Here is a 57,477-nt window from a genome sequence, read left to right on the forward strand (position 1 = left end):
CGAAATGGCGTCACCGGACTCGAGAGCACTCCCGAGGTGCTGGTGATCGACGGGAACACCCCGGTGATCGACATGCTCACGTCCGAGGGCGAATCGGTCGACGGGTCCGTGCTGGACGAACGACGCGCCTCGGTGCGGGCCGACTCCCCCGCGACGCTCATCTACACGTCCGGAACGACCGGCCGGCCCAAGGGCTGCATGCTCACCCACCGGAACTTCATGTCCGAGACCCTGGCCGTCCTCGAGACCCCGTTCCACCAGTACCTCCGCGACGACGCGACGACGGTCATGTTCCTCCCGCTGGCCCACGTGCTCGCCCGGGCCATCACCTACGCCGGCTTCCACGCCGGCGTGACCATCGCGCACTCGTCCGATATCGCCAACCTCGTCGACACGTTCGCGGAGATGCGTCCCCACTACATCCTCGCGGTGCCCCGGGTCTTCCAGAAGGTATTCAACAAGGCCCAGGCGACCGCCCAGGACGGCGGCGCGTTCAAGGCCTGGATGTTCGACAAGGCCACCGACACGGCCGTCGCGTACTCCCGAGCACGACAGGACGGCCGTGTGGGCCCGATCCTCCGGCTCCGCCATGCCGTGTTCTCGAGGCTGGTCTACGCCAAGCTCATCGCCGCGCTCGGTGGCCGCTGCGAGATCGCGATCTCGGGCGGTGCGGCGCTCGGCGAGCGCCTCACGCATTTCTTCGACGGCATCGGGGTCAACATCTTCGAGGGCTACGGCCTGACCGAGACGTGCGCGGCCATCACGGTGAACACGCCCGGACGCATGCGGATCGGCAGCGTCGGGCAGCCGCTACCGGGCTGCGCGGTGCGCATCGCCGCTGACGGCGAGGTGGAGGTCAGCGGTCCCGTCGTAGCCTCCGGGTACTGGCAGAACGAGAAGGCGACGGCCGAATCATTCGCCGGCGACTGGTTCCGTACCGGCGATCTCGGCACGCTCGACGAGAACGGATTCCTGACGATCACTGGCCGCAAGAAGGAGATCATCGTCACCGCCGGAGGCAAGAACGTCGCCCCCAACCAGCTCGAGGACGCGCTCCGAGCCGATCCGTTGATCTCCGAGGCGGTGTGCGTAGGCGACGGGCAGCCGTTCATCTCCGTGCTGCTCACGCTCGACCCCGAGGCGCTCGAGCGGTGGAAGCACCATCACGGCAACACCGGTTCGCTCTACGACCTGCTCAAGGACGCAGGTCTGATCGAGCACCTCGACCAGACCGTGGCGCGGGCCAACCGTTCGGTCTCGCACACCGAGTCGATCAAGAAGTACCACGTGCTGCCGGACCAGTTCACGGAGGAGACCGGTGAACTGACGGCCTCGCTCAAGGTCAAGCGGAACGTGGTGCACCAGAAGTACGCCCGGCAGATCGAGGCCCTCTACGCCTGATACGGCGCCCGCACGGAACGCGTGCTCCCGGGTCAGTCCCCCGAGAGCACGCGTTCCATGTCTCTGGCCAAGTCCTGCCAGCGCCAGCGATCCAGCGCCCAGTTGCGCCCCCGCATCCCCATCGCGGACGCCCGGGGCCTGTCCTCGAGGATCCCGGCCACCGAATCGACGATCTCGGCGACGGAGGTACCGTCCACGACCGACCCGGTACGGCCGTTCTGGACGGTTTCCGGCGCTCCCCCGCTCCGGCCGGCCACCACGGGCACGCCGCACGCGGAGGCCTCCAGATAGACGATCCCCAGGCCCTCCACGTCCAGCCCGCCACCGCGCGTGCGGCAGGGCATGGCGAAGACGTCCGCCATGCGGTGGTGGTCGACGATCTCCTCGGCGGGGATGCGACCGGTGAAGATCACGCGGTCGGTGACGCCGTGACGCCGCGCCAGGCCTTCGAGTGTTCGCCGGTACGGGCCTCCCCCGACTACGACGAGCACCGCCCCCGGCACCCGTCGGGCGATCTCCGGCAGGGCCCTGATCAGCATGTCCTGGCCTTTTCGCGGCACGAGACGGGACAAGCACACAATTACGTCACGATCGGCCACCCCATAGCGCTGACGGATCGCCTTCCGGGCCGACGGGCTCGGACGGAACCGGTCAGTGTCGACCCCTCCGGGCTGGTGCACCAACCTGGCCCTCGGCCCGAATGCGGACGCGAACCGGCGGCGGGTGTAGTCGCTGACGTAGGTCACGGCGTCCGTGGAGTCGCCGATCACCCGGAGTACCTGCCGAGAGCCGGGCAGCATCGACCATCCCACCTCGTGCCCGTGGGTGCTGGCCACGATGCGGTTCACCGGCCCGGCCCTCAGTACCGGGGCCATCGCGGCCAGTGGGGCGGCCGCGCCGAACCAGATGGTGCTGGCGCCGAAGTCCTCGGCCAGGCGGCGGGCCCGACCGGCCAGATCCGGCGTCGGCAGCAGCATCTCCGTCGGCACCCGCTCCACCAGATACGGCTTCGACTCGTCGTATCGGGTGGATTCGTCACCGCGGAAGGTCGACGCCAACACCGCGACGTCGTCAGGGTCGAGGTGTTCCAGATACGTCTCGAGGTACGACTGGATGCCCCCGGGCCTCGGCGGGTAGTCGTTGGTGATCAGCAGGGTCTTCGTCATCGACTCCGAGCCTGCCACACGGGAGGCCGGACACCCGCCCGACCTGCCGTTCTCTCAGTACCGGCGGATGCCGCTGATCGGCATCGCGTCGACCTTCTCGAGCTTGACGGGGACCCCGTAGGTCGGTGCGTGGAGAACCAGTCCGTCACCGGCGTACATTCCGACGTGCGTGGCGCCCGGGTAGTAGATCACCAGGTCACCCGGCTGCATGTCCGCCGGTGCGACCGGCGCCCCGGCTGCGGCCTGCGCCTGACTCGAGCGAGGCAGCGGCTTGCCCTCCCGGGCGTACGACCACACCATGAGCCCGGAACAGTCGAACTCCGACGGCCCGGTGGCGCCCCAGGAGTACGGAGACCCCAGCCGGGTCAGAGCGGTCCGGAGTGCAGCGGAGTTGATCCCGTCGACCGGAGGGGCGACGTAACCCTCCGGGACCATCGGCCCGCCGATCCACAGCGCGCGCTGGGAATCAGACAGGGCGTCGACCCGCCGCCGGACCTCGTCCATCCGGGCCCGCATCTCATCCGAGCGCCGGTCGAGCTCTTCCATCCTCTTCCGCGTGTCCTCTGCGACCGCCCTCGCCGCATCAGCAGCCCCCGTCGCCTCCTCCCGGAGCCTCGCGGCATCGACAGAGGCGGCCCTGGACGCGTCCAGGGCCGTGGTGGTGGCGCCGGAGAGACGGCTGAGCGCATCGAGTCGGTGGACCAGGTCCCGCGGGCTCTCGGCGAGAACAGCAGCACGGGTCGCGCCGGTGTCGCCGCCGCGATATCTCATCGCCGCCAGGTGGTCGACGAGTGACTGGTCCCGGCGAGCGGTCCCGTCCGCGGCCGCCGCGGCTGCCGCCGCGACACCCGCCGCACGTTCCAGGCGGTCCCGATCGGCGACCGAGCGCTCCAGTTCCGCGCGGGCCAGGTGGAGTTCCTCGCCCAGCGCTCCGGCCTCTTCCGACAAGCGCGACAGCTCCGCGAGGTCCTCCCCGGCGTCCGCGAGGCCTCGGCTCCCTCCTGCCATCGGAGAATCGTCGGTCTCGGCCTCGCCGGCCAGTTGATCGTCCCCACCCCCCGGCTCGTCGGAGGGAACGGCATCAGCAGGAACCCGCGGGGCGGGAAGCGCCGGCTGCGCGGACGCGACAGCCCCGAAGGTGAGCGAAAGTGCCACGGTCGCCGCGCCGACGGCCGCGATGAGACTGCGAGTCATCTGATGTGGGTCGAACTCTCGAATCGGTGGGATGCCGGATCCGTCCGCGATCACGGACGTCAAGGGTGGCATCGGTTGTCCGGAAACGAATGTTACAGACGACAAGACCCCGCTGGTCCTGGTTCCTCACCAGGATCAGCGGGGTCTGCGAAGTGCGGGGGACCCGATCAGTAGTAGCGGGTCGCGCCGTAGAACGGCATGGAGTCCAGCGGGGCGTAGCTGACCGAGGTGCCGGAGTACGGTGCGTGAACGACCTGGCCGTTACCGGCGTAGATGCCCACGTGGCTGGCGCCACTGTAGAAGGCGACGATGTCACCCGGCTGCAGATCGGCCTTGGAGACCTGGGTGCCGCCACCGACCTGGGCCTGGCTGGTGCGCGGAATGGAGATCCCGGCCTGCTGGTACGCCCACGAGGTCAGGCCCGAGCAGTCGAAGGAATCCGGCCCGGTCGCGCCCCAGACGTAGGGGGAACCGACGCGGGTCGAGGCCGCGTCGAGGATCTTCTGGCCGGTGCTGACCTGCGGCGCGGGAGCTGCGAACTCCTCCACGGGCGCGGCGGCCTGCTGAAGACCGGCGGGGAGGGCGATCCCCTCGGGCAGATCAACGGTGACCTGAGAAGGCACACCCGGCAGACGAAGCTCGACGGGAACGTCGACTGTCACGGGTGCGGCGGCGGCGGTACCGGATCCGGCGACGGCCGCTCCGGCGGCGAGCAGTCCGGCTGCGGCCACACGACGGCCGGTCGAACTGGTCTTGATGCTGTGGGCTCCCACGAGAGTCTTTCCTCTTTCTTCCTGCGACACCGACCGGGTTAGCTGACGGGTTCGGACACGGAAGTCTGTCCTACACTCTCGGACCTTCGAGGCCCTCGGGCGATTCACCCCAGTAGTTCTTGGTTCCCCGGCGCACCGTGACGGTGCTTAGGTGTTGACCTCGGCCCCCCACCGGTGGGCGGGTGATGACTTCCGAGGTCTCGAAAAGGTTACGAAAACGTCTCGCCGAAGTCCAGCCCATCGCCTATGCGGCGGGAAATGCAGCCAGGATCTCGACGGAAGAGACCATTCCGACATCCCGCAGCACCTCGATCGCAGACCGGACATCAGGGGCGAGAACATACCCGCAGGACTCCGCAGAAAGGGCGTCTACCTGGGGGCTTTCCGACCACAGGAACTCCACGATACATCCGGAGCAACCGCGATCCGCCGCAGGGCATCGTCCACAGTCCAATGAAAACATGATCTATCTCACACTCCGTCCCGGGCGCGTTGCCCGTCCGTTACCGACCCGCGATCCGCGTGTCGTGATGACCGACAGGCCGGACCATAGACAGCAGGTACGACATCCCCTCGACGAGCGGCCGGGGCGCCAGCAGTGTCGGACCGGAACGCTACGGTCTGCGGCATGTCCCGACCGATCTCTCCACCGACGGCATCGGCGCCGTCGACCACCTCGCCGGGGGTGCAGACGTCGTTCGATGAGCTCGAACCACTGCTGTCGGAGATCACCTTCGTCGTCGTCGACCTGGAGACGACGGGCACGCGAGCCGGTACCGATGAGATCACCGAGGTCGGCGCGGTACGGGTACGCGGCGGCGAAGTACAGGCGGAGCTGTCCACCTTCGTCGCGATCGACAGCCCCCTCCCCACGCATATCAGCCGACTCACCGGGATCCTGCCCGGCGATCTCGTCGACGCGCCACGGCTCGGCGAGGTCATGGCGACGTTCCTCGAGTTTTCCCGGGGAGCTGTCCTGGTGGCACACAACGCCAGGTTCGATCTCGGGTTCCTTCGCGCAGCGGCATCCGCCACAGGAAACGAGTGGCCCGAGCCCTTGTCTCTGTGCACCCTCACGCTCGCCCGCCGCATCCTGCACAGCGGGGAGACGCGGGGGCACCGGTTGGGGACACTCGCAGCGCACCTCGGATCGGCCGTCGAGCCGAACCACCGCGCCCTTCAGGACGCCAGGGCGACCGTGGACGTCCTCCACGCGCTCATCTCCAGGGTGGGCGACTGCGGGGTCTCCACGCTGTCGGAGCTCCGTTCCTACGACGGGCGATTGTCCCCCGAGGTCCGTCGTCGGGCCTCGCTCACCGACTCACTGCCCACCGGCTCCGGCGCCTACGTCTTCCGCGACGGTGAGGGCGTCCCCCTCTACGTGGGCTCGTCCGTCGATGTCCGGCGGCGAGCGCGTTCCTACTTCTCCGGCGGTGACACCCGGGGGCGGATGCGAACGATGGTCGGACTCGCGGAATCCGTCGAGGCTGTGGAGTGCTCCCACCTGCTCGAGGCATGGAGCGTCGAAGAGCAGTTGATCGACTCGCTCCAACCGCCCTTCAACCGCCGGTCCCGCGCTCCCCGGCGCGGCTGGTGGCTCGCCCCACCACGCGGGCGGGGCACGAAGGGACGGGTGAGCCGAATCCCGGAGGACCATCTGGCGTTGGGGCCGTTCCGGCGAGCCGAGGACGCGCGATCAGCATGGGAAGACCTCGTCATGGGCTTCGGGGCCGAACCGACACCGCAGAACTGGATCGCACTGGTGACCGGAGAGGATTCCGGGCCCCTGCGGACGTTGACGGCGAGAGTGGACGACATCGCCGCGGAAGGCGGCTTCGAACGCGCGGCCCGGCTACGGGACCGGACCGCCATGCTCATCCGTGTCCTCACCCGGCTCCAGGAACTCGCTGCCACCGCGGGCCTGACCGAGCTGGTCCTGGCCCAGAGAGCGGGCCGCGGGAGGTGGGAGGTGGCGGTGATCCGTCACGGCCGTCTCGCGGGCTCGGGAGCGGTACCCACCGGCGCCTCGCCGATGCCGGTCATCGACGCGCTACGCACGGCGGCGACGTCAGTGCGGCCCGGGCCCGGGCCGCTGGGTGGTGCGACCCTGGACCAGGTGCGGAATGTCCACCGATGGATAGATTCCGCACCCACACGCATCGTGTCCGTCGCCGGCTCGTGGCAACTCCCCGTGAACGGCGCGCACACCGTGAGCGACTGGGCCTCGCGCGCCGAACGCGCGGCGTCGGAACACGCGGAGACGAACGGCGGGCGTTAGCACACCCGAGGGACGGGCCAGCCGCGGGTCCCCCACCCAGGAGAGCGGCGTCAGCGAACCCTACTGACCCGGGCCCACGTGTCGAGTAGCCGAGCCGCCGAGCCGTCGTCGATCGCCGCCGCCGCCCGATCCACTGCAGAACGCATGGCGCTCACCAGGTCCGCGTCCCTGTCCAGCCCGTCGAAGGCCACCAGGGCTGCCGCGGAGTTCAGGAGCACGGCATCACGGACCGGGCCTCTCACGCCCGCGAGCAGATCGCGGGCAACACCCGCATTGTGCTCGCCGTCGCCGCCCCGCAACTCCTCGATCGAGCAGGTCTGCATGCCGAAATCCCCGGGTTCGATTGAATCCTCGTCGACATGCCCGCCCGCGACACGCAACACGCGTGTCGCCCCGGTCATGGTGATCTCGTCGAGCCCGTCGGATCCGCGGACGACCAGGGCCGACTTTTCCCGACGCGCGAACACCTCGGCCATAACCGGCATGAGATTCTCGAACGCGCACCCGATGAGATTCGCGATCGGGGACGCCGGGTTCGTGAGCGGCCCGAGGATGTTGAACACTGTCGGTATGCCGATCTCCTTGCGCGGCGCGGCCGCGAAGCGCAGGGCGGGATGGAAGACGGGGGCGAAGCAGAAGGCGATCCCCACCTCATCCAGGCACCGGGCGACCTCGTCGGGCCCCAGGTCGATCGCCACCCCCAGCGCCTCCAGCACGTCGGCCCCGCCGCTCTTCGACGACGCGGCCCGGTTGCCGTGCTTGACCACCGGTACCCCGCAGGCGCTCACCACGAGCGACGACATGGTGGAGATGTTGACCGTCCCCTGACGGTCCCCGCCGGTGCCCACGATGTCGACACACGGGCGGGAGGTGGGTACCCGGCGAGAGTAATCGAGCATCGTCGCGGACAGCGCGTCGAGTTCCGGGCCCGTCACGCCCTTCATCTTGAGCGCGACCCCGAATGCCCCGATCTGCGCGTCGGAGGCGACGCCCTCCATGATCCGGGCCATCGCCCAGCCGGCGGCGGCAGGATCGAGGTCCTCACCGCTGGTCAGGGTGCCGAGCACCGCGGACCACGAGTGCCCCCCGTCGAACGTCGCCGAACTGCCCACGTGTACCGACCTCCTCCGAATACCGGATCGCACGACGCCTTCGACAACGCCGACCATTCGCCGTCAATCGTGCCACCGCACAGCCCGACGGGGCCGACCGCCCACCCTGGATGAGACCGGAACGCAGGTTCCGGAGGCACGCCTGAGAGTGCCCTGATAGCCCCTGCAAGGGGGACGATTTCCGGGGTGCTTCCAGTAAGTTTCGAAAACGACCTGCGGAAACACTGAGCGGACACGCCGATTTCGGGGGTCCATGCAGACTCCACCCACCTCAGGGGTCATACTTGGCCACGTGACGAGCGCAGTAGATAACTCAGGATCGGCCATGGCCCAGCGTGTTCATTCGCTGAATCGGCCGAACATGGTCAGTGTGGGCACCATCATCTGGCTGTCCCAGGAGCTGATGTTCTTCGCGGGCCTGTTCGCGATGTACTTCGTCTCCAAGGCGAACTCGGGAGGTGACTGGCCCTCCTATCCGGTGCACCTCAACGTGCCCTTCGCCGTGACGATCACCGTCATCCTCGTGGCGTCGTCGTTCACCTGTCAGATGGGTGTCTTCGCGGCAGAACAGGGCGACGTCTTCGGCCTACGCCGGTGGTACGTGATCTCGGCGGTCATGGGGACGGTCTTCCTGCTGGGCCAGTCCTACGAATACCTGTACCTGTACCTCGAGGGCGTCACCATCTCCTCGAGTGTCTACGGGTCGGTCTTCTTCATCACCACCGGATTCCACGGACTCCACGTGGCGGCCGGCGTGGTCGCCTTCGTCGTACTCGTGATGCGTACGACGATGTCGCGCTTCACCCCGGCGCAGGCCACCGCGGCGATCGTCGTGTCGTACTACTGGCACTTCGTCGACGTCGTCTGGATCGGCCTCTTCGTCACCATCTACTTCATTCAGTAGTCAGCTGGCCGCAGGACGCTGTGTCCAGCAGGTCCCAACACCAAAGGGAACTCACAATGAACTCACCTCACCCATCCGCTGCGGACTCGCCGGCGCCTGAACCGGCGCCGGCCACCACGCGGACTGCTTCCACCAAGCGGCGCCGCAAGGCGACCGGCGCGCTCGTCATCGCCGCCGGTCTGCTCGGCGCGGGAGCCATCGCGACCGCCGTGGTCCCGGAGCCGCAGGTGGCCACCGCGCAGCAGGATCAGGCCGCGCTCATCGCCGAGGGTAAGTCGATCTACGACGTCGCCTGCATCACCTGCCACGGACAGAACCTGCAGGGCGTGGAGGACCGTGGCCCCTCGCTCGTAGGCGTCGGCGCGGGTTCGGTCTACTTCCAGGTGCACTCCGGTCGCATGCCGGCAGCGGACAACGAGGCCCAGGCCGAGCGCAAGAAGCCGCGCTACAGCGAGCACCAGATCGTCGCCCTGGCCGCCTACGTCGACCAGTACGGCGGCGGACCGGGCATCATCACCAACCCCGACGGCACCATCGCCCAGGAGAGCCTGCGCGGCGTCTCCGGGGAGAGCCGCGCCGAGGAGCTGGCCCGCGGTGGCGAGCTGTTCCGCCTGAACTGCGCGTCCTGCCACAACTTCACCGGTCGCGGTGGTGCCCTGTCCGCGGGCAAGTACGCCCCGATTCTCGATCCTGCCAACGAGCAGGAGATCTACCAGGCCATGCTCACCGGCCCGCAGAACATGCCCAAGTTCTCGGATCGCCAGCTGACGCCGGACGAGAAGCAGGACATCATCGCCTACATCAAGAACGCTGACTCCAAGGTCTCCCCCGGCGGCTATGGCCTGGGTGGCCTCGGCCCCGTCACCGAAGGTGTGGCCATGTGGCTTGTCGGCATCGTCGCCCTCATCGGTGCGACCCTGTGGATCGGATCCCGTTCATGAGTGAGACCCCCAAGAACCCGTCCCCCGCGGACCTGGACCGGATGAGCGATGAGGAGCTCGTCCGGCTCGGTACCGAGCTCGACGAGGTCGACGTCAAGTTCCGCGAGGCCCGCTGGCCCGAGGGTGTCGAGACCCGCGCCGAGAAGCGCGCCGCACGGACCGTCACTATCTGGTTCGCCCTGTCCGCCCTCTTCGGCCTGGCCTTCGCCGCCGTGTACATTTTCTGGCCCTGGGAGCACAAGGGTGAAGGAGAGGCCGGCCACGCGCTGTACATGGCGTACACGCCGCTTCTCGGCCTCACGATCGGTCTGTCGATCCTGTTCCTGGGCTTCGGCGCGGTGCAGTTCACCAAGAAGTTCGTTCCCGAGGAGATCTCGGTCCAGACGCGCCACGACGGCCCGTCGTCCGATGTCGACCGGCGGACGATCGTCGCCGAGCTCAATGACTCGTGGAAGTCCTCCACCCTGGGTCGCCGCAAGGTCATGGGCGGGTTCCTCGGTGCGAGCGTCGGTCTCATCGGCCTCTCCGCGATCCTGCCGCTCGGCGGCATGATCAAGAACCCGTGGAAGCGCGGCCCGATGACTGTCGCCGGCGACGGCACGCTCCACACCACGGGCTGGACGCTCGCCTCGGACACCCGTCCCGACGGTCTGCCTCCGGAGAAGGTCTACCTCGGTCGTGACACCGCCAAGGTCTTCCCGGACGGCCACCCGCCCGCCGGACAGGGCCGGCTCGAGCGGATCCACATCGACGATCTCTCGACCGGAGCCCTCGAGTCCGTGTTCCCGCTCCCCGCGAGCGCGATCGGCAACTTCACCGAGGACATGCACTCGATCCACGGCACCCGCAACGCGGTCATGCTGATCCGCTTCCGCCCGGAGGACGCCGCTCGCGTGATCAAGCGCAAGGGCCAGGAGAACTTCAACTACGGCGACCTGTACGCCTTCTCGAAGATCTGTACCCACCTCGGGTGCCCCACCTCGCTGTACGAGCAGCAGACCCACCGTTTTCTCTGCCCGTGTCACCAGTCGCAGTTCGATGCGCTCGAGTACGCCAAGCCGGTCTTCGGCCCCGCCGCGCGTGCGCTTCCGCAGCTGCCCATCGCCGTGGACAACGAGGGCTACCTCGTCGCCAACGGTGACTTCATCGAGCCGGTCGGACCTGCCTTCTGGGAGCGTCGTTCATGAGCAACAACACCAAACTCGCCACAGTCGGAGACAATCTCGACTCGCGGTACACCATGGCCCAGGGCATGCGCCGGCAGATCAACAAGGTCTTCCCGACGCACTGGTCCTTCCTCCTGGGCGAGATCGCCCTGTACAGCTTCATCATCCTGCTGATCTCGGGTGTCTATCTCACCCTGTTCTTCGATCCGTCCATGTCGAAGGTGATCTACCAGGGTGCCTACGCGCCGCTGAACGGCATCGAGATGTCCCGGGCGTACGAGACCGCACTGAACATCTCGTTCGAGGTGCGCGGCGGTCTCTTCGTGCGGCAGATCCACCACTGGGCGGCGCTGCTGTTCGTCGCCTCGATGGTCGTCCACATGATCCGAATCTTCTTCACCGGGGCGTTCCGCCGCCCGCGTGAGGCCAACTGGATCATCGGTTGTGTGCTGCTGCTCCTGGGCATCGTCGAGGGCTTCCTCGGCTACGGTCTGCCGGACGAGCTCCTCTCCGGCACCGGCCTCCGGATCACCTCCGCCATCATCGTCGGCCTGCCGGTGATCGGCACCTGGATGCACTGGATGATCTTCGGCGGGGACTTCCCCGGCGAGCTCATGATCCCGCGCTTCTATGTCCTGCACGTGTTGATCATCCCGGCCATCATCCTGGCCCTGATCGCCGCGCACCTCGCGCTGGTCTGGTACCAGAAGCACACGCAGTTCCCCGGGCCGGGCCGCACCGAGAACAACGTCGTCGGCGTGCGTATCCTCCCGGTCTTCGCGGTGAAGTCGATCGCGTTCGGTGCGATCACGCTCGGTGTGATCATGCTCTTCTCGGGCTTGTTCACCATCAACGCGATATGGAACCTCGGGCCATACAATCCGGCGCACATCTCGGCGGGCTCCCAACCTGACTGGTACATGCTCTGGACAGAGGGCGGTGCACGTGTGATGCCGGCCTGGGAGCTCTACCTCGGCCCGTACACGGTCACCGCCACCACCTGGGTGGCCGTGATGCTCGGCGCCATGGTCGCCCTGATGTTCGTCTACCCGTGGATCGAGTCCAAGTTCTCGGGCGACACGGCTCACCACAACCTGCTGCAGCGTCCGCGCGACGTCCCGGTCCGCACCGCCGCCGGCATGATGGCCATCACGTTTTACGTGATCCTCGTGCTGATGGGCGCGAACGACCTCATCGCGTACCACTTCAACATCTCGTTGAACGCCACCACGTGGGCCGGTCGTATCGGGCTGATCCTGCTGCCGCCCTTGGTGTACTTCGCCACCTACCGTCTGTGCCTGGGTCTGCAGCGTGCGGACCGTGAGGTGCTCGAGCACGGCATCGAGACCGGCATCATCATGCGGATGCCGCAGGGTGAGTTCATCGAGGTCCACCAGCCGCTCGGCGAGGTCGACGAGCACGGGCACGCGATCCCGCTCGAGTACGCGGGTGCCAAGGTGCCCTCCAAGATGAACCAGCTGGGAGTCGCCGGGCGTCCCCCGTTCGGTGGCCTGTCCGCCGACCCGGCCGACGAGGCCGAGCTGCTCGAGGGTTCGTCGCATGACAAGCACGAGCGTGAGTACCGGATGCTCAACACGCTCCAGGAGGAGAACCGTGCCCGTCGCAATGACGAGCACTGATCCCCTGTAGTACCCGACCGCGGGCCGGATCTCCACACGGAGATCCGGCCCGCGGTCTTTGAGCAACCGATCCCCGCGCACAGGAGAACAATGACGTCGCACGAGCGAGACCGCGCCCGGGTCGGGGCCGAGGCCGGGGCCGGGGCCGGGGCCGGGGCCGGGGCCGGGGCCGGGATCATCCTCACCGACGAAATCCGCCATGCCCTCCAGCTCCTCCACGGCGGCCACGACCTCTTCCTCACCGGCAAGGCCGGGACCGGAAAGTCGACGCTCATCCGGCACTTCCTCGCCGAAACCGACCACCCCACCCTGGTCGCGGCACCCACCGGTATCGCCGCACTCAACGTCGGCGGCTATACGATCCATCGGCTCTTCGGCTTCCATCCGAGCCACACCGTGGAACACGTCCGCGGTCCCGCGTACCGGCCCGGCCGCTTCGCCACAGCCCTGTCCCGCGTGCGCACGCTCGTCCTCGACGAGGCGTCCATGATCCGCGCTGACGTGTTCGACATGATCTCCGTGGCCCTCGAACGGTTCGGCCCCGATCCGACACTGCCGTTCGGCGGCGTCCAGGTGGTCCTGGTGGGAGACCTCTTCCAACTCCCGCCCGTGGTCCCGGACAACGAGAAGTCGACCTTCACGACCGTCTACGAGACCCCGTACTTCTTCTCCGCCGCGCACTTCAGCCGCGACCACTTCCCCACCGTCGACCTCACCCACGTCTTCCGACAGTCCGGGGACCCCACACTCGCCACCATCCTCAACTCGATACGTGAGGGAAGCCTCGTCGGCCACGCCCGGGCGAGGTTGAATGCGCGCACGGACCCGGACTTCGAACCTCCGGATGACGAGTTCTGGCTGACGTTGACCACCACCAACCGGATGGCCACGGCGCGCAACCGCCGACGACTGGAGCGCCTACCGGGTGCCGAGCTGGCGATGGAGGCCACCAGCACCGGCGATATGTCCGACTTCGAACCCCCGACGGCCAGGACGCTCAGCTTCAAGATCGGCGCACAGATCATGATGTTGACCAACGACCCGGCCGACCGGTGGGTCAACGGTTCGATCGGCCGCGTTCTCGACGTGACGTTCGGTCGACGTGGTGATCGGGACGAGCGCGGTCCCGTCGTCGTCGTCCGGTTCACCGGCGGGGACGTCGCCGAGGTCGCGCTGCACACCTGGGACGTCACCCGCCCCGTCGCCTCCGGCGCCGCCATGCGACACGAGGTGGTCGGCACCTACACCCAGTACCCGTTCGCGCTCGCGTGGGCGATCACCATCCACAAGAGTCAGGGGCAGACGCTCGACAAACTGGTCGTGGACCTCAGCGGGGGTACCTTCGCCGCCGGCCAGCTCTACGTGGCCCTGAGCCGGTGCCGCACGCTCGACGGTCTGGTCCTCACCCGTCCGGTGCAGGCGCGGGACCTCAAGACCGACCGGCGGATCACCCGCTTCCTGCGCTCCCCCGACACCGACGCCCCGCCGCGCCGATACTGCGCGATCGCCACCCTCACCGTCGGCGACGAAAGTCCCTGGGCGCGCCCACGGCCGGTCGAGCTGGCGGTCGCGTTCCCGGACGGCACCGCGGTCACCACCCTCCTCAACCCGCAGCGGGATATGGCCCGGGCACGCACGGAGTACGGCATCACCGTCTCGGATGTATTGCTCGCACCCACGCTCCTCGAGGCGTGGACGGTGCTCGCCCCGCTGCTCGACGGCCACACGCCGGTCGCGGTGGGCGCCGACCGGACGCTCGGCGAGGTGGAGTTCGAGCTCCGGCGGCTCGGCAGCGCGTCCCCGACGCCCCTGGGGGTCGACGTGCCCCCGCACCTGCTGACGCCGGCCGAGCAGACTCGGACACGTGCGGCGTCGGCCCTCACCCGCGCGCGGGCGACGCTCGCGGCACATGGCCGTCTGTGGCCTGACGACGGCACCTCCGGGACGTTCGACGCCGATCTCGTGGAAGAGACGGAGCTCGGGTACCTGCTCAGCCGCGATGTCGGGATCACCACGCCGACCTCGGAGGTGCTCCCCCAACTGTCGGCGATGTTGACGGTCAGCGCCGACGTGGGCGCGTCCCTGTTGGACCTGTCAGGACGAGGATGGGCGGCAGGCGGCGCGGGGGCCGGCGGGCCCCGCACCGAAAGCGTGCGCGGGGGCGACCACGATGAGGACGACGACAACCACGGCGCTGTGGGCCTCACGGCCGGAGACCGCGAGCTCCGTAAAGGCGCCCGGACTCTGGTGGCAGAGCAGATTCGCCACGCGGCGGAGCGGGTGACCGTCACCGCCGAACTGTGGTCACGACTGCAGACCGTTGCCGGGGTGCTCGGCGCCGACGTGACGAGCGGGCTGAGCGCGGCGGCGGAGGCCGAGGCGGAGTCGGTGCTCAGCCCGGGGACGCGGGTGTGCTTCACCGGCAGCGCGCTCGACCACGACGGCGTTCTCCTCTCTCGCGAGGAGATGGAGAGTTTGGCGACCCGGGGAGGTCTCGAGCCGGTCGCGAACGTCACCAGGGCCCGCTGCGACGTCCTGGTCGTGGCGGAGCCCGGGACCCAGTCGACGAAGGCCCGCAATGCACAGAAATGGGAGAAACCCATCCTGTCGGCAGCGGAGTTCCTGACCTGGGCCCGCGGGCCGGGGTCGGCTAGAGCGTGACGGGGAGCGGCTCACCCACCATGTCCGCGACCGCGCGGAACGCCATCGCCATGCCCGACCCGAGCGGCACGCCGGGCCCGGGGTAGGCCTCGCCGGAGACGGACGCAGAGGAGTTACCGGCCGCGTACAGGCCCGCGATGGGCTGACCCTCGGTGTCGAGGACCGCGCCGTTGACGTCGATCACCGCGCCGCCCTTCGTTCCCAGGTCGCCCAGCACCAGCCGGACCGCGTGCAGGCGCTCGCCGCCCACCGGGCGCAGGCACTCCTGCGCGGTCGAGGCGCCCACGAAGAAGCGACCATAGGGGTCCTCGCCACGGCGGAAGTCCGCGTCCTCCCCCCGCTCGGCGAACTCGTTGAAGCGGTCAACGCTCGCGCGCAGGGCTGCAGGATCAAGACCCGTGGCCCGGGCGAGCTCCTCCACGCTCCCGGCGGTGTGCCAGAGACCGGCCGCGCGAAGATCGTCCGCGCCCGGTGCGGGGATACAGATCGCCGGGAAGCCTCCGGCTTCCGCGTCGTCGAAGACGAACCAGAAGTCGTCGCCCGCCCCGTCTGCCATCCGGGCGCGCATCTTTCGTCCCATCTGGTCGTACGGCAGCAGTTCGTTGGCGAACCGGCGACCGGTGCCGTCGACGATGAGTCCGGACCGGAATCCCAGGGTGAAGGCCGCGTGCCCGTTGGGGAACAGGGTCGCCGGGCACCACCACGACTGGTCGAGCAGGTCGAGCCGGGCGCCGACAGCCTCGAACATGCGGACCGCGTCCCCGGATCCGGTGTCGGGGTGCGACGAGGACCAGTCCGCGGTGGGCATCTGCTGCAGCCGCTCACGGAGCTCGGCGGATCGCTCGAAGCCGCCGGCCGCGACGAGCACCCCGCGCCGGGCTCCCAGCGCCCGACGCTCTCCGTTCTCGTCCACCGCCACCCCGATCACGCGTCCGTCGGCGTCGCGGATCAGTTCGCGGGCGGCGCTCGAGAGCCGCAAACCGGCGTTGTCCATCGCATCCATTGCCAGCACGAGGCGGGCCACCCACGCACGGCCGCCCTCGAGACGGGTGGTGTCCTCGTCGGCGGCGAACTGGTCCACGGGCACCGCCGACCGGACATCCGAGACCCTGGCCCCGACCTCGACCCCCTTGATCGGCTTCGGGTAGATGCTCCGGCCCGCCTCCTGGCGGCCCGGGGCGTCGAAGTAGTCCGGGAACGCCTGGAACCGCATCGGGATCCCGAGCTCGTCCTGCAGGAACTCCACGACCGCCGGGCCGGTGCTCAGGAAGGCGTCCTGCACCTGCTGATCCGTGCGATCGCCCACCACGGCCCTGAAGTACGTCCGCCCACGCTCGACGGAGTCCTCGAGTCCGTCGCGGGCCAGGACCGGGTTGCCGGGAAGCCACACGGCCCCGCCCGAGTACGCCGACGTCCCACCGAACCGGTCGGTCTTCTCGACGAGGCACGTGGACAATCCGCGGGAGGCCGCGGCCGCGGCGCCGAACAACGCCGCCACACCCGACCCCACGACCACCACGTCGTATTCCGCGTCGAATGTTCCGTCCTGAACTGTCACGGTATGTTCCTCGTCTTCCGCCCGCCGTTTGTAGAACACGTTTCAGTGCCCCATCGCGACGATAGCACCGGCCCGGCCCGGCCCCGCGGGAAAGCTGATCGACACCGCGCTGCGACGCGCACAGGCATGATCGACGGGATGACCGATGATCAGCCCGGCCGGGACAGCAGAGTGGAACACACCGATGACGGGCGCTACATCGTGATGCGTGGAAGGCGGTGGCGCGCCACCGATCCGTCCATCCCGGAGAAGCTGCGTATCGAGCTGGTCCGCGCGCTCATGGCCGGGCGACGCGGCGTGAAGAAGCACGGTGACGCGGCACGGGTGGTGGTGCACGACGCGAAGGTCGCCCTCGGCGAACGCGGCGATCCGTGGTGGGAACCGACGGAGGACGGGACACGCCGGCGGCTCGAGGCCACCATCAGGACACTTCTGCGCGCCCGGGGCACCGGGTCAATCTGCCCTTCCGATGCGGCCCGTGTCGTCGGCGGGGATCAGTGGCGCGAACTCATGGACACAGCTCGGTCGGTCGCCTTCGACCTCCGGGGGCGAGGCATGGTGGCGGTGACGCAGAAGGGCCAGCGGGTCGGCGGGGCCGACGTGAGGGGACCGATCCGCCTCGTCGCGGACTCCGCGCTGGAATTCGTCGAGACCACTGAGTGAATCAACACCAACGGATGAGCCGCGAGCCCGGCGGAGTGCACTCCTTTCCTTGTAAGCTACTCGTTGGTAGTAGTCCACCACCCTGAGGCCCCGCTCCTCTGACGGCACGTCCAGCCGCAGCGATTCGAGCGGCGGATCGACCATTGGAAAGGCAGACCTTTGCGCCGCACTGTGTTCGACGAAGACCACGAGGCCTTCCGCCAGACCCTCCGCTCCTTCATCGAGTCCGAGGTGACCCCCCACTTCGAGGAGTGGTACGAGGCCGGGATCGTCCCCCGCGAGTTCTACTACAAGCTCGCCGACCTCGGCCTGTTCGGTATCACGGTGGACGAGGAGTACGGCGGCGCCGGCCTGGACACCCACAAGTTCGAGGCCATACAGACCGAGGAGATCACCCGGGCCGGCGTGACCTTCGGCGGATCCAACGTCCATGTCGCGCTCTGCCTGCCCTACCTCAAGATGCTCGCCACGGAGGAGCAGAAGAAGCGCTACTTCCCCAAGTTCGTCTCCGGCGAGGAGATGTGGGCCATCGCCATGACCGAGCCCGGCACCGGCTCGGACCTGGCGGGAATGAAGACCACCGCGAAGCTCTCCGAGGACGGTACGCACTACATCCTCAACGGCGCCAAGACCTTCATCACCGGCGGCGTCCACGCCGACCGGATGATCGTGTGCGCCCGTACCTCCGCTCCGCGTGAGGACGACCGCCGGTTCGGGATCTCCCTGCTCGCCGTGCAGACGTCGCTCGAGGGCTACTCGGTGGGCCGCAAGCTCGACAAGGTGGGCCTCAAGACCTCGGACACCGCGGAGCTCTCGTTCACCGACGTCAAGGTGCCGGTCGAGGACCTGCTGGGTGAGGAGAACCGCGGCTTCAACTACCTGGGCCAGAACCTGCCGTCCGAGCGCTGGGGCATCGCCTTCGGTGCCTACGGTCAGGCCGCCGCGGCCGTCCGCTTCGCGCAGGAGTACGTGGAGCAGCGCGAGGTGTTCGGCAAGACCGTCGCCTCGTTCCAGAACACCAAGTTCGAGCTCGCGGCGTGTAAGGCCAAGGTCGACGCGGCCCAGGCCGTCGCCGACCGCGCCCTCGAGGCCCTCGACGTCGGCGAGCTCACGCCCGCCGAGGCCGCCTCGGCCAAGCTGTTCTGCACCGAGGTCGCGGCCGAGGTCATCGACCGCTGCCTCCAGCTCCACGGTGGCTACGGCTTCATCAACGAGTACCCGATCGCACGCCTGTACTCGGACAACCGCGTCAACCGCATCTACGGTGGCACCAACGAGGTCATGAAGACCATCATCGCCAAGGACATGGGACTGTAACCACACGTCCGCACCTGGCTGCGCGTCGCCCGGGGCCCCGTCCGCTCACCGCGGTCGGGGCCCCGCTCCGTTTCCGACGCCCGTCTCGGTGTACGCGAAAACCCCCGGCGCGGGTCCGCGCCGGGGGTTCTACGGGGTCGTTCACACCGGGATCAGTGCTTCTCGCGACCCCAGTGGTACTCGAAGACCAGGCCGCACACGGTGATGATCAGGGCAATCACGCCGCCGATGATCACCCACCAGTTCCAGAACGCCGCACCATAGCCGATGATGAAGATCGAGAAGGCCATCATGAACGGCCAGAGGCTGTGCGGGCTGAAGAAGCCCAGCTCGCCGGCACCATCGGAGACCTCGGCCTCCTCGTAGTCCTCGGGCAGCGTGCTGATACGACGGGCCACGAAGCGCAGGTAGCCACCGATGAGCAGGCTCAGGCCGGCCGAGAGGATGAAGGCCGTGGTGCCCACCCACTCCACGCCGGTGCGGGAGGTGCCGGTCAGATAGCCGTACCCGATTCCCAAGACGGCGAGGAAGATAAACAGCCCGTCGAAGATTCTTACTGTTGCGTTCATCGCTTAAGGAGTCCTTCGCGTGATACCCGGGAGAGGCGTCAGTTGGCCGACGCGTTCTCGATGATGTTGTTCTGGTCACGCGTATCGCTACGGCCCGTCTTGAACGGGGACGTGGACGTGGCGTACGGCGTCTGGCCGATCTCCTGCAGCGCCTCGGCATTGCTGGCCGTCGGGTTGTCCTGACGGAACTGGATGTACTGGGCGAAGTCCTCCGGGGAGACCGCCCGCAGCTCGAAGTTCATCATCGCGTGGTAGACGCCACACATCTCGGCGCACCGTCCGACGAAGGCGCCCTCACTGTCGATCTTCTCGACCTGGAACATGCTCAGCTGCTGGTTGCGGCCGGGGTGCGGCATGACGTCCAGCTTGTAGATGAACTCGGGGATCCAGAACGAGTGGATCACGTCGGCCGAGGCGAGGCGGAACTCGATCCGGGTATCGGTCGGAACCACCAGGACCGGGACCTCCTCGGAGGTGCCGACGGTCTCGATGTTGTTGTAGTGCAGGTACGACTTGTCCTCGGCGAGGCGGCCGTGGATCGGGCCACCCGCGGCGGGCATCCCCTCGTGACCGAGAGCCTCGCGCTGCTCGTCGGAGAGCACGCCGGCCTCCTCGGCCTGGCGGGTCGCCTCCTCGTTGGTGCCGTCCGCGATGGTCACACCGTCGACGTCGACCTTGTTGTAACCGAACTTCCAGTTCCACTGGAACGCGGTCACGTCGACACGCACCCCGACCTCGTCCTCGGGACGCAGGTCGAGCACCTTGTTCTGCGTGATCACGGTGAAGTAGAAGAGGATCGAGATGATCACGAACGGCACTGCCGTGTAGATCAACTCGAGCGGCACGTTGTACGCGGTCTGACGGGGGAATTCCCCGTTGTCGTTCTTCTTCTTGCGATGGAACGCCATCGACCAGAAGATGAGGCCCCACACGAAGAAGCCGACGATCAGCGACGTGATGACGGTGCCCGTCCAGAACTCACGAATCGCGACGCCCTCCGGGGTGATCCCGGTGGGGAACCCGAAGTTGATCGTCTGGTTCCACCACTTGTTGTCGGTGTGGAGGCTACAACCGGACAACAGCAAGCCCAATGTGCCGAGAGACACAGCCAGTGTCGCCCTGCGCGTCCGACGACGCCCGTCACGCTGTTCCACCATCACGCCTTCCTGATCAGCGGCACCGACCACATGGCCGGGACACCTAAGAAGAGTAGACCACGACTCTCAGTTTGGATGCCGCGGGTCCGGCAATTCACCCGATGCGCCCCCGCGCCGTCCGCCGGAGCGGTACGGGGGCCCGGGACCAGTAGTATTCGAACCCGTCGCGGCCCGTGCTTCCGGGCCCTGCCCAATTACCGACTTCCGATCGACGAGGTACCCGACGCATGTGTGGCCTACTTGGTCTGCTCACCCCCGACGGCTCCGCCCGCACCCACGAGAACCGGGTGCTGGGCGCCATGGGATGCCAGCGGCACCGCGGTCCCGACGAGGTCGGTACGTGGGTCGACGAGAACGTGGCGTTCGGTTTCAACCGGCTGTCGATCATCGACATCGCCCACTCGCACCAGCCGCTGCGCTGGGGCCCGCCGGAGCAGCCCGACCGCTACGCGCTCGTGTTCAACGGCGAGATCTACAACTATGTCGAGCTCCGTGCGGAGCTCCGGGAGAAGCACGGCGCCGAGTTCCGGACCGAGGGCGACGGCGAACCGATCGTCGTGGCATTCCATCACTGGGGCCCCGCCGCGGTCCGCCGGCTCCGCGGCATGTTCGCCTTCGCGATCTGGGACACCGTCGAGCGCTCGCTCTTCGTCGCCCGCGACCCGTTCGGGATCAAGCCGCTGTACATCGCGAGCGGCAAGGGCGGCACGGTCTTCGCCAGCGAGAAGAAGTCCGTGACGGAACTGCTCGACCTCGTCGTCGTCGACACCTCCCTCGACACCCGCGCCCTACAGCACTACGTCACCCTCCAGTACGTCCCCGAGGACGAGACCCTCACCCGCGGGGTACGACGCCTCGAGTCGGGCTGCCACGCGCGCATCACCCCCGGTACCGCACCGGTCATCGAGCGGTACTTCGAGCCCACCTTCCCTGTCGTGCCCGTCGCCGACGGCGACGCCGAGCGTCGCTACGACCAGATCGCCGCGGCGCTCGAGGACTCCGTCGCCAAGCACATGCGCGCCGACGTGACCGTGGGCTCGTTCCTGTCCGGAGGCATCGACTCCACCGCGATCGCCGCACTCGCCCGCCGGCACAACGAGAACCTGCTGACCTTCACCACCGGGTTCGAGCGCGAGGGCTACTCCGAGATCGACGTGGCCGCCGAGTCCGCCGCGGCGATCGGCGTCGAGCACATCGTCAAGGTGGTCTCCCCCGAGGAGTTCGCCGCCGCGATCCCCGAGATCATCTGGTACCTCGACGAGCCGGTCGCCGACCCCGCCCTGGTCCCCCTCTACTTCGTGGCCCGCGAGGCGCGAAAGCACGTCAAGGTGGTCCTGTCCGGTGAGGGCGCAGACGAACTGTTCGGTGGCTACACGATCTACAAGGAGCCGCTCTCCCTCGCGCCGTTCGAGAAGATCCCCGGCGGCCTGAGGCGCGCGCTGGGCAAGGCCAGCACCCGGATCCCCGAGGGCACCCGCGGCAAGAGTCTTCTGCACCGCGGATCGATGAGCCTCGAGGATCGCTACTACGGCAACGCTCGCTCGTTCTCCGAGGAGCAGGTCCGGTCCGTACTACGCGACTACCGTCCGGAGTGGGGGCACCAGGACGTCACCGCGCCGATCTACGAGCGCTCCCGCGGCTGGGACCCGGTCGCGCGGATGCAGCACCTGGATCTGTTCACCTGGCTGCGCGGCGACATCCTCGTCAAGGCGGACAAGGTCACCATGGCCAACTCTCTCGAACTGCGGGTGCCGTTCCTCGACCGCGAGGTCTACGAGGTGGCCTCCCGTCTGCCGCACTCCGAGAAGATCTCGCACGGCACCACCAAGTACGCGCTACGCCGCGCGCTCGAGCGGATCGTGCCGGCGCACGTGCTGCACCGCAAGAAGCTCGGCTTCCCCGTTCCGACCCGCCACTGGCTGGCCGGCCCCGAGCTGCACGACTGGGCCCGCGATCACGTCCTGGCCTCCGGCACGGACGAGTACGTCGACAAGGCGGCGGTCCTGCAGATGCTCGACGAGCACCGCCGCGGGGACTCCGACCACAGCCGTCGGATCTGGACGATGCTCTGCTTCATGATCTGGCACGGCATCTTCGTCGAGGGCCGGATCGTCCCGGACATCGAGCAGCGCGACTACCCGGTCCGTCTCTGACCTGACAAGACTGCGTCCCAACGAGCAGAGCGTTCAGCACACGATTCCCGGGTGAAGGTGTGCTGGACGCTCTGCTCGTTGCGAGGTGGCCCGGATCAGGCAGGTAGGAGCGCGCCGAGCTCCTCGGCCGCCTCGTCGCCGTAGGTCTCGGCCAGACGACGACGAGCGGCCACGGGGTCGATCGTCCACTCCTGAGTGCCGGTGGTCTCCAGGACGTGGGTGGCGATGAGCGCACCGAACTGGGCGGAACGCTCGAGCGACAGCCCGTCGAGCACGCCGCTGAGGAAGCCGGCGCGGAAGGCGTCACCGACGCCCGTGGGGTCGAGCAGGTTGGTCGAGGGCACGATGCCGACCTCGATCGGCTCGGCCCCCTGCTCCACGATCACGACACCCTTGCCGCCGCGAGTGGTGATGCGGGTGCCGACCCGGGCGTCGAGCTCCTCGGCGCTCCACCCGGTCTTGTTGAGCAGGAGCTCGTACTCGTACTCGTTGGTGAACAGGTAGCGGGCGCCGTCGACGAGCGCCGCAGCCGCCTCGCCGTCGAGGAAGGCCAGCTGCTGCGACGGATCGGCCGCGAAGTCCAGCCCGAGCTCGCGACACTCCGCGGTGTGCGAGTTCATCGCTGTCGGGTCATTGGCGCCGATCAACACCAGCTCCGGTCGGCCGATCCGCTCGACGAGCTTCGGCAGAGAGATGGTGGAGGCCTCCCCCATCGCACCCGGGTAGAAGGACGCGAGCTGTGCCATATCCGAATCGGTGGTGCACACGAAGCGGGCGGTGTGCAGCGCCGAGCTGATGTGCACCGCCGAGCAGTCGACGCCGTGGCGCTCGAGCCAGGCGCGGTAGTCCGCGAAGTCCTCGCCGGCGGCACCCACCAGGTGCGGCTGGCGGCCGAGCACGCCGAGCGCGAACGCGATGTTGCCGCCGACCCCTCCACGACGGATCTGGAGCGAGTCCACGAGGAAGCTCAGTGACACGTGCGCGAGCTGGTCCGGCAGCAGCTGCTCGGAGAATCGACCCGAGAAGGTCATGAGGTGGTCGGTGGCGATGGAACCGGTGATGACGACGGGCATGCCCCAGACAGTAGACGACCCGGGACGACGATCTGTCGGCCCGGGTCGTCAGTTGAGACCGTGGGGTCAGTTGAACGAGTCGCCGCAGGCGCACGAACCGGTCGCCTGGGGGTTGTCGATCGTGAAGCCCTGCTTCTCGATGGTGTCGACGAAGTCGATCGAGGCGCCCGTCAGGTACGGGACACTCATGCGGTCGACGGCGAGCTTGACGCCACCGAAGTCATCGATGACGTCGCCGTCCAGGGAACGGTCATCGAAGAAAAGCTGGTAGCGCAGGCCGGCACAGCCACCGGGCTGAACGGCGATGCGCAGCGACAGGTCGTCACGACCCTCCTGCTCGAGCAGGGCCTTTGCCTTGGAAGCGGCGGCGTCTGTGAGCAGAACGCCGGTGGCGGTGTTCTCCGCAGTGGTCATGTCGGTTCTCCTTGCGATCCGAGAGGGCTTCGGGGACGTCTCGTGTGTGTCAACGCCCAGCGGGGAGTCCTCTATTCCCCGGCATCCGTTCCGCTCCCCACGATACGCCTGCCACCGCGTATGGGTGAATGTCCGGCCCCGTTCCCCGATCGCCTAGCCTGGTGATGTGAAGTTGCGCGCATTCGGCTCCAGAGATGACGAGAACGGCAAGGGCTCACCCGCCCCCGAGGCCCGGCCCGAACCGGAGCCCGACACCGGGCCCGTCGTCGACCCGCGCAAGCCCGCGGGCAAGGGCAAGCCGACCCCCAGACGTCGCGACCAGGAGCGGGCCCGCGGTATGCGTCAGGGCCCGGTCACGGCTCCGCTGACCCGCAAGGAGGCCCGCGACCGCCGCAAGGCCGCCGAGGCCGACATGACCAAGGAGGAGCGCAAGGAGGCCAAGGCCGAGGCCCGGGCCGCGCGCGAAGAGCGTCGCCAGCTCATGATGGAGGGTGACGACCGTTACGTGCTCTCCCGCGACCGCGGCGAGGTCCGCCGGTTCGCCCGCGACTGGGTCGACACCCATCGCCGCCTCATCAACTGGTTCATGCCGCTGGCGCTGTTCGTGATCGTCTTCCAGCTGATCCCGAACCCCACGCTGATGGTGTACAGCCAGACCCTGTTCCTCGTGCTCATCGCCGTCGTCGTCATTGACGGGATCCTCCTCGGCCGAACGGTCAACCGCGTGGTCAGGGAACGCTACCCCGACACCGAGGACACCGGGTTCGGTATGGGCTGGTACGCGGTCATGCGCGCGACGCAGCCCCGGATGCTGCGCACGCCGCGTCCGCGTGTCCGCCCCGGCGACACGATCTGATCTGATCGCGAGCGCCCTGCTCCCCGCACCGCTCTGATCCACCGACCTCCCCCGGAAGGGCCGAACCCCATGCGCCAGCTCGTCCTCGGCGGTACCCGCTCGGGCAAGTCCGTTCACGCCGAGTCCGTGGCCGGTTCCGCCGGCACCGACGTGGTCTATGTCGCCACCGCCCGTCACGATGCGGACGACGAGGAGATGTCGGCGCGTATCGCGGCGCACCGGGGCCGTCGGCCCGCGCACTGGACCATCGAGGAGACCGACGAGGTCGTCCGCGTCCTGCGGGATCACCCGTCCGCGACCGTGCTGGTGGACGATCTCGGCGGCTGGCTGGCCCGCCGGATGGACGCGACGCTGGGCTGGGCCGACGGTGGTGCGGCCGTGGCCACCGAGCTGGACGGGCTCGTCTCCGCGGTCGCCGACCGCACCGGGCCGGTGGTCCTGGTCTCCCCGGAGGTCGGGCTCGGGGTGGTGTCCGAGACGCTCGCGGGCCGACTGTTCGCCGACATGATCGGCTCGCTCAACCGACGCCTGGCCGAGGTCTGTGATTCGGCGGTGCTCGTCGTCGCCGGTCGGGTCCTCCCTCTGACCGGCGGGACGGCAGCGGCGCCGAGCGACGTGGCCGTCCCCGCCGCTCCCTCCTCCGGGCCCCCCGCCGTGCCTCTCCCGCAGCCCGGGACGGACGACGCCGCCGCCGCCACCACCGACGACGACGACAACGCCACCGGGTCCCCCGCCACCGACACGGGGCCGTGCCCGGAGTTCGCCGGCCTCCGCGACGTCGCATACTACGACGACCCGGTGGCCTTCGGCCCCGTCCACCCGCCCTCCCACACGGTGTCGGAGCAGGCGAGGGAGCGGCAGCTGACGCTCACCAAGCCGGCCGGTTCGCTCGGCCGTCTCGAAGAGCTGGCGACGTGGATCGCCGCCTGCCAGGACGCGTGCCCGCCCCGCCGGCTCGAGCGGGCCCGAGTCGTGGTGTTCGCCGGCGACCACGGCATCGCCGAGCACGGGGTCTCCGCTTTCCCGCAGGAGGTCACGTTGCAGATGGCCGACAACATCGTCGGCGGCGGTGCGGCCGTATCGGTGCTGGCCAGGCAGGCGGGCGCCACCGTCCGGGTGGCCGATATCGCGATGTCGGCCGAGCGCCCGGGTGGGCTCGACGATCACAAGATCCGACGCTCCTCCGGCGCGATCGACCGCGAGGACGCGCTGACCGGGGACGAGGTACGGGCCGCGATCGCCGCGGGCCGCCGGATCGCCGACGAGGAGGTCGACGCAGGGGCGGATCTGCTGATCGCCGGAGACCTCGGGATCGGCAACACCACCCCCGCCACCGTGCTCGCGTGCCTGATCACCGGCCGCGAGCCGGTCGAGCTGGTCGGGCGGGGCACCGGGATCGACGACGAGGGATGGATGCGCAAGACCGCCGCCATCCGCGACGCCATGTTCCGGGCGTCCGGTGATCTGCGGGATCCGGTCGCGATGCTCCGCAAGGTCGCCGGCGCCGACATCGCCGCGATGGCCGGCTTCCTCGCCCAGGCCGCGCTCCGCAGGACGCCGTGCATTCTCGACGGCTCCGTGGTGACCGCCGGGGCGCTCATGGCCGAGGCCCTCGCGCCGGGCTCTCGCCAGTGGTGGGTGGCCGGGCACCGCAGTGCCGAGCCGGCTCACACCGCCGCGCTGACCTACCTGACCCTCGAGCCGGTTCTCGAGCACTCCATGCGCCTCGGCGAGGGCAGTGGCGCCGTCGCCGCGCTGTCGGTCGTCCACAACGCGATCGCGATCCTCACGGAGATGGCGACCTTCGCCGACGCCGGGGTCAGCGGCAGGGACGACTGACCTCTCGTGCTGGACGCGGTGCGGGTGTCGCTGTCGTGGATGACCGTGCTGCCCGTCGGTCGCACCGGTGTTCCCGATGCGGCCACGGCCGGGCGCGCGATGACGGCGTTGCCGGTCGTGGGGCTGGTCTGCGGGACCCTGGCCACCGCGACCGCCCACGGCGTGCACACCCTCGGCGCGGGCGCCTTGTTGTCCGGTGTCGTGGGGGTCGCGGCGGTGCTCGCCGTGACCCGCGGAATGCATGTCGACGCGCTGGCCGACACCGCTGACGCGCTCGGCTCGTACGCCGGTCCGGAGCGGGCCCTTCAGATCATGCGCTCCGGGTCGATCGGTCCGATGGGGGCCGCGGTACTCGCCCTGATTCTTCTCGCCGAGGTCGCGGCGCTGGGCCAACTCGTCGACTCGGGTGCCTGGCTCGCGCCGATCGCCGCGTTCGTCGTCTCGCGTTGCCTGCCGGTCGCGCTCCTCCGGCGGGGCGTTCCGCCCGCGTCGCCGACGGGGTTCGGTGCGATGGTCGCCGGCTCCCAGTCCAGGATGGCCGTGGCCGGGGTCGGCCTGCTGACCGTGGTCGCAGGTGCCGGCCTGGCGGGCGCGGGACCGCTCCCCGACCACTGGTGGATGCCGGCCGTGGGTGCCGCGGTGGGCCCGGCCACGTTCCTCGCCACCGCCGCCGCCGGCCGTCATGTGGTCCGCCGGCTGGGCGGCATCAACGGCGATGTGCTCGGCGCCGCCATAGAGACGGGAACGGCGACGACTCTCGTCGCCGCCGTCCTCCTGCTCTGACCGATCTCCGGGCCGGGTCGTGGTGACCGCCCGGCGTCGCCGGGCGGATCGCGCCCGTCAGGCCAGGGTGGTCATCCAACCGAACGGGTCCTCGACGGAGCCGCGCTGGATTCCGGTGAGGGTCTCGCGCAGCCGCATGGTGATCGCCCCCGGCCCGCCGTCACCCACCGTGTAGCCGCCGCCGGAGTGCTGCACGGACCCGACGGGGGTGATGACGGCGGCGGTGCCACACGCGAACACCTCGGTGATCTCGCCGGAGGCCACGCCCGACTCCCACTCGTCCACCGAGACCTTGCGCTCGGTCACGGGGTAGCCGAGGTGGCGGGACAACTGCAGGAGACTGTCGCGGGTGACGCCCGGCAGCAACGAGCCGGACAGTTCGGGGGTCACGATCTCGGCGGAGTCGCCGGAGCCGAGGACGAAGAACAGGTTCATCCCGCCCATCTCCTCCACGTACTTCCGCTCGATCGCGTCGAGCCAGACCACCTGGTCGCATCCCTTGGCCGCGGCCTGCTCCTGGGCGCGCAGCGAGGCGGCGTAGTTGCCGCCGAACTTGGCGGCGCCGGTGCCGCCGGGGCTGGCGCGCACGTACTCGGTGCTCAGCCAGACGCTCACGGGGGCCACGCCGCGGGAGAAGTACGCGCCGGCCGGGGAAGCGATCACCGAGTAGAGGTATTCGTCGGCCGGCCGCACGCCGAGCCCGGTCTCGGTGGCGATCATGAAGGGCCGCAGGTAGAGCGCCTCCTCACCGCCGGCGGCGGGCACCCAGTCGCGGTCGATCGCCACGATCTGCCGCAACGACTCCATGAACAGCTCTTCGGGCAGCTGCGGCATGGCGAGGCGCTCCGCGGAGCGGTTGAAGCGGGCGGCGTTCTGCTCGGGTCGGAACGAGGCGATGGAGTCGTCGGCCTGCCGGTAGGCCTTGAGGCCCTCGAAGATCGTCTGCGCGTAGTGCAGGACCACGGCGGACGGGTCGATGGACAGGGGGGCGTACGCCTCCACGACCGGGGTGCCCCACTGCCCGTTCGAGTACGGGAGGGTGACCATGTGGTCGGTGAAGTGCTTGCCGAAGCCGGGGGCGGCGAGGATGGCCTCGCGCTCGGCGGTCGATCTCGGCGAGGCGGACGGACGGACGTCGAACTCGGGCATTGCGGGTCTCGTTCCTGGAGGAAGGGGGCGGGTCAGCGGGTGCGGATCTCGATGAGCGGGGGTACCGCGAGGCGGCACGGTACCTCTCGTCCGCGTACGTCGACGACGACCTCGTCGCCCTTCTTCAGACCCGCGTCCAGCTCGATGAACGCGAGCGCGATCCCCGTCTTGAGGGTCGGTGAGAACGTGCCGGAGCTGGTGACGCCCACGTCGCGTCCACCGGCGCGCACGGTCTGTCCGGCGCGCGGGATCCCGCGTCCGGTGACCTCGAGCGCGTACATCCGGCGGGCGGGGCCGGCCTCCTTCTGACGCAGCAGTTCCTCGCGCCCCCAGAAGGCGGGCTTGTCCCAGCCGATGGCCCAGGCGCAGCGTGCCTCGAGCGGGCTGAGGTCCACGGACAGTTCGTTGCCGTGCAGCGGGTAGCCGGCCTCCGTGCGCAGCGAATCGCGGGCACCGAGACCGCACAGGGCGCCCTCACGGGACAGCACCTGCTCGGCGAGCGCATCCCAGATCGGGCCGGCCTCGTCCCAGGCGGGCAGCACCTCGAATCCGTACTCGCCGGTGTACCCGGTACGGCAGACCCGCACGGAGTGTCCGTTCCAGCGGGCGTCGACGTACGCCATGTAGTCCAGGTCGGTGGGCAGGCCGAGGGCGGTGAGGACCTCGCCGGACCGCGGCCCCTGGACGGCGATCACGGCGCGCGAGCGGTGCTGGTCGGTGATGGTGATCCCGGGCGCGCGCTCGGCGGCGGTGGCCTGCAGCATCCGCACGACCTCGGCGGTGTTGGCGGCGTTGGGGATGAGGAAGATCTCCTCGTCGGAGACGCGGTAGGCGATCAGGTCGTCGACCACGCCGCCGCTGTCGTCACAGCACAGCGTGTACTGCGCGCTGCCGGCGGAGATCCGGTCGATGTCGTTCGTGAAGCACGAGTTGACGAACTCGGCGGCGCCCGGCCCGGTCACGAGCGCCTTGCCCAGGTGGCTCACGTCGAACAGCCCGACGGAGGCGCGGGTCGCGGTGTGCTCGGCGACGGTTCCGGAGTACTGCACAGGCATCGACCAGCCACCGAACGGCGCGAAAGTCGCCCCAGCCTCGACATGGCGGGAGTGCAGTGGTCCCTCGTAGAGGTCTCCGGTATCAGTCATGTCGCCACTCCTCGCGCTCTCCAGTACGGCTGGACCCCCACGTTAGTCGATAGACTATGGTGCCCTCGCCGTGGCGCCCACGCCACGGTGCGCGGGCCCCGGGACCTGTTCCCGGCGATGTGCCCAGCCAGTTGCCCACGACCCCAGGAGCGCCTTATGCCGACCGCGGATTCGATCCTCAGCCACGACCCGGACCTCTCCCCGATCGAGGCGGTCACCTCGCCTGTGAAGTCCGACGTGGTGGTGGTGGGAATCGCCGCGGATGCCGCTGCCGACGGGGAGAAGAAGGCGGCCCCCGTCGTCGTCGCCCCGGGTCTCGAGGGTGAGGCGACCACTGCGCTGGCCACGCTCGCCCGGTCGATCGGCGCGTCGACCAAGGTCGGCGCCACCACCCGCGTGCCGGCGCCGGCGGGCGTCCCCGGCGATTCGGTCGTGCTGGTGGGCCTCGGTGGCTCCGAGGACGAACGGACCGACGAGGTCCTGCGCCGTGCGGCCGGTGCCGCCGCCCGCGCCTGCCGTGGCCTCGGGTCGGCGCTGGTCCTTCTCGACGCCGGGCGCGCGGAGGCCGTCGCCCTGGGCGCCGGGTTGGGGTCCTTCGCTCCGGCCAAGGTCACGGCGAAGGACGAGAAGAACGACGACGACGCAACCGCCGCGGACACCCTCCGGGTATTCGTCGGCGAGGGCGGCTCGGACGCGGTCTCCCGGGCCGCCACCATCGCCGAGTGCGTCGGTCTGGCCCGCGACCTGGTCAACACCCCGCCCAACCTGTTGTTCCCGGGCTCGTTCGCTGATCGCGCGGCGGCGCTTGCCGCGGAGGCCGGCCTGGAGGTCGAGGTGCTGGACGAGGCCGCGCTCGCCGAGGGCGGGTTCGGCGGCATCCTCGCCGTGGGTGGCGGCTCGTCCCGCGGCCCACGCCTGGTGCGTCTGACCCATCGTGGCGGCCCGGGGCGTCCGACGGTCGCGCTCGTGGGCAAGGGCGTCACGTTCGACACCGGCGGCATCTCCATCAAGCCCGCGGCGGGCATGGAGCAGATGACCATGGACATGGGCGGCGCCGCGGCCGTGGTCGCCACCGTAATCCTGGCCGCGCGCCTCGGGCTGGACATGACCGTCATCGCCTCGGTGCCGATGGCGGAGAACATGCCGTCGTCCACCGCCTACCGGCCCGGCGACGTGCTGACCATGTACGGCGGGACGACGGTCGAGGTGCAGAACACCGACGCCGAGGGCCGGCTCATCCTGGCCGACGCTATCGTGCGCGCCTGCGAGGACTCGCCCTCACACCTCATCGACACCGCGACGCTGACCGGTGCCCAGATGGTCGCGCTCGGCAAGAAGACCCCGGGCGTCATGGGTACCGAAGAGTTCCGCGACCGCGTCTCCGAGCTCAGCCGCGGGGTCGGCGAGGGTGGCTGGTCGATGCCCCTGCCCGAGGAGCTGCGCGACGGCCTGGACTCGGAGGTCGCCGACATGACCAACGTGACCCCGCACCGCTGGGGCGGCATGCTCTCGGCGGCCCTGTTCCTGCGGGAGTTCGTGGCCGAGGGCGTGGAGTGGGCGCATATCGACATCGCCGGTCCGGCGTACAACGACGGCGGCCCGGAGGGCTACCTGCCCAAGGGCGCGACCGGCGTGCCGGTGCGGACCATGCTCGCGGTGCTCGAGGACATCGCCGCGACCAACTGACGGCGTTCGGCGGCTTCCGGCCGCCGACGGCTTCCGGGGGCCGACGGGCGGGCTACCGCTCGTCGGCCCCGCGCATCTGTTCGCGTAGACGTTCGGCGCGCTCGCGACGCTCCCGCTTGATGCGGACCTCTTCGTAGTCACGCATCCGCTGCGGGTACCCGTTCACGGAGGCGTCGAAGAGCGGCACCTTGAGTTCGGAGGTGATCCGACGGGCGGTGGCCAGGTCACCGACCGGACGACGCGTCCACTCGCCGTCGAACGCCACCAGGCACAGTCCCGGAACGGAGACCAGTGTCTCCGGTTCCAGGAAGGCCTCGACCCCCACGCGGGTGCGGCACCACCGGCGGAAGTGGTCCAGATCGGCCGGGTCGGCGGGGATCCGGGCGTTCCGCCGTCGGAAGATGTCCTGGATCCCCATCGTCGGCCTCCTTCCGCCGGACCCCCGTCCGGGGTGGGTCCGACCATGATGTGGCGATCGTACCGAGCCTCAGCAGCCGAGATCTGAGCGGCCACCTGCCGGAACCGGGTCCGGCCTGCGCCCGGATCGGTGCGTCCGGCAACGCCGACCAGTGGCAGAAGGCACAATGGACGACGATCATCTGGACTGGGCGCCACCGCGGACCGGTCCGGTGCTCCGACGAACAGATTGTTGCCCAACCCACGTCGCCGCTCATCGCGGGTGCGGACCGCGCCCGGGAGCTGCGCCTAAGAACTCTCGAGGAGTCACGACACCATGGCCTTCTCCGTACAGATGCCGGCACTCGGTGAATCCGTCAGCGAGGGAACCGTCACCCGCTGGCTCAAGAAGGAGGGGGACACGGTCGAGGTCGACGAGCCTTTGCTCGAGGTCTCCACCGACAAGGTCGACACCGAGATCCCTTCACCCACCGCGGGTACGCTGACCAAGATCATCGCCGGCGAGGACGAGACCGTCGAGATCGGCGGCGAGCTCGCCGTCATCGACGACGGCTCGGGCGGAGCCGACGATTCCGGCTCTGGCGAGGACGCCGCCGAGCCGGCCGAGGACACCTCCTCTGACGATTCGACCGACGAGCCGGCCGAGGACACCCCGGCCCCGGCCGAGAAGGCCTCCGGCGGCAACAAGGGCAGCGGCAAGGGCACCGACGTGGTCATGCCCGAACTCGGCGAATCCGTCACCGAGGGCACCATCACCAAATGGCTCAAGGCGGTCGGCGACACCGTCGAGGTCGACGAGCCACTGCTCGAGGTCTCCACCGACAAGGTCGACACCGAGATCCCCTCCCCCGTCGCCGGCACCCTCCAGAAGATCGTCGCCGACGAGGACGAGACCGTCGACGTCGGCGCCACCCTCGCCGTCATCGGCGAGGGCGCCGCCGGCGAGGCCGAGCCAGAGGACGAGGGCACACCCGAGCCCGCGGAGGAGGCCCGCCCGGCGCAGGCCCCCAAGCAGGCCGAGGGTGACGCCACGGACGCCTCGGGCGCCGAGAAGCAGGCCGACAAGGCCGGCGACACCCCCGAGCCGGAGAAGAAGGCGGCCGCCAAGGCGGAGGCCAAGACCGACGGCGGGGACGCCGGACGGCGCGAGAAGTCGGCTCCGCAGGCATCCTCCGACTCGGGTGTGCCGAAGCGGGCCGAGCCGGCGGCTGCCGCCAAGTCGGGGTCGTCCCCATACGTGACCCCGCTGGTGCGCAAGCTCGCGCAGGAGAACGGCGTGGACCTGGACACGGTCAAGGGCACCGGCATCGGTGGCCGAATCCGTAAGCAGGACGTCCTCGCAGCGGCGCAGGGCGGCACGGACGAGAGCACTCCGGAGCCCCCCGCCAAGGCGGCGGCCACCACCGGTGGTCCGTCGTCCGCGGGAGTCCGGCCGGAGCTCGCCGAACTCCGCGGCACCACCAAGAAGGCCAACCGGATCCGCAAGGTCACCGCCCGGATCACCCGTGAGTCGCTGCAGTCGAGCGCGCAGCTCACGCAGGTCTTCGAGGTCGACATGACGCGCGTTGCGCAGCTTCGTGCCCAGGTCAAGGAGCAGTTCGCCGACAAGCACGGCGTCAAGCTCACCTACCTGCCGTTCTACGCCAAGGCCGTGGTCGAGGCTCTCGTCTCGCATCCGAACGTCAATGCGTCCTACGACGAGGACTCCAACGAGATCACCTACCACGAGTCGGTGAACCTCGGCATCGCCGTGGACACCGAGGCAGGACTGCTCTCGCCGGTCATCAAGAACGCCCAGGACATGGATATCCCGACCCTGTCCAAGGCGATCATCGACCTCGCGGAGCGGGCGCGGGCCGCCAAGCTCACTCCCGACGATCTCTCGGGTGGCACGTTCACCATCACCAACATCGGCAGCGAGGGTGCCCTGTTCGACACCCCGATCCTGGTTCCGCCGCAGGCGGCGATGCTGGGCACCGGCGCGATCGTGCGTCGCCCGGTGGTGGATGCGGACGACGACGGCGAGTCGATCGCCATCCGGTCGATGGGCTACACCCCGCTGACCTACGATCACCGCCTGATCGACGGCGCTGACGCCGGCCGCTTCCTCACCACGGTCAAGGACCGTCTCGAGAAGGCCGAGTTCGAGAGCGACCTCGCGCTGTAGCCGGTAGGTCCTGACGACGGGCGCCCTCCTTTCGGGAGGGCGCCCGTTCTCCTGTCTCACGTGGGTATCGGCAGGGGCTTTTCGAGCCGGCCGCCCTCTGCCGTCGGCATCGGGGCCTACGCTGCAGGACATGCCCTTCAACGGTCAATCCCTCCGCCGCGACCCGACCCCTCCGGAGATCCGCCGACTCGACACGGTCGAGTACTCCCCCACGTGGGAGCTCCAGCGCACCCTCGCCGAGGAACGCGCGGACGGGCTCCGCGGTGACACAGTCCTGCTGTTGGAGCATCCCGCGACCTACACCGCGGGCAAGCGCACCGAGCCCTCGGACCGGCCGATGGACGGCACCCCGGTGGTGGACGTCGACCGTGGTGGCCGCATCACCTGGCACGGCCCCGGCCAGTTGGTGGGCTACCCGATCATCGCGCTGTCCGACCCGATCGACGTGGTGGAGTACGTCCGGCGGGTCGAGCAGGCGCTCATCACCACCTGCTCCCGCCTCGGGGTGGAGGTCAGTCGGGTCGAGGGCCGCTCGGGGGTGTGGTGTGCCGCCTCCGACGGGCGCCCCGAGCGCAAGATCGCGGCGATCGGGATCCGCGTCCAGCGCGGGGTGACGATGCACGGGTTCTCGCTCAACTGCGACTGTGACCTCGGTGCGTTCTCGCGGATCGTCCCGTGCGGCATCGTCGACGCGGGCGTCACCTCGTTGACCGAGGAGCTCGGCCGCACCGTCACCGTGTCAGACGTGCTGGAGCAGGCCACCTCCGACTTGGTGGAGGCCCTGGACGGCCGGCTGCCCGTCGTGTGATTCGAGCGTAGGGTGGCTGGCGTGACTGTGACTCCCGAGGGCCGCAAGCTTCTGCGTATCGAGGCCCGCAACGCCGAGACCCCGATCGAACGTAAGCCTTCCTGGATTCGAACCCGCGCCACCATGGGGCCCGAGTACAAGGAACTCAAGGGTCTGGTCCGTACCGGCGGCCTGCACACGGTGTGCGAGGAAGCCGGATGTCCCAACATCTACGAGTGCTGGGAGGACCGTGAGGCCACTTTCCTCATCGGCGGCGAGCAGTGCACGCGTCGCTGTGACTTCTGCCAGATCGACACGGGCAAGCCCAGCGCCCTGGACCGCGACGAGCCCCGCCGTGTGGCGGAGTCGGTCCGTGAGATGGGGCTGCGTTATTCGACGATCACCGGAGTCGCCCGGGATGACCTGCCCGACGGCGGTGCGTGGCTGTACGCGGAGACCGTCCGCAAGATCCACGAGTTCAATCCCAATACGGGCGTAGAGAATCTGATCCCCGACTTCAACGGGAACCCGGACCAGTTGGCCGAGGTGTTCGAGTCCCGCCCCGAGGTGTTGGCGCACAACCTGGAGACCGTGCCCCGGATCTTCAAGCGCATCCGGCCCGCGTTCCGGTTCGACCGGTCGCTCGAGGTCATCCGCGCTGCCCGCGATTTCGGGCTCGTCACCAAGTCCAACCTCATCCTCGGCATGGGAGAGACCACCGAGGAGATCGTGGACGCGATGCGCGATCTGCACTCCGCCGGGTGCGACATCCTCACGATCACGCAGTACCTTCGCCCCAGCCCGCTCCACCACCCGATCGACCGCTGGGTCAAGCCCGAGGAGTTCGTGGACCTGTCCGAGCAGGCCCGTGAGATCGGTTTCGCCGGCGTCATGGCCGGGCCGCTGGTCCGCTCCTCGTACCGCGCCGGCCGCCTCTACGTCCAGGCGCTCGAGCACCGTGGCGAAGAGGTCCCGGAGCACCTGGAACAGCTGAAGACCGGCGGCGCCGCGTCCCAGGAGGCCTCGAGCGTCCTGGAGCGCGAACAGGCTCGCGTCTGACCGTTCTCCCCCGCACTCCCCCGGAGCGCTCACCGCGGTTCTCGAACCGTGGTGTCGGCCACGTATCCTGATGGGCATGGCGAAGAGCGAGCTCAGCAAGGCGGACAAGAAGGAGGCCCGGGCCGCTCGGCGGCAGGCGGGCAAGGAACAGCGCGGCCAGATGTGGGAGGCGCTGAAGATCCAGTCCAAGCAGGACAAGCTCCTGTGGCCGCTGATGATCGGCGCGGTGGTCCTCTCCGCCCTGGTGTTCTTCTTCCTCGGCAAGATCTGGGGCGGCGAGTGGTGGATGCTCCCGCTGGGCGTCCTGGTCGGCGTCATGCTCGCCATGACGATCTTCTCCCGCCGTATCCAGAACACCGTGTACGGCAAGGCCGAGGGCCAGCCCGGGGCAGCGGCGTGGGCCCTGGACCAGCTCCGCTCGGGCTGGCGCGTCAACCAGGCGGTCGCGGCGACCACGAACTTCGACGCGGTCCACCGCGTCGTCGGCCGCTGCGGCATCGTGCTCGTCGGCGAGGGACAGCCCCACCGCCTCAAGCCGCTCATGATGCAGGAGAAGAAGAAGGTCGCCCGCGTGGTGGGTGACACCCCGATCTACGAGCTGATCGTGGGCGACGAGGAGGGCACGACCCCCGAGCAGGTGCCGCTGCGCAAGCTCAACCGTCGACTCACCCGGTATCCGATGAACATCAGCCGGCAGAAGGTCGATGCGCTCGACACCAGGCTTCGCGCGCTGAGCACCAAGACCGGGGTGCAGAACCAGATGCCGAAGGGCCCGGTCCCCCAGGGCGCCAAGGTCCGCAACATCCAGCGCAGCGCCCGCCGGAGAGGGTGAGCGACCCGACGGCCGAGCGGCCGCGGCCTGGGACGACACAAGGTCCCGGTCCGCGCACGACAAGAGCGTTCCGACGCTCTCGCATCAGCGGGAAAGTCGGAACGCTCTGGTCATTTCCGGGGCCGGGCGATGCCGGGCCGGGCCGGTGACCGCGACCGGGTCCTCGGCGCTGGGCGAGTCGGCGAGCCGGCGTATCAGCGGGTGCGGATCAGTGCGGTGCCCGTGGCGCGGTCGTGCATCCCCCGGCCGTCCTCATCCTGAACCAGCGGCGGGATCAGGAAGAAGATGAAGACGACCCGGACCAGCGACCGCACGAATCCGACCCGCTCATCGGCGTCGATCCTGGCGGTTCCGATCCCGAGCATCGCCTGCCCCGGCGACTGGGCGAACAACCAGACGCAGACCACGCCGATCACACCCCAGACCGTCGGGACCGCCCAGCTGGTGACCGCGGCGGCCGTCTCTCCGCCCAGGGCCCCCGGCCCGGCGAATGCCACGACGATCCCGACCAGCGCGTAGGCGAGGAACCAGTCCACGATGAGCGCACCGAAACGGGCGCCCAGCGAGGCCATGGACCCCTCGCCGGCGGAGGGCATCCCCAGGCGCTCGCCCTTGTACTTCTGTTCGGGTCCGCCCCCGGACGAGGTCGGTCCGGACAGCCATGAACCCGCTACTTCGCGCATGTACCCAGGGTAGCCGGGGAAACCGCCGATCCCCATGTCGGTGGCCTGTGCCCCGCCGGACTAGGCTGGGACGAGTGGGAAGGACTCCACCCGGTCCGTCGGTTAACACTCGCGAAACATTCACTTGACTGCCGGGCAACACCACGCCCATATCGTGAGGTCACCGCTCGACGGGAAGACACCGGTCGCCCGTCGCACTGAAGAGACGAGGAGCGACACCGTGGCATTCTCCACGCCGGACGAGGTCATCAAGTTCATCAAGGATGAGAACGTCGAGTACGTCGACATCCGGTTCACCGACATGCCGGGTGCCGAGCAGCACTTCTCGATCGCTGCCGCCGCCTTCGACGAGGACATGATCGAAGAGGGCCTCGCGTTCGACGGCTCCTCGATCCGCGGGTTCCAGTCGATCCACGAGTCGGACATGATGCTCCTGCCGGATGTCACCACGGCGCGCCTGGACCCGTTCCGCAAGGCCAAGACGCTCAACATCAGCTGCTTCGTGCACGACCCGTTCACGCGCGAGGCCTACAGCCGCGACCCGCGTAACGTCGCGCGCAAGGCGGAGGAGTACCTGATCTCCACCGGCATCGCCGACACCTGCTTCTTCGGTGCGGAAGCCGAGTTCTTCGTCTTTGATTCGGTTCGCTACGGCTCGGGCACCAACCACGGCTTTTACGAGGTCGACTCGGTTGCCGGCCACTGGAACACCGGTGCCCCGTCCGAGGCTGACGGCTCCCCCAACCTCGGTTACAAGGTGCGGGCCAAGGGTGGTTACTTCCCCGTCGCCCCGTACGACCACTTCGTGGACTTGCGCGACGAGATGTCGACCAACCTCACGAACGCCGGCTTCGAGCTCGAGCGACTCCACCACGAGGTGGGCACCGGCGGCCAGCAGGAGATCAACTACAAGTTCAACACCCTGCTGCACGCGGCGGACGACGTTCAGTTGTTCAAGTACATCGTCAAGAACACCGCCTGGCAGAACGGCAAGTCGGCCACGTTCATGCCGAAGCCCCTCTTCGGTGACAACGGCTCGGGCATGCACGCCCACCAGTCGCTGTGGAAGGACGGCAAGCCGCTGTTCCACGACGAGTCGGGTTACGCGGGCCTGTCGGACATGGCACGCCACTACATCGGCGGCATCCTGCACCACGCGCCCTCGCTGCTGGCGTTCACCAATCCGACGATCAACTCCTATCACCGGCTCGTCCCGGGCTACGAGGCCCCGATCAACCTGGTGTACTCGCAGCGCAACCGCTCGGCGTGTGTCCGCATCCCGATCACGGGCAACAACCCCAAGGCCAAGCGCATCGAGTTCCGCTGCCCCGATTCATCGGGTAACCCGTACTTCGCGTTCGCCGCGATGATGATGGCCGGGATCGACGGTGTGAAGAACAAGATTGAACCCCTGGACCCGGTCGACAAGGACCTCTACGAGCTCCCGCCGGAGGAGGCCGCCGACATCCCCCAGGCGCCCACCTCGCTGCCGGCCGTGATCGATCGCCTCGAGCAGGACCATGAGTACCTGACCGAGGGCGGCGTGTTCACCGAGGACCTCATCGAGAACTGGATCTCCTACAAGCGGGAGCACGAGATCGCGCCGATCAACCTGCGACCCCACCCGCACGAGTTCGAGCTCTACTACGACTGCTGAGCCCGGACCCCGCTGCACCGCGGGGTCGCCGGATGACCTCAAGACCTGAATACCGTAAACGCCCCGGCCGATCGGCCGGGGCGTTTACGGTTGGACCCAGTGGGACACGCCGACGTCGTGAGAAGCGCCGGAAGGAGCCGGGTGGATATGGATGCCGACGAGATCGACTTCCGGAGCTCCTCCCCGCGGGCGCGGCCGCTGAAGGTCGTCGCCGCCGCCCTCGACCCGGATCACGACCCGCGGATCGACAGGGACGGCCAGGGGTATCCCGTGCTCCTCAAGCTGTCCCGGGTACTCGACCCCGAGGAGGCGCGCCTCATCCTCGACCGCAATCCGTTCCTCCACGCGGCCGCCGGCTCACGCAAGCTCATCGCCATGGACACCACCGTGGAGACCGTGCGCGAGCAGAAGGACCGCCTGCAGCTACTGCTGGCGGAGGTCGAGGCGGATGCCCTGGCCGAACAGGCGCGCCAACGCCTCGAAGAACATCGGGCGGCCGAACTGCGGCTGGCCGAGCTACGCCGACGAAACGACGTGCTCGGCGAGATCGACTGGTAGCTGCCTCAGCCGCCTCGGCAGCCCCAGCCGGACGGAAGGCCCGGCGGAGTCAGCCTGCCTGGCGATCTCAGCCCAACTTCGGGAAATTCTGCGGGCAGTACGTCATGACCGCCGTGCCGAGGAAGTAGCCCTGCCCGTCCGGGTCCAGCCGGGCGTGCTCGCCCAGCCATCCCGACACCTCGTCCATCTGTTGCCCACCGTCGAAACGACCGCACGCCTCGTGCGCGGTCGCCACCGGGTCCATGCCCTCCGGCAGCGCGGTACCGCGCCCGTCCAGTAGCGCCACGAAGTCCCCGGCGCCAGGGGCGGGCGGCGGGGCGCCACCGGACGCCGGCGCGGGCTCACCCTCCGGGGCCGGCTCGGGTGCAGGGGGCGGGTCGGGTTCGCCGGGAAGCGGCGAGTGTGACGTGGACGGGGGCGGGGACACCGGCCCGGTCGGCTTCTCCGGACGCTCGTCGGCGAACGGGGTGGTGGTGGCGGCCGTGGTGGCCGAGTCCTGGGCGATGACCTCGGGGGCCTCACCGTCGACCGTCGCCCCGCCGCAGCCCGCCAGAGCGGCGGCGAGCGCGACCGTGGCCGCACCGGAGGCGACGAGACGCGATCGGGAACTCAACGGGCGTGAACTCATGGTGCGCATGCTAGGGCACTGGGTCCGCTACGCGGGTAGACGCACCGTCGCCGTGACGCCACGATGATCGGTCCGGTCCACGCGGACGGTGCTGGTCTCCCCCACCGAGACCGCGCCCCGGGCGAGGATGTGGTCGATCCCGATGAGCGGAGGGAAACGACGGTCGGCCGGCCACGTGGGCACCCACCCGTCCCCGCCCGCCGACACCGAATCCGCGTAACCGAGTTCGCGCAGTTCGCGGAACCTGACGTGATCCCAGGTGGCGTTGAAGTCCCCGCCCACCACGACCGGCGCCGGACCGGGCAGCCCGCCGAGATACGACCGCAGCCTGTCCGCCTCCTCGACGGCACGCGGGCCGTCGAAGACCGGCGCCACCGGGTGCGCAGCCACCACCGTGACCGGACCCGAGGGGCCTGCCATCTCGGTCCGCAGAACGCCCAGGCTGAAGCCGGGGATCCGCTCCGGGGAAGAGAGCGGATAGCGCGACCACACCGCCACGCCCTCGGTGCCCGGCGCGGTCGCCGCCGACTCATGCGGGAGCAGGCTCGTCAGGCCGGCGGTGCGCAGCGCATCCGCCGACTCCGGGGTGGCCTCCACGGTCAGCAACACGTCCACCCCGCCGGTGCGGACGGCGCGCACCACGTCGTGCGGGGCAGCTCTGCCGAACTCGAGGTTCTGCACCATCACCTTCAGGGGCACCCCGCCGGCGGGGTCGTCGTCGTAAACCGGTGACGACGCCACGAGCGGACCGTACTGGACCACCCCGGCGCCGACGAGCGCCAGGGCCAGGATGGTCAGCGCCAGGGAGCGGGCACTCAGCGCCGCGACCAGCGCGACCAGGCAGAAGAGCCAGGCCGCGAACGCGAACGTGGCCAACACCAGGACCGTGGGGTTCGCGGATCGGGACAGGTGGAGGGCGACCCCCGCGGCGGCGACCAGCGCCGCGAGCACGGACACGGCCCGCGCCGCCGGCCGGCGCCCCACGGGAGGTGGCGTCACCGAAGGAACTTGCGCAGATCCCCCAGCGCGGCGATCACGCGGTCGAGGTCGTCACCGTTGCGGACCATCGAGCGGACCGTCTCGGCGACCGAGGCGACGGTCGGCGAGGACGGAGCCCCGGACGCGGCGCCCGGCTCGGCGGTGGGCTCCACGAGCGCACGGGAGGCGGCGCGGGCTGCCCCGGGGCGACGACGATCCGGGCCCAGCTCGATCTCGAACCGGTCGCCCTTGTCGTCGGACCCGAGGCAGCGGACGCGCTCGTCGGCGGGCACTCCCGCGGCGCGGACGGCGTCGACGAACTCGTACAGCTCGCCGTAGGTGACCCCGTCGAGGGTGAGGGTGAGGTTCATCGTGACTGGCATGGGCCCAGGTTATCGCCGTTGGTGCCAGCGGCGCATCGGTGAAGACCCCGGGGTCGACCCTGATCTCACGCGGCGCGGCTCGTCAGACCTCGCCCCAGAACACGTGCTCGACGGCCTTGCGACCGTGGCGGGTCACCCGCAGGTACTCGTTGAGGAACTCGGCGCCGTCCGAGGACCCCGTGCAGATCGAGGCTACGGCGGACAGGATCTTGCCCTGGCCCGGCAGCTGGTCGACGGCCTTACCGCGCGCCAGCACGAGCGCGTTGCGGGTGTGGCCGGCCATGAGCCACGACTGCACCAGCGCATCGCGCTCGCCCTCGCTGAGCAATTCCGCGGAGGCCGCGGCGTCGAGCGCCTCGAGGGTCGAGGTCGTGTGCAGTCCGGGCACGCGTGCGGCGTGCTGCATGGTGAGCAGCTGGGCGCACCACTCGACGTCCGCGAGCCCGCCGCGGCCGAGTTTGGTGTGCGTGGCGGGGTCGGCGCCGCGCGGCAACCGCTCGGCGTCGATGCGGGCCTTCATGCGGCGGATCTCCTGCACGACCTTGGGCGGGACCCCGTCCTCCGGGTACCGGTGGTCGTCGATCATGTGGAGGAAATCCAGCCCCAGGCCGCGGTCACCGGCCACGAACGACGCGCGCAGCAGCGCCTGCAACTCCCACGTCTCCGCCCACGTGGAGTAGTAGGCGCCGTAGGAGGCCAGGGTCCGCACGAGGGGACCACTGCGCCCCTCGGGACGGAGGTCGGTGTCCAGGTCGAGAGGAGGATCCGACGACGGCGAGGACAGCAGCCTGCCCACGCGTTCGGCAACCTGGGTGGCCCATTTCAGGGCGTCCTCCTCGGCCACCCCCTCGGCCGGGTCGCACACGATCATCACGTCCGCGTCCGAACCGTAGGACAACTCGTTCCCGCCGAGACGGCCGAGACCGATGTAGGCCAGCCGGGCCGGTTGCCCGCCGCTGCCGGGCAGCATGTCACGGATCACCGCGGCGAGTGATGCCTCGAGTACCGCCTTCCACACCGCGGTGAGGCGTCGGCCGACATCGGGCGCGGAGATCATCCGCAACACGTCCGCCGCCCCGATGCGCGCAAGCTCGGCGCGGCGCAGGGAACGGGCGGCCGCGATGACCCGCTCCGGGGTGCGGTGGCGGGCGGCGGAGGCGGTGAGCGCCGAGGCGATGTCGGAGACCTTCGAGGCCATCAGCGCCGGCCCCTCCGCGCCGTCGGTGAGGTCGGGGATCACCTCGGGGTTGCGCATGAGCAGCTCCGCCACGAACGGGGAGGTGCCCAGAACCTGGACCAGGCGGCGGGCGACGATGCTGTCGTCCCGCAGCGTGCGCAGGAACCAGGTGATGTCCTCGTTCTCCTCGCACAGGCGGCGGTAGGCCAGCAGACCCGCGTCGGGATCCGGGGTGTCGGCCAGCCATTCCATGAAAGTCGGCAGGAGCAGCGCCTGGATGCGGCCGCGCCGGTTGTTCTGCCCGGCCAGCGCGCGCAGGTGCCCGAGGGCGTTGCGGGGCGCGCCGAAGCCCAGCGCGCCGAGCTGGCGCTCCATCGCCTGGGGACTGAGCGAGAGCGCCTCGGCGTCGTACGAGGCGATCGAGTCCAGCAGCGGGCGATAGAACAGCTTCGAGTGCAGGCGCCGCACCCGGCGGCGGACATCACGCAGGCGCTTGCGCAGCACCTGCGCCGCGTCACTGGGTCCGTCGGGCCGGATTCCCGAGGCGCGGGCGAGCCAGCGGTACCCCTCGTCGTCGCCGTCCTCGGGCAGCAGGTGGGTGCGCTTGTACCGCTCGAGCTGGAGCCGGTGCTCGAGGAGCCGGAGGAACTCGTAGGCGGCAACGAGGTCGGAGCCGTCCTCGCGCGCGATGTAGCCCCCGGCGCGCAGAGCGCCCAACGCCTCGACGGTGCTGGTGACGCGTAGCTCCTCGTCGGTGCGCCCGTGCACCATCTGCAGCAACTGGACCGCGAACTCCACGTCGCGCAGCCCACCTCGGCCGAGCTTGAGCTCGCGGTCCCGCAGGGCCTCGGGCACGTTCTCCTCGACCCGACGACGCATCGCCTGGACGTCGTGGACGAAGTCCTCCCGCTCGGCGGCGGTCCACACCATCGGGTAGACGGTGTCGTGGTACTCGGTGGCCAGGGCGAGATCGCCGGTCATCGGCCGGGCCTTGAGCAGCGCCTGGAACTCCCACGTCTTGGCCCAACGCCTGTAGTACCTGGCGTGCGAGTCCAGGGTGCGGACCAGTTCGCCGGCCTTGCCCTCCGGGCGCAGCGCGGCGTCGACCTCGAAGAAGGCCATCGAGCCGATACGCATCATCTCCCCCGCGACCCGCGTGGTCTTGGCATCGGCGGGCTCGGCCACGAAGATCACGTCGACGTCCGAGATGTAGTTGAGCTCGCGCGCTCCCCCCTTACCCATCGCCACCACGGCCAACCTCGTGGGCATCGGTGAATCCGGGTACACGGTCGTCACGGCCACCGAGAGCGCGGCGGTGAGGGCGGCGTCGGCGAGATCGGACAGCCTGGACCCGACCTCGCCGAACGGCAGGGCCGGCTCACGGGTCTCGACCGTCGAGGCGAGATCGTGGGCCGCCAGCAGCGCCACATGGTCGCGGTAGACGGACCGAAGCACGTTCACCGCGGCGCCGCCGATGATCCCGGCCCGATAGGTGCCGACGCTGCGCAGATCCTCGGACTGCGTCGGTTCGGGGGCGTCCCCGACCGGGGCCTCGGGGACGGCCTCGACCGCCGCGAGCAGGTCGGACAGGACGTCCTCGCGGGAGGGCAGCGGCGACCGCATCAGGGTCCACCGGGTCGGCTCGGCGACGATGTGGTCCCCCAGCTGGCTCGACGAGCCCAGAAGTGCGAGCAACCGCGCCCGCACCCGCGGATCGGAGCGCAGCGTCGAGTCTAGTGCTGCCACACCGCTGTCGACGGACAGGGTGGCGCCACTGCGTGAATGCGACTCGGCCGCCAACGACTCGCGGAGGCGGACCAGGGTAGCCAACGCCAGATCAGGGTCCGGAGCCCGTGACAGCGCCCGGAGGACGGGGACGGCGTCGTCGTCGTTCCATCCCAGGTACTCGAGGCGCTCCGCCGCCCGGTCATCCAGGAGTCCCAACCGCCCGGGGCTGGGGGTCCGGGGGCGGGCGGAATGCGGACTCACGCCGATACCTCGGGCGCCCGACCGCCGGTCACAGCGCGAGGTAGTTGCGGAGCTCGTACGGGGTGACGTCGCTGCGGTACTCGCGCCACTCGCGGCGCTTGTTGCGCAGGAAGAACTCGAAGACGTGCTCACCGAGCGCCTCGGCGACGAGCTCCGACTCCTCCATCGCGTCCAGCGCCTGCTCGAGACTGCCCGGCAGATCGGTGTAGCCCATCGCGCGCCGCTCGCGGCGGCTCATGGTCCACACGTCGTCCTCGGACTCCGGCGGCAGCTCGTACCCCTCCTGCACGCCCTTGATACCGGCGGCGAACATCACCGCGAACGCCAGGTACGGGTTGCAGGCCGAGTCCGGGCTGCGGACCTCGATCCGGCGCGAGGACGCCTTGTTGGGCGTATACATGGGCACGCGCACCAGCGCCGACCGGTTGGCCCGGCCCCACGTGGCCGCCGTGGGGGCCTCGCCGCCGCCGATGAGCCGCTTGTAGGAGTTGACCCACTGGTTGGTCACCGCCGAGAACTCCGGGGCGTGGCGCAGGATGCCGGCGACGAACGACTTGGCCGTGGCCGACAACTGGTACTCGTCGTCCTGCTCGTGGAAGGCGTTCGCGTCGCCCTCGAACAGGCTCATGTGGGTGTGCATCGCCGAGCCCGGGTGATCGCGCAACGGCTTGGGCATGAACGAGGCCCACACGCCGTTGTTCATCGCGACCTCCTTCACGATGTACCGGAAGGTCATGATGTTGTCCGCCATGCTCAGCGCATCGGCGTAGCGCAGGTCAATCTCCTGCTGACCCGGCGCGCCCTCGTGGTGGGAGAACTCCACGGAGATGCCCATGGCCTCGAGCGCCTCGATCGCGTGGCGGCGGAAATGCGGCGCGGTGTCGTGGACCGCCTGGTCGAAGTAGCCGCCGTTGTCGGTCGGCACCGGCTCCGCACCGTCGGTGTCCAGGCTGCGGAACAGGAAGAACTCGATCTCCGGGTGCACGTAACAGGAGAAGCCGAGGTCGGCCGCCTTGTTGAGCTGGCGGCGGAGCACGTGGCGGGGGTCGGCCCAGCTCGGGCTGCCGTCCGGGTTGAAGATGTCGCAGAAGATGCGGGCCGAGTGCTGGCCGCCGTCGGCGTGGGCCCACGGCAGCACCTGGAACGTCGACGGGTCCGGCTTGGCGACGGTGTCCGCCTCGGAGACCCGCGAGAAGCCCTCGATGGCGGACCCGTCGAACCCGATGCCCTCCCCGAACGCGCCCTCCAGCTCGGCCGGGGCGACGGCCACGGACTTGAGAGTCCCCAGCACATCGGTGAACCAGAGCCGGACGAACCGGATATCGCGTTCCTCTAGGGTCCTGAGAACGTACTCCTGCTGGCGGTTCATGCCGTCCAACCTAGTGCCTGCCGCATTACGTCCGTGTGACATCCCGCCCTGCGCCGCCGAGCCGTCGCCGGGGACACGCGCCGCGCCGTGCCGGTCCGGGCCGTGGCAGACTCGTCCGCGACGCCGCGCGGCCCCGGCTGCGCACGTCACCGCCCCCTATCCGCCCGGGGACCGGCGTACGACCGGCCTCGAGGTCACCCAAGGAAGGCCACACCGCCATGAGCGACAACCCCGACACCCCCGTCTACGGATCCGGCGCCGCGTCGGACACCGAAAAGCAGGGTCTGACCCGGGTCACCCGCATCCACCACCTCGCCGAGCTCAAGGCCGCCGGCGAGCCCTGGCCGATGCTCACCGCGTACGACTTCGTCTCGGCCCGTCTCTTCCAGGAGGCCGGGATCCCGGTCCTGCTGGTCGGCGACTCCGCCGCCAATGTCGTCTACGGCTACGACACCACCGTCCCCGTCACCGAGGACGAGATGATCCCGCTGGTGCGGGCCGTCACCCGCGGCGCCCCCAGGGCGCTCGTCGTGGCCGACCTGGTCTTCGGCTCCTACGAGGGCTCACCCGAGATGGCGGTCGCCGCCGCCACACGCATGATGAAGGAGGGCGGTGCGCAGGCGGTCAAGCTCGAGGGCGGTGTGCGCATGGCCCCGCAGATCCGGGCGATCGTCGACGCCGGTATCCCCGTGATGGCGCACATCGGCTTCACGCCGCAGTCCGTCAACGGGCTCGGCGGCTTCCGCGTCCAGGGCCGGGGCGACGCCGCCGACGAGCTCCGGGCCGACGCACGCGCGGTGCAGGAGGCCGGGGCGTTCTCCGTGGTGATGGAGATGGTGCCGGCCGACCTCGCCAAGGAGGTCTCCGACGAGCTGGAGATCGCCACCGTCGGCATCGGCGCCGGCAACGGGTGCGACGCCCAGGTGCTGGTCTGGCAGGACATGGCCGGGCACGGGACCGGGCGCACCGCGAAGTTCGTCAAGCAGTACGCGCAGCTGGCGGACAGCCTGCGCGACGCCGCCCGCGAGTACGGCACCGAGGTGCGCTCGCGCGCGTTCCCCGGCCCGGAACACTCCTTCTGATGACGGCCGACGGGACCGCCCCGCGCGACGGGGGAACCCTGCGCCGCGCGCCGTATCCGGAGATCGAACCCCACGAGTCCGGGATGCTCGACGTGGGCGACGGACAGCGGCTGTACTGGGAGTGCTCCGGCACCCCGGACGGCACGCCGGTGATGTTCGTCCACGGCGGTCCCGGCGGCGGCACCACCCCCGCCCACCGGCGGATGTTCGACCCGTCCGTCTACCGGATCATCCTGGTCGACCAGCGCGGCTGCGGCCACAGCACCCCGCATGTCGCCGACGGCGCCGACCTCGCGGTCAACACCACCTGGCACCTGGTGGGCGACCTCGAGCGCCTCCGCGAGCACCTCGGAGTCGAGCAGTGGCTGCTCTTCGGCGGATCGTGGGGGTCGACGCTCGCGCTGGCCTACGCCCAGGAACACCCCGACAGGGTCCGCGGCCTGGTCCTGCGCGGGATCTTCCTGTGCCGGCCATCGGAGATCGACTGGTTCTACCGTGGCGGCGCGGCGCACCTGTTCCCTGACGTGTGGGAGGGCTACCTGGCGCCCCTGATCGCCGCCGACGGCGCCGACGCCGTCCACCGGCCCGGGTACGACCACGTGGCGTCCTACCACCGGCTCATGCACTGCGGCGACCCCGCGACCGAGCTCGAGGCGGCCCGCGCGTGGACCACGTGGGAGACATCCACGTCGGCGCTGCTGCCCCGCACCCCTGCCGGCGACGGCGTCGGAACCGGTGATCAGGATCGGTTCGCCCTGGCGTTCGCCCGGATCGAGAACCACTACTTCGTCCATGACGCCTTCCTCGACGGCGCCGCGATCCTGGACCGGATGGACCGGATCACCCACCTGCCGGCGGTGATCGTGCACGGCCGCTACGACGTGGTGTGCCCGGTAGCGAACGCGTGGGAGCTACACGCGGCCTGGCCGGGCTCCGAGCTGCACATCGTGCCCGACGCCGGCCACGCCATGGCCGAGCCCGGCATCACGCATCTGCTACTCGAGGCCACGGACGCCTTCCGCCCCTGAGCCCGGCGGGCCGGTCAGCCCTCAGAGCACGCCGAACCGGCGGGACATGGCCACCGTGCCCCGCTGGTACGCGGACGGGAACAGCCGGACCAGGGCGTCGATGAGGTGCGCGTCCGGCCCCACGAGGATCCGGGCCCGCCGCCGCTCGACGCCGTCGAGGATCACCCTCGCGGCCGTCGAGGCCTCGGTGCGGGCGAACTTCTCGTCGAAGATCGAGGCGAAGCCCGCGCTGTCGAGCCCCTCGGCGGCGCCGGCGTTGCGGGCCACCGCGGTCTTGATCCCGCCGGGGTGGACGCAGCTGACGTCGACGGGATGCCCGTCGGCGAGCATCTCCATCCGCAATGACTCCGTGAACTGCTGTACTGCCGCCTTGGCGGCGTTGTAGGCGTTCTGGGTGGGCACGGACAGGATCGCGAAGATGCTGGAGACGTTGGCCAGGTGTCCGTCGCCGGAGGCGATGAGGTGGGGCAGGAACTCCTTGGTGCCGTGGACGACGCCCCAGTAATCCACGTCCATGACGCGGGCGATGTCCTTGTACCCGGATTGGCTGACCCGCCCGGTGAACGCGATACCGGCGTTGTTGATCACCAGGTTCACCACGCCGAAATGCTCGACGACCTGCCCCGCGTACTCGGCGACCATGGCCTGCTCTGTCACGTCGAGGCGCTGGGAGTGCACGTCGGTGGCACCGTCGGTGCGGGCCATCGCGACGGTCTGCGCCAGGCCGTCGACGTCGATGTCGCTCAGCGCCAACCGAGCGCCGCGGCGGGCGGCCTCGCGAGCGAGCTCGCGGCCGATCCCTGATCCGGCCCCGGTGACGACGACGACCTTGCCGTCCATCCGCCAGCGGGATCGGCGGCCCGTCAGCCCGCCTATCGTCTCGGTCGTCCTGGCGATCATGCCGCTCATGCCCGGGCCTCCTGTCGGGTGTGCTGCGCCGCCGCGTCGGCAGGAGTGCGGCGGTACGCGCTGAGATCGAACTCGCGCGTCTCACTACGGAAGGAGAAGGTGAAATCGGGCCACACGGCGGGGGCGTTGCCCTTGTCGTCGAGGTACCAGCTCCGACAGCCGGTCGTCCACACGGTGTCGCCCGTCGAGGCCCGCAGTTCGCTGTTGTAGGCGTCCTGGACCACCTCGCGGACGTCGACGGTCTGCAGGTTCCGCTCCCGCATCGTGCGCAGGGCGTCCGCGAGGTAGTTCAGCTGGGACTCGATCATGTAGATCATCGACGAGTGCCCCAGGCCCGTCGCCGGGCCCACCAGGACGAACAGGTTGGGATAGCCGGACACGGTCGTGCCCTTGTACGCCTCCATCCCGTCTGCGGCCCACTTGTCGGCGAGGGTCCGGCCATCGGCGCCGCGGACCCGTTCGAAGAACGGCGAGTCGGTGACATGGAAGCCGGTGGCCACCACCAGCACGTCCGCGGGGTGCTCGACACCGTCGGCGGTGGTGATGCCGCTGCCGGTCACCCGCGTGATGGGCGAAGTCACCAGATCGACGTTGTCTCTGGTGAGCGTCGGGTACCAGGTGTTGGACAGCAGGATCCGCTTGCAGCCGATCTCGAAGCGCGGCGTGACCTTCTCGCGCAGGCTCCGGTCCCGCACCTGCATCGCGAGGTGCGCACGTCCGATCGCCCGGATCGGCGCCAGCGCCGCGCGGCTGCGGGTCAGGCCGACGACCTGGAACTCGCGGCTGACGTACTGCAGGGTCCGCATGACGCGCTGCAGGCCGGGGATCCTCCGGTACGCCTTCCTCTCGATCTGCGGATACGTCCGGTCCATCCGCGGCAGGATCCACGGGGCGGTGCGTTGATAGACGTCCAGATGCGACACCGTGGGGGCGATGGACGGCACCACCTGGATCGCCGAGGCCCCGGTACCGATGACCGCGACCCGCTTACCCGCCAGCGTCACCGAGTGGTCCCAGCGGGCGGTGTGGAAGACCTGTCCGGCGAAATCGTCGATGCCCTCGATTTCCGGCCGCTTGGGCTCGCACAGTGCGCCGACCCCCAGCACCACCACGCGGGCATCGTAGGTGCCCTCGCTGGATTCGACGGCCCACCGGCCGCGGGCCTCGTCGAAGTCGACGGCGGTCACCTCCACGCCGAAGTGGATCTTGTCGCGGACACCGGCCTCCTGGGTGACCCGACGGATGTAGTCGTAGATCTCCCCCTGCGGCGAGAACGCCCGCGACCAGTCCGGATTGAGGGCGAAGGAGTACGAGTACAGGTGCGACGGGACATCACATGCCGCACCGGGATAACTGTTGTCGCGCCACGTACCGCCGACGTCCGTGCCCCGTTCAAGGACGACGAGATCGTCGAATCCGTCCTGCGTGAGCCGGATGGCCGCGCCGAGCCCCGAGAACCCGGCGCCCACCACGAGCACATCGACGGTCCTGACCTGTTCCACTTGACCCCCCAGAGACGACATCAGACTGCAGGCCCCGGCCGACCGCCTACGCGCTGCTCAGCATGTGACCAGTGCCACGCGAGCCCGGAGCCACGTCAGACCTTACTCCCAAGTAAGTCCGTGCAGGGGCGAAGGGACCTGCGGCGTTAACCCGCTGCTGGTACAACCAGATCATGGCGATCAGCGAGACCGTTGAGGTGGAGAGCAAGTTCGAGGTCGGGGCGGACGATCCGGCCCCCTCGGCCGAGGCCTTCGCGCCGCTGGCCGCGGACGATCCGGTGGAGCATCAACTGTCGGCCACCTACTACGACACGGCAGACCTGTCGCTGACCCGCCACAAGGTGACGCTGCGGCGCCGCACCGGTGGCGACGACGCGGGCTGGCACCTCAAGCTGCCCGGCCGCGATGGCCGGCTCGAACTGCAGGCCCCGCTCGGGGACGAGGTCCCGACCGAGTTCGTCGACGCCGTCGCCGGGCTGGTGTGCCGACGGGAACTATCGCCCATCGCCCGGATCGACAACCAGCGCCGGGTCACCCTCCTGCGCGATGCCGACGGGACGGCGGTCGTGGAATTCTGTGACGATCGGGTGACCACCGAGTCGTTCGTAGCCGACGGCTCCGCATCCCGATGGCGCGAGTGGGAGGCCGAACTCGTCGACCCGACCCTGCCCCACGCCGGGGAAGCCCTGGCCGCGGTCGCCGCGGCGTGCATTTCCGCGGGCGCGCGGGCCTCGTCGTCGTCGTCGAAACTCGCCCGCGCCGTGGGCCCGGTCCCCGAGGCGTGGGACCGCGGCGTCTCCCCCGTCCGCGACGCGCTCGGCGAGGACCTCCGGCAACTCCTCGACCACGACCCGGCCGCACGGCGCGTCACCATGACCGGCGTTCACCAGATGCGCGTCGCCGTGCGCGGGTTGCGCAGCACCATCGGCTCGTACGCCACCGAGCTCGATGCCGAGACCGCCGGAAGCGATGTGGACCTGGCCGCGCTGCTCGAGGAGCTGAAGGTGCTCGCCGCCGTGCTGGGCAAGGTGCGCGACATCCAGGTGGTCGACCAACGGCTCGGGACGATCGCCGCCGAGTACCCCGAGGACGTCGTGACGCTGCAGACGCGTCAGCGGCTTCGGTCCGAGTTCGACGCCGAGGAGAAACGGGCGGGCGAGCGCGTCATCGCGGCACTGCTCTCCGACAGGTACCTGGACCTGCTCGACGCCCTCCACGAACTCCTGCGCGTGGCCGGCACCGAACCCGGACCCGGCCAGCCCGGCGATGACCGATTCCCGGCCGAGGCGGACAAGAGGCAGCGGCGCGAGGCCGAGGAGATGGTTCTGCGCGGTGTCGACCGGCAGTTCGCGAAGTTCTCGAAATCCCGCACCCGGACCGAGCGCGACCTGGCCTCGCTCGACCTCAGTCTGGCGCAGCGGGAGGAACTGACCCACGTGGTGCGCAAGCGCGCCAAGGCGCTACGGCGCAACGTCGGCTCGCTACCGGACAGGGACGGATTGAACGTGGCGCCGCTGCGGACCGCGTGCCAGCGGCTTCATACCGTACTGGGCGAGGTCCAGGACAGCGTGACCGCGCGCCGGTGGATCCGTCGCATCGCGCGGCGGGCCGAGGCGGCCGGCGAGTCGACCTTCGGGTTCGGCGTGCTCTTCGAGCACGAGCGCGGATTCTCCGAGCACACCCTCGCCGGGTTCGAGAACGACGCGGCCACGGTTACCGCCGCCTACCGCGAACTGTCAGAATCGCGGCGTGCGACCCGACGCAAGAGGAGCAAGGGCGGCAAGAGGTCGCGGAAGAAGGGCTGAGCCGGGCCCGTCAGTCGTCCTCGTCCTGCGCGTCCCACGCCTCGTTGCGGGCCTTGGCTTTGGCCAACGCGGCCTCGGCCTCACCGCGGCTGGCGTACGGGCCCATCCTGTTCTCCCAGCCGCTGGTCTTTCCCTGCACGGCCTCGCCCGAGGCGAGGTCGTAGTACCACTGGTCGTCGGCCACGGCCGGTCTCCTTCGCTCGGTCCCACGGTGTGGCCCCACCCTATCGAGCCGCCCGGTGCGCCGCTGGGAACCCGGCGTCAGCACAGTGGGCGAACTCAAAGCCCGCTGCTCATTTGTCCCACCGGTAACATTCCCACCATTTGGGAAACAAGCACTATTCTCTCACTTTTGCCCTCGCGGCCTCTCTGACGTGCGAACTCGACACCTGACACCTCGACTGGACACCGGAAAAAACCGAATTGCGGTTGAGCTCGTTATTTCGCTGCGGTTACGTGGCCCTCAGCTGCGGCATGTGAGCAGCACCACCATCTCGCGGTCGTCAGATCGGCGGCCGAGAAAGCAGAAGGGGGACGCATGAAGAACGTCATCCGATCCGTCGGAGTAGCCTCTGTCGCCGTCGCATTCGGTGCCGGGGCGGCACTTTCCGCACCGATAGCCGGGGCCCAGTCATCACTTCCGGGCGGTTCGCTCGGTAGCGACAACTGCGGAGAGCAGATCGTAACCCCCTCCACGCTCGCCGCCTCCGGCTGGAGTACTCCCAGTGACGAGACCCCGGCCACGATCGAAGCCGTCGAGGCTACGGAGGATGTCGGAGAGGCGGCGCTGGTCTTCGGCGAACAGGACGAAGATACGCCGGGCGTATCGATGTACAAGGACGCCGGCGGCATGGATCTCGCGGACCTTCTCAGTGAGGACGACGAGCTTCTGCTGAACTTCGACTACACCACTGAAGGCCAGGCTCCGGCAATGCAGATCCGCCTCCTCGACGCTAGCGTCCAGGGCAACGACGGTGATGCCAAGGGGTTCGCGACCATCACGTGGAGCCCGGACGCTGGCACCGGCGACTGGCAGTCGGCTGATGCGAGCGAGTCCGAGCAGTTCTGGGTCACCCGTCCCGTCGTGAATGAGAGCGGCGAGGTGGTACTCCCCCGCGGAGAGCGGACCACCCTGGCGGACATCATCGAGAAGAACCCGGAGGCAACGATCACCGGTGTCGGTGTTCAGAAGACCCGCGAGAACGCGGCTGAGAGCGTCGCCATCGATAATTTCGTCTTCGGTTGCGAGACCACGAATTTCGAGCTCGATCCGGACGGGGGCAGCCTCGAGAACATCTTCGGTTCCGTGTCGGGCATCTTCGAGTCCTGACCGCTCCTGCGGCTGAGCAGGCCGCACTCCGCTGGACCATTCCAGCGCGTTCGCTGCGGGCGGGGATCTCACAAGCAGATCCCCGCCCTCGGCTTGTGTCTGTCGTTCGGTGCGCGCACTGTCGGGTTGCGGAAGGCAGGCGAACGAGCCGGCCTGTAAGCCGGTTACGTGTTTCAAAGGGTTACCCAGCGTGACGGGGGCAATACTCCAACATCATCATCATGACCACCAGTCGAGCCTGCGTATCATCCCACCGACCAGCAGTGCTCGCTGCCGCCTCATCTGCCACCTGCCGGTTCGTTGCGCCAGCATCAAGAGCAGTGCAGGTGCGCGTCGCGAGATTGCCCACTTGGACATGGGTGAGACTGACACCGGCAATCTCGCCGATCTGCTCGGATAGTGTCACCGGATCGCGGCCACCCACTCCATCAGCCGTTGTCGGGTCACGGTCAGAAGATGTGGGTGCGAGACTGCTGGTGGAGGTAGTATCGGCAGCGGCCTCTTGTTCGATCGCCTCTTCCCATCCCAGCCCGGCGAGGAACACCACGAACATCGCTAGTGCCGCGACGACAACGCCACCGACGATCCACCATGTGCGGGACGTCTTGGTCTCGGGCTGGCCGGTAGCGGTCCAGGGGTCGGGGTTGGTCACGGTGCGTCTTTCGTCGGGTGCGAGGGTATCCATATCAGGTGTGTACGACGCTCACGCGGCGCCCATAATTTCCAGCTGCAGGTCGGTTCCCATAGCGTGACCGCGCCACCCTCGAAGCAATCGTGGGTGAGGGAGCCCTGCTCGAGCTTGCCGGCGCGTGACGCGAGCCAGCCGACGAGGACTCGGCTGGGTCCGAGGCGGTGGCCGTTGGGGCAGCGAGTGGGGGCGTCGGTCCAGAGCATGCGCGGAGGGTAGCGGCGAAGTCCGTCAGGCCCGGCCGGTCCCGCACTGGTCCCGCAGCAGCCCTGCCTGCCGCCGGAACGCGCGGATAATGCGTACGGTGCGTAATGTTCGGGCCTACGCATATCCGTAGTTCATACGCCGACCAGCGGCGGGGTGAACGAGCCGGCCTGTAAGCCGGATCCTGTGCCCTCCACGAGGGAGGGCGACGACCATCCATCTGGGCACACCGTCGCCGGGTACCTCAAGCGGTCCACCCGCGGACTCGGGCGAGCAGCCCTTTCGTGCATCGCTGCACGTCATCCGCGCAACCGCACCACCAGGGGTGCGGTCTTTGACCTTGCTCCGGGCGGGGTTTACCTAGCCACCCCGGTCACCCGGGGTGCTGGTGCGCTCTTACCGCACCGTTTCACCCTTACCGCACCAACGGCGCGGCGGTCTGTTTTCTGTGGCACTGATCCCGCGGGTCACCCCGGGTTGCCGTTAGCAACCGCCCTGCTCTGTGGAGTCCGGACTTTCCTCGGGAGGCGGGCCTGTCGCCGACCGGCGATGGTCCCCGTCCCGCGGCCGTCCGGCCGACTCGTTCGCCAGACAGTCTAAACTCTCGCAGCGCTGGACCTTCAGTCGAGATGCGAGGTGTCGTTGACCAGGTGGACCGAGGTCGGCCCGTCAGAGTAGAAGCGCACGTCCGAGACGGACGCCAGGTCCAGATGCAGCCGGAACAGCAGATCGTCACCGGCGTTCAGCCCCGCCCGGATCGCGAGCTTGATGGGCGTGACGTGGCTGACCACCGCGACGACCCCACCGGGGCGCTCGTCGACGATCCGGCGCAGCCCCCGCTCGACACGTTCGCGGACAACGGCGAAGCTCTCCCCGCCCGGGGGCGCGACGGTGGTGTCGCCGAGCCACTGCGAGTGCACGTCGGGGTCCTGTTCGGCGGCCTCGCGGAAGGTCAGCCCCTCCCAGGCACCGAAATCGGTTTCGATCAGGTCGTCGTCGACGAGCAGCGGGACACCTGCCGCCTGGGCCGTGCGCTCGGCCGTGGCCAGGCATCGGCGCAGCGGCGAGGACACCACGGCCGCCAGGTGCGGCTGCGCCGCCAGGCGTGCGGCGGTGCGCTCGGCCTGGGCGACGCCGAGCTCGGTGAGTTCCGGGTCGCCCTGACCGGAGTAGCGTCGGTCCACCGACAGCGGCGTCTGACCGTGCCGCGCGAGCAGGATGTGGGTGGGCCTGCCGACGGCCCCGGTCCAGCCCGGGCCGCCGCTCACGAGTTCGCGGTGCGGACCACGATCACGCCGCACTCGGGACAGTTCAGGACCTCGTCGGCCGCGGCGGAGCGGAACGCCGAGATCGTGCTGCGATCCAGGTCCATGGCACACGCCGAGCAGCGGTTGCCGTTGAGGATCGCGGCGCCAACGCCTGCGGAATCCGCACTACGGCTGTAAAGCTCCAGCAGGTCGGCGGGCACGTCCTCGGCCTCGCGCGCCCGCTCCGCGATCGTCGCGGTGACGGAGTCCTCGAGCTCGGCCAGAGCGGTGTCGCGGACGGTGATGGCCATTCCGATCTGCGCATCCAGGTCGGTGACTACTGCTCCGGAATGCCGTACATCGGCCTCGACCGCCTCATGGCGTTCGCCGAGCTCGGCCAGCTCCTCCTGCAGAGTCGCCTCGCGGCGGGCCAGCGACCGGAGCTCGTACTCGAGTTCCGTGCTCTGTCGTTCGGAGATGCCGCCGGCAGCAAGCATCTTCGAGTCGTTGGCGCGGCGCTTACGAACAGCGTCGAGGTCCGAGCGCAGCTTGGCGATCGCCCGGTCGAGATCCTCGACGTGGATCCCTGCGCGCGCCGCCGACTCCACTCCCGCCCGCCGCTGCGCCTGAAGATCATCGAGAGCCGCCTGCTCCGGCAGCGCATCGCGCCGGTGCGTGAGCCCGGCCAGTCGCAGGTCGAGGTCGGCGAGGTCGACGAGTCGACGCTGGAGGTGGGGATCGGCCTTCATGGGGCCCAAGACTACCGCCGCCCGCCGCCGTCTCCCCCCGCGGAGACCGTCCACGGGTCGGTACGTCGGTCACACACCGTCGCCACGACCCCGGCCCGCTCCTCGAGCAGCGCGGCGGCCTGGGCGCACCACGGGAACTCGAGCGCCCAGTGGGCGGCGTCGACGAGCATCGGCCCGCCCTCGCGGAGGTGCTCGTCGACCACGTGGTGCCGCAGGTCGCCGGTCAGATACACGTCCGCACCGACCGACCGGGCCAGACCCAGCAGCGAGTCGCCGGACCCGCCACACAGTGCCACGCGGCGGATCCGTGCCTCCGGGTCACCGGCCGCGCGGACCCCCCACGAGGTGGACGGCAGCCTGCCCGCCACCAGCCGGGTGAACTCCGCCAGCGTCATGGAAGCGTCCAACTCGCACACCCGACCGAGGCCTGCGTCCTCTGCGCTCGGCGCGGGTCCGGCATGGTTGACCAGCACGTCCATGGCAGGAACCTCGTACGGGTGGCCATCGATGACGGCCCGTCGCACCACCGACCGCAGCTCCGGCGGGGCGACGAACTCCACCCGGAGCTCGGCCACCTCCTCGGCCTCACCCACCGCGCCGATCGTGGGATCGGTGCCGTCGCCGGGTCGGAACCGCCCCGTCCCGGCAACC

48 protein-coding genes, 1 other RNA gene, 1 pseudogene and 1 riboswitch (2 of these 51 only partly in view) are annotated in these 57,477 nt (G+C 69.5%); of the genes and pseudogenes, 24 read left to right on the forward strand and 26 right to left on the reverse strand.

Features of this window, described 5'->3' with window-relative positions; translation table 11 throughout:
• Positions 1-1,401, forward strand: the 3' portion of a protein-coding gene (locus ACWIFB_RS01685; RefSeq protein WP_454057083.1) for an AMP-dependent synthetase/ligase. Its footprint begins 399 nt before the window's first position; 1,401 of the gene's 1,800 nt are visible here — the last part of the coding sequence; its start codon lies beyond the left edge, outside the window; the stop codon is at positions 1,399-1,401.
• A gap of 32 nt (positions 1,402-1,433) precedes the next feature.
• On the opposite strand, the gene ACWIFB_RS01690 is transcribed toward ACWIFB_RS01685, so the two are convergent.
• The 3 genes from ACWIFB_RS01690 to ACWIFB_RS01700 form a co-directional block, all read right to left on the reverse strand.
• Entirely contained in the window at positions 1,434-2,567 is a 1,134-nt protein-coding gene (locus tag ACWIFB_RS01690) for a glycosyltransferase family 4 protein (protein WP_454057084.1), read from the reverse strand.
• 54 nt (positions 2,568-2,621) lie between these two features.
• A complete protein-coding gene (locus tag ACWIFB_RS01695) occupies positions 2,622-3,761 on the reverse strand; it encodes an NlpC/P60 family protein (protein WP_454057085.1) in 1,140 nt (379 codons plus the stop codon).
• 167 nt (positions 3,762-3,928) lie between these two features.
• Positions 3,929-4,534, reverse strand: coding sequence for a C40 family peptidase (locus ACWIFB_RS01700; protein ID WP_452099465.1), 606 nt, complete (start codon positions 4,532-4,534; stop codon positions 3,929-3,931).
• 12 nt (positions 4,535-4,546) lie between these two features.
• A riboswitch (cyclic di-AMP (ydaO/yuaA leader) is annotated at positions 4,547-4,698 on the reverse strand.
• A 464-nt stretch (positions 4,699-5,162) separates the two neighbouring features.
• Here ACWIFB_RS01700 and ACWIFB_RS01705 point away from each other — a divergent pair.
• Positions 5,163-6,812, forward strand: a complete 1,650-nt coding sequence (locus tag ACWIFB_RS01705; protein WP_452099464.1) for a DEDD exonuclease domain-containing protein — start codon at positions 5,163-5,165, stop codon at positions 6,810-6,812.
• A gap of 50 nt (positions 6,813-6,862) precedes the next feature.
• Here ACWIFB_RS01705 and trpD read toward each other — a convergent pair whose 3' ends face one another.
• Complete coding sequence (gene trpD, locus ACWIFB_RS01710; protein WP_452099463.1) at positions 6,863-7,924, reverse strand: anthranilate phosphoribosyltransferase; 1,062 nt, start codon at positions 7,922-7,924, stop codon at positions 6,863-6,865.
• Positions 7,925-8,216: 292 nt separating this feature from the next.
• On the opposite strand from trpD, the gene ctaE reads away from it, so the two are divergent.
• The 5 genes from ctaE to ACWIFB_RS01735 all read left to right on the forward strand — a co-directional run bounded on the left by ctaE (position 8,217) and on the right by ACWIFB_RS01735 (position 15,236).
• Positions 8,217-8,828: an aa3-type cytochrome oxidase subunit III gene (gene ctaE / locus ACWIFB_RS01715; protein ID WP_452099462.1), complete on the forward strand. Its 612-nt coding sequence runs from the start codon at positions 8,217-8,219 to the stop codon at positions 8,826-8,828.
• Between the two features lie 56 nt (positions 8,829-8,884).
• Positions 8,885-9,769, forward strand: coding sequence for a cytochrome bc1 complex diheme cytochrome c subunit (qcrC, locus tag ACWIFB_RS01720; RefSeq protein ID WP_230929476.1), 885 nt, complete (start codon positions 8,885-8,887; stop codon positions 9,767-9,769).
• On the forward strand, positions 9,766-10,956 hold the full coding sequence (gene qcrA, locus ACWIFB_RS01725; protein ID WP_230929477.1) for a cytochrome bc1 complex Rieske iron-sulfur subunit: 1,191 nt from the start codon (positions 9,766-9,768) through the stop codon (positions 10,954-10,956). Before qcrC ends, qcrA begins: the two co-directional genes overlap by 4 nt.
• Complete coding sequence (qcrB, locus tag ACWIFB_RS01730) at positions 10,953-12,575, forward strand: cytochrome bc1 complex cytochrome b subunit (protein ID WP_452099461.1); 1,623 nt, start codon at positions 10,953-10,955, stop codon at positions 12,573-12,575. The genes qcrA and qcrB overlap by 4 nt, the downstream gene beginning before the upstream one ends.
• 90 nt (positions 12,576-12,665) lie before the next feature.
• The gene (locus ACWIFB_RS01735; protein ID WP_454057086.1) at positions 12,666-15,236 is read left to right on the forward strand and encodes an AAA family ATPase; all 2,571 of its coding nucleotides are present in this window, start codon (positions 12,666-12,668) and stop codon (positions 15,234-15,236) included.
• Here ACWIFB_RS01735 and ACWIFB_RS01740 read toward each other — a convergent pair.
• Positions 15,226-16,794: an FAD-dependent oxidoreductase gene (locus ACWIFB_RS01740; protein WP_454057087.1), complete on the reverse strand. Its 1,569-nt coding sequence runs from the start codon at positions 16,792-16,794 to the stop codon at positions 15,226-15,228. The genes ACWIFB_RS01735 and ACWIFB_RS01740 overlap by 11 nt on opposite strands.
• 138 nt (positions 16,795-16,932) lie before the next feature.
• Here ACWIFB_RS01740 and ACWIFB_RS01745 point away from each other — a divergent pair, with 138 nt between their 5' ends.
• On the forward strand, positions 16,933-17,457 hold the full coding sequence (locus tag ACWIFB_RS01745) for a DUF3253 domain-containing protein (protein ID WP_454057088.1): 525 nt from the start codon (positions 16,933-16,935) through the stop codon (positions 17,455-17,457).
• Positions 17,458-17,616: 159 nt separating this feature from the next.
• The gene (locus ACWIFB_RS01750; protein WP_230929482.1) at positions 17,617-18,774 is read left to right on the forward strand and encodes an acyl-CoA dehydrogenase family protein; all 1,158 of its coding nucleotides are present in this window, start codon (positions 17,617-17,619) and stop codon (positions 18,772-18,774) included.
• A gap of 152 nt (positions 18,775-18,926) precedes the next feature.
• Here ACWIFB_RS01750 and ACWIFB_RS01755 read toward each other — a convergent pair whose 3' ends face one another.
• Both ACWIFB_RS01755 and ctaC read right to left on the reverse strand, forming a co-directional pair.
• Positions 18,927-19,343: a cytochrome c oxidase subunit 4 gene (locus ACWIFB_RS01755; protein ID WP_454057089.1), complete on the reverse strand. Its 417-nt coding sequence runs from the start codon at positions 19,341-19,343 to the stop codon at positions 18,927-18,929.
• A 38-nt stretch (positions 19,344-19,381) separates the two neighbouring features.
• Positions 19,382-20,500, reverse strand: a complete 1,119-nt coding sequence (gene ctaC / locus ACWIFB_RS01760; protein ID WP_452099457.1) for an aa3-type cytochrome oxidase subunit II — start codon at positions 20,498-20,500, stop codon at positions 19,382-19,384.
• A gap of 227 nt (positions 20,501-20,727) precedes the next feature.
• On the opposite strand from ctaC, the gene asnB reads away from it, so the two are divergent.
• Entirely contained in the window at positions 20,728-22,653 is a 1,926-nt protein-coding gene (gene asnB / locus ACWIFB_RS01765; protein ID WP_454057090.1) for an asparagine synthase (glutamine-hydrolyzing), read from the forward strand.
• Positions 22,654-22,748: 95 nt separating this feature from the next.
• Here the strand turns inward: asnB and ACWIFB_RS01770 are convergent, their stop codons facing one another.
• Positions 22,749-23,726: a carbohydrate kinase family protein gene (locus ACWIFB_RS01770; protein WP_452099455.1), complete on the reverse strand. Its 978-nt coding sequence runs from the start codon at positions 23,724-23,726 to the stop codon at positions 22,749-22,751.
• A 66-nt stretch (positions 23,727-23,792) separates the two neighbouring features.
• Positions 23,793-24,140: a HesB/IscA family protein gene (locus ACWIFB_RS01775; protein ID WP_230929487.1), complete on the reverse strand. Its 348-nt coding sequence runs from the start codon at positions 24,138-24,140 to the stop codon at positions 23,793-23,795.
• A gap of 166 nt (positions 24,141-24,306) precedes the next feature.
• Between ACWIFB_RS01775 and ACWIFB_RS01780 the strand changes: the two genes are divergently transcribed.
• The 3 genes from ACWIFB_RS01780 to ACWIFB_RS01790 all read left to right on the forward strand — a co-directional run bounded on the left by ACWIFB_RS01780 (position 24,307) and on the right by ACWIFB_RS01790 (position 27,618).
• Entirely contained in the window at positions 24,307-24,996 is a 690-nt protein-coding gene (locus ACWIFB_RS01780) for a DUF3043 domain-containing protein (protein WP_452099454.1), read from the forward strand.
• 69 nt (positions 24,997-25,065) lie between these two features.
• Positions 25,066-26,835: a nicotinate-nucleotide--dimethylbenzimidazole phosphoribosyltransferase gene (cobT, locus tag ACWIFB_RS01785; RefSeq protein ID WP_454057091.1), complete on the forward strand. Its 1,770-nt coding sequence runs from the start codon at positions 25,066-25,068 to the stop codon at positions 26,833-26,835.
• 6 nt (positions 26,836-26,841) lie between these two features.
• Positions 26,842-27,618 carry an adenosylcobinamide-GDP ribazoletransferase gene (locus ACWIFB_RS01790; RefSeq protein ID WP_454057092.1) on the forward strand — a complete coding sequence of 259 codons (777 nt, stop codon included), beginning with the start codon at positions 26,842-26,844 and terminating at the stop codon, positions 27,616-27,618.
• A gap of 57 nt (positions 27,619-27,675) precedes the next feature.
• Here ACWIFB_RS01790 and ACWIFB_RS01795 read toward each other — a convergent pair whose 3' ends face one another.
• Together ACWIFB_RS01795 and gcvT are read right to left on the reverse strand one after the other, a co-directional pair.
• Complete coding sequence (locus tag ACWIFB_RS01795; protein ID WP_454057093.1) at positions 27,676-28,767, reverse strand: branched-chain amino acid aminotransferase; 1,092 nt, start codon at positions 28,765-28,767, stop codon at positions 27,676-27,678.
• A gap of 32 nt (positions 28,768-28,799) precedes the next feature.
• Complete coding sequence (gene gcvT / locus ACWIFB_RS01800; RefSeq protein WP_454057094.1) at positions 28,800-29,912, reverse strand: glycine cleavage system aminomethyltransferase GcvT; 1,113 nt, start codon at positions 29,910-29,912, stop codon at positions 28,800-28,802.
• A 156-nt stretch (positions 29,913-30,068) separates the two neighbouring features.
• Here gcvT and ACWIFB_RS01805 point away from each other — a divergent pair, with 156 nt between their 5' ends.
• Complete coding sequence (locus ACWIFB_RS01805; RefSeq protein ID WP_454057095.1) at positions 30,069-31,598, forward strand: leucyl aminopeptidase; 1,530 nt, start codon at positions 30,069-30,071, stop codon at positions 31,596-31,598.
• A gap of 52 nt (positions 31,599-31,650) precedes the next feature.
• Here the strand turns inward: ACWIFB_RS01805 and ACWIFB_RS01810 are convergent, their stop codons facing one another.
• Positions 31,651-32,016, reverse strand: a complete 366-nt coding sequence (locus tag ACWIFB_RS01810; protein ID WP_230929494.1) for an oxidoreductase — start codon at positions 32,014-32,016, stop codon at positions 31,651-31,653.
• A 315-nt stretch (positions 32,017-32,331) separates the two neighbouring features.
• On the opposite strand from ACWIFB_RS01810, the gene sucB reads away from it, so the two are divergent.
• The 4 genes from sucB to ACWIFB_RS01830 all read left to right on the forward strand — a co-directional run bounded on the left by sucB (position 32,332) and on the right by ACWIFB_RS01830 (position 36,860).
• The gene (gene sucB, locus ACWIFB_RS01815) at positions 32,332-34,182 is read left to right on the forward strand and encodes a 2-oxoglutarate dehydrogenase, E2 component, dihydrolipoamide succinyltransferase (RefSeq protein ID WP_454057096.1); all 1,851 of its coding nucleotides are present in this window, start codon (positions 32,332-32,334) and stop codon (positions 34,180-34,182) included.
• A gap of 130 nt (positions 34,183-34,312) precedes the next feature.
• Positions 34,313-34,990, forward strand: coding sequence for a lipoyl(octanoyl) transferase LipB (gene lipB, locus ACWIFB_RS01820; protein ID WP_452099447.1), 678 nt, complete (start codon positions 34,313-34,315; stop codon positions 34,988-34,990).
• A 21-nt stretch (positions 34,991-35,011) separates the two neighbouring features.
• A complete protein-coding gene (gene lipA, locus ACWIFB_RS01825) occupies positions 35,012-36,028 on the forward strand; it encodes a lipoyl synthase (protein ID WP_230929497.1) in 1,017 nt (338 codons plus the stop codon).
• A gap of 76 nt (positions 36,029-36,104) precedes the next feature.
• Positions 36,105-36,860: a DUF4191 domain-containing protein gene (locus ACWIFB_RS01830; protein ID WP_452099446.1), complete on the forward strand. Its 756-nt coding sequence runs from the start codon at positions 36,105-36,107 to the stop codon at positions 36,858-36,860.
• Positions 36,861-37,054: 194 nt separating this feature from the next.
• Here the strand turns inward: ACWIFB_RS01830 and ACWIFB_RS01835 are convergent, their stop codons facing one another.
• Positions 37,055-37,543 carry an RDD family protein gene (locus ACWIFB_RS01835; protein ID WP_452099445.1) on the reverse strand — a complete coding sequence of 163 codons (489 nt, stop codon included), beginning with the start codon at positions 37,541-37,543 and terminating at the stop codon, positions 37,055-37,057.
• Positions 37,544-37,763: 220 nt separating this feature from the next.
• Here ACWIFB_RS01835 and glnA (ACWIFB_RS01840) point away from each other — a divergent pair, with 220 nt between their 5' ends.
• Both glnA (ACWIFB_RS01840) and ACWIFB_RS01845 read left to right on the forward strand, forming a co-directional pair.
• On the forward strand, positions 37,764-39,200 hold the full coding sequence (gene glnA / locus ACWIFB_RS01840; RefSeq protein ID WP_454057097.1) for a type I glutamate--ammonia ligase: 1,437 nt from the start codon (positions 37,764-37,766) through the stop codon (positions 39,198-39,200).
• A gap of 147 nt (positions 39,201-39,347) precedes the next feature.
• Positions 39,348-39,758, forward strand: coding sequence for a hypothetical protein (locus ACWIFB_RS01845; RefSeq protein WP_454057098.1), 411 nt, complete (start codon positions 39,348-39,350; stop codon positions 39,756-39,758).
• Positions 39,759-39,825: 67 nt separating this feature from the next.
• Here the strand turns inward: ACWIFB_RS01845 and ACWIFB_RS01850 are convergent, their stop codons facing one another.
• The 5 genes from ACWIFB_RS01850 to glnA (ACWIFB_RS01870) form a co-directional block, all read right to left on the reverse strand.
• Complete coding sequence (locus tag ACWIFB_RS01850) at positions 39,826-40,386, reverse strand: DUF732 domain-containing protein (protein ID WP_454057099.1); 561 nt, start codon at positions 40,384-40,386, stop codon at positions 39,826-39,828.
• Between the two features lie 27 nt (positions 40,387-40,413).
• Complete coding sequence (locus tag ACWIFB_RS01855) at positions 40,414-41,385, reverse strand: endonuclease/exonuclease/phosphatase family protein (RefSeq protein WP_454057100.1); 972 nt, start codon at positions 41,383-41,385, stop codon at positions 40,414-40,416.
• Positions 41,382-41,747, reverse strand: a complete 366-nt coding sequence (locus ACWIFB_RS01860; RefSeq protein WP_230929504.1) for a hypothetical protein — start codon at positions 41,745-41,747, stop codon at positions 41,382-41,384. The genes ACWIFB_RS01855 and ACWIFB_RS01860 overlap by 4 nt, the downstream gene beginning before the upstream one ends.
• An 82-nt stretch (positions 41,748-41,829) precedes the next feature.
• The gene (locus ACWIFB_RS01865; RefSeq protein WP_454057101.1) at positions 41,830-44,913 is read right to left on the reverse strand and encodes a bifunctional [glutamine synthetase] adenylyltransferase/[glutamine synthetase]-adenylyl-L-tyrosine phosphorylase; all 3,084 of its coding nucleotides are present in this window, start codon (positions 44,911-44,913) and stop codon (positions 41,830-41,832) included.
• A 28-nt stretch (positions 44,914-44,941) separates the two neighbouring features.
• On the reverse strand, positions 44,942-46,282 hold the full coding sequence (gene glnA / locus ACWIFB_RS01870; RefSeq protein ID WP_230929506.1) for a type I glutamate--ammonia ligase: 1,341 nt from the start codon (positions 46,280-46,282) through the stop codon (positions 44,942-44,944).
• Positions 46,283-46,500: 218 nt separating this feature from the next.
• Here glnA (ACWIFB_RS01870) and panB point away from each other — a divergent pair, with 218 nt between their 5' ends.
• Positions 46,501-47,364 carry a 3-methyl-2-oxobutanoate hydroxymethyltransferase gene (gene panB / locus ACWIFB_RS01875; protein ID WP_454057102.1) on the forward strand — a complete coding sequence of 288 codons (864 nt, stop codon included), beginning with the start codon at positions 46,501-46,503 and terminating at the stop codon, positions 47,362-47,364.
• Positions 47,364-48,392 (forward strand): prolyl aminopeptidase, encoded by a 1,029-nt coding sequence (pip, locus tag ACWIFB_RS01880; RefSeq protein WP_454057103.1) that lies wholly within the window; start codon positions 47,364-47,366, stop codon positions 48,390-48,392. Before panB ends, pip begins: the two co-directional genes overlap by 1 nt.
• Positions 48,393-48,413: 21 nt before the next feature.
• Here pip and ACWIFB_RS01885 read toward each other — a convergent pair whose 3' ends face one another.
• Together ACWIFB_RS01885 and ACWIFB_RS01890 are read right to left on the reverse strand one after the other, a co-directional pair.
• Positions 48,414-49,232: an SDR family NAD(P)-dependent oxidoreductase gene (locus ACWIFB_RS01885; RefSeq protein WP_454057146.1), complete on the reverse strand. Its 819-nt coding sequence runs from the start codon at positions 49,230-49,232 to the stop codon at positions 48,414-48,416.
• Positions 49,233-49,297: 65 nt separating this feature from the next.
• On the reverse strand, positions 49,298-50,803 hold the full coding sequence (locus ACWIFB_RS01890) for a flavin-containing monooxygenase (RefSeq protein WP_452099437.1): 1,506 nt from the start codon (positions 50,801-50,803) through the stop codon (positions 49,298-49,300).
• A gap of 173 nt (positions 50,804-50,976) precedes the next feature.
• On the opposite strand from ACWIFB_RS01890, the gene ACWIFB_RS01895 reads away from it, so the two are divergent.
• Entirely contained in the window at positions 50,977-52,608 is a 1,632-nt protein-coding gene (locus ACWIFB_RS01895; RefSeq protein WP_454057104.1) for a CYTH and CHAD domain-containing protein, read from the forward strand.
• Positions 52,609-52,618: 10 nt separating this feature from the next.
• Here the strand turns inward: ACWIFB_RS01895 and ACWIFB_RS01900 are convergent, their stop codons facing one another.
• Entirely contained in the window at positions 52,619-52,792 is a 174-nt protein-coding gene (locus ACWIFB_RS01900) for an SPOR domain-containing protein (protein ID WP_454057105.1), read from the reverse strand.
• A gap of 354 nt (positions 52,793-53,146) precedes the next feature.
• Between ACWIFB_RS01900 and ACWIFB_RS01905 the strand changes: the two genes are divergently transcribed.
• Entirely contained in the window at positions 53,147-53,938 is a 792-nt protein-coding gene (locus tag ACWIFB_RS01905; protein ID WP_454057106.1) for a hypothetical protein, read from the forward strand.
• Positions 53,939-54,119: 181 nt separating this feature from the next.
• On the opposite strand, the gene ACWIFB_RS01910 is transcribed toward ACWIFB_RS01905, so the two are convergent.
• The 5 genes and pseudogenes from ACWIFB_RS01910 to ACWIFB_RS01930 all read right to left on the reverse strand — a co-directional run.
• Positions 54,120-54,623 (reverse strand): DUF732 domain-containing protein, encoded by a 504-nt coding sequence (locus ACWIFB_RS01910; protein ID WP_454057107.1) that lies wholly within the window; start codon positions 54,621-54,623, stop codon positions 54,120-54,122.
• 364 nt (positions 54,624-54,987) lie between these two features.
• An RNA gene (gene rnpB, locus ACWIFB_RS01915) (RNase P RNA component class A) lies at positions 54,988-55,413 on the reverse strand.
• A 37-nt stretch (positions 55,414-55,450) separates the two neighbouring features.
• Positions 55,451-56,086: pseudogene (locus ACWIFB_RS01920) on the reverse strand (histidine phosphatase family protein); the annotation flags it as partial.
• An 8-nt stretch (positions 56,087-56,094) separates the two neighbouring features.
• Entirely contained in the window at positions 56,095-56,826 is a 732-nt protein-coding gene (locus ACWIFB_RS01925; protein ID WP_452099433.1) for a zinc ribbon domain-containing protein, read from the reverse strand.
• A gap of 11 nt (positions 56,827-56,837) precedes the next feature.
• On the reverse strand, positions 56,838-57,477 hold the 3' portion of the coding sequence (locus ACWIFB_RS01930) for a Nif3-like dinuclear metal center hexameric protein (protein ID WP_454057108.1). The gene runs 551 nt beyond the window's last position; the window shows 640 of its 1,191 coding nt (coding positions 552-1,191); the start codon falls outside the window, past its right edge; it ends in the stop codon at positions 56,838-56,840.

The sequence above is a fragment of the Dietzia sp. NPDC055340 genome (genome assembly GCF_053645335.1).

Excerpts from the sequence above, each read along its gene's own strand:
- ACWIFB_RS01690 (WP_454057084.1), bottom strand. The coding sequence starts at position 2,567 with ATGACGAAGACCCTGCTGATCACCAACGACTACCCGCCGAGGCCCGGG.
- ACWIFB_RS01695 (WP_454057085.1), bottom strand. The coding sequence starts at position 3,761 with ATGACTCGCAGTCTCATCGCGGCCGTCGGCGCGGCGACCGTGGCACTT.
- ACWIFB_RS01705 (WP_452099464.1), top strand. The coding sequence starts at position 5,163 with ATGTCCCGACCGATCTCTCCACCGACGGCATCGGCGCCGTCGACCACC.
- qcrC (WP_230929476.1), top strand. The coding sequence starts at position 8,885 with ATGAACTCACCTCACCCATCCGCTGCGGACTCGCCGGCGCCTGAACCG.
- qcrA (WP_230929477.1), top strand. The coding sequence starts at position 9,766 with ATGAGTGAGACCCCCAAGAACCCGTCCCCCGCGGACCTGGACCGGATG.
- qcrB (WP_452099461.1), top strand. The coding sequence starts at position 10,953 with ATGAGCAACAACACCAAACTCGCCACAGTCGGAGACAATCTCGACTCG.
- ACWIFB_RS01735 (WP_454057086.1), top strand. The coding sequence starts at position 12,666 with ATGACGTCGCACGAGCGAGACCGCGCCCGGGTCGGGGCCGAGGCCGGG.
- ACWIFB_RS01745 (WP_454057088.1), top strand. The coding sequence starts at position 16,933 with ATGACCGATGATCAGCCCGGCCGGGACAGCAGAGTGGAACACACCGAT.
- ACWIFB_RS01755 (WP_454057089.1), bottom strand. The coding sequence starts at position 19,343 with ATGAACGCAACAGTAAGAATCTTCGACGGGCTGTTTATCTTCCTCGCC.
- ctaC (WP_452099457.1), bottom strand. The coding sequence starts at position 20,500 with ATGGTGGAACAGCGTGACGGGCGTCGTCGGACGCGCAGGGCGACACTG.
- asnB (WP_454057090.1), top strand. The coding sequence starts at position 20,728 with ATGTGTGGCCTACTTGGTCTGCTCACCCCCGACGGCTCCGCCCGCACC.
- ACWIFB_RS01770 (WP_452099455.1), bottom strand. The coding sequence starts at position 23,726 with ATGCCCGTCGTCATCACCGGTTCCATCGCCACCGACCACCTCATGACC.
- ACWIFB_RS01775 (WP_230929487.1), bottom strand. The coding sequence starts at position 24,140 with ATGACCACTGCGGAGAACACCGCCACCGGCGTTCTGCTCACAGACGCC.
- cobT (WP_454057091.1), top strand. The coding sequence starts at position 25,066 with ATGCGCCAGCTCGTCCTCGGCGGTACCCGCTCGGGCAAGTCCGTTCAC.
- ACWIFB_RS01795 (WP_454057093.1), bottom strand. The coding sequence starts at position 28,767 with ATGCCCGAGTTCGACGTCCGTCCGTCCGCCTCGCCGAGATCGACCGCC.
- gcvT (WP_454057094.1), bottom strand. The coding sequence starts at position 29,912 with ATGACTGATACCGGAGACCTCTACGAGGGACCACTGCACTCCCGCCAT.
- ACWIFB_RS01805 (WP_454057095.1), top strand. The coding sequence starts at position 30,069 with ATGCCGACCGCGGATTCGATCCTCAGCCACGACCCGGACCTCTCCCCG.
- ACWIFB_RS01810 (WP_230929494.1), bottom strand. The coding sequence starts at position 32,016 with ATGGGGATCCAGGACATCTTCCGACGGCGGAACGCCCGGATCCCCGCC.
- sucB (WP_454057096.1), top strand. The coding sequence starts at position 32,332 with ATGGCCTTCTCCGTACAGATGCCGGCACTCGGTGAATCCGTCAGCGAG.
- lipB (WP_452099447.1), top strand. The coding sequence starts at position 34,313 with ATGCCCTTCAACGGTCAATCCCTCCGCCGCGACCCGACCCCTCCGGAG.
- ACWIFB_RS01830 (WP_452099446.1), top strand. The coding sequence starts at position 36,105 with ATGGCGAAGAGCGAGCTCAGCAAGGCGGACAAGAAGGAGGCCCGGGCC.
- ACWIFB_RS01835 (WP_452099445.1), bottom strand. The coding sequence starts at position 37,543 with ATGCGCGAAGTAGCGGGTTCATGGCTGTCCGGACCGACCTCGTCCGGG.
- ACWIFB_RS01845 (WP_454057098.1), top strand. The coding sequence starts at position 39,348 with ATGGATGCCGACGAGATCGACTTCCGGAGCTCCTCCCCGCGGGCGCGG.
- ACWIFB_RS01850 (WP_454057099.1), bottom strand. The coding sequence starts at position 40,386 with ATGAGTTCACGCCCGTTGAGTTCCCGATCGCGTCTCGTCGCCTCCGGT.
- ACWIFB_RS01860 (WP_230929504.1), bottom strand. The coding sequence starts at position 41,747 with ATGCCAGTCACGATGAACCTCACCCTCACCCTCGACGGGGTCACCTAC.
- glnA (WP_230929506.1), bottom strand. The coding sequence starts at position 46,282 with ATGAACCGCCAGCAGGAGTACGTTCTCAGGACCCTAGAGGAACGCGAT.
- panB (WP_454057102.1), top strand. The coding sequence starts at position 46,501 with ATGAGCGACAACCCCGACACCCCCGTCTACGGATCCGGCGCCGCGTCG.
- pip (WP_454057103.1), top strand. The coding sequence starts at position 47,364 with ATGACGGCCGACGGGACCGCCCCGCGCGACGGGGGAACCCTGCGCCGC.
- ACWIFB_RS01885 (WP_454057146.1), bottom strand. The coding sequence starts at position 49,232 with ATGGACGGCAAGGTCGTCGTCGTCACCGGGGCCGGATCAGGGATCGGC.
- ACWIFB_RS01895 (WP_454057104.1), top strand. The coding sequence starts at position 50,977 with ATGGCGATCAGCGAGACCGTTGAGGTGGAGAGCAAGTTCGAGGTCGGG.
- ACWIFB_RS01905 (WP_454057106.1), top strand. The coding sequence starts at position 53,147 with ATGAAGAACGTCATCCGATCCGTCGGAGTAGCCTCTGTCGCCGTCGCA.
- ACWIFB_RS01910 (WP_454057107.1), bottom strand. The coding sequence starts at position 54,623 with ATGGATACCCTCGCACCCGACGAAAGACGCACCGTGACCAACCCCGAC.
- ACWIFB_RS01925 (WP_452099433.1), bottom strand. The coding sequence starts at position 56,826 with ATGAAGGCCGATCCCCACCTCCAGCGTCGACTCGTCGACCTCGCCGAC.